This is a genomic window from Vogesella aquatica, assembly GCF_028548455.1.
Taxonomy (GTDB): domain Bacteria; phylum Pseudomonadota; class Gammaproteobacteria; order Burkholderiales; family Chromobacteriaceae; genus Vogesella; species Vogesella aquatica.
Window position 1 is genome coordinate 1 of the sequence record NZ_JAQQLF010000015.1, and the last position, 56,890, is coordinate 56,890.

A 56,890-nucleotide genomic window follows, 5' to 3' on the forward strand; every position below is an offset into this window, starting at 1 on the left:
ATCACCTTGATATCGTGCTCGGCCAGCCACGGGCCAAACCAGCCGTGGCTGCTGAATACCAGCACGTAGATCAGGCCGGCCACCACCGGCGATACCGAGAACGGCAGGTCGATCAGCGTAATCAGCAGCTGCTTGCCGCGAAAGTCAAAGCGGGTAATGGCCCAGGCTGCGGCCACGCCGAACACCAGGTTCAGCGGCACCGAAATCACGGCGGCCAACAGCGTGAGCTTTACCGCCGACAGCGCGTCCGGCTCCACCAGTGCGGTGAGGTAAGTCTCCCAGCCCTTGGCCAGCGCCTCGACAAACACCACCACCAGCGGCAGCAGCAGAAAGATGGCAAAGAAACCCAGCGCCACGGTAAGAATGGCAGCCTTCACCCACGGCGCCTCGCGTGTGGCCTGGCGGCTTTCCAGCAGGCCCGCCTTGTCGTGCTGCAGGGTCAATGAGGATACGGCACCGGCCATTACGCACTCCTTCCGTTACGGCGTGCCTGCCACGCCTGCAAACCGTTGATCGCCAGCAGCAGCAGGAACGACGCCACCAGCATCACGCTGGCAATGGCCGTGGCGCCGGCGTAGTCGTACTGCTCCAGCTTGCTGATGATCATCAGCGGGGTGATCTCCGACACCATCGGGATATTGCCGGCGATAAAGATCACCGAACCGTACTCGCCCACGGCGCGGGCAAAGGCCAGCGCAAAGCCGGTCATCAGCGCCGGCTGCAGCACCGGCAGAATCACGTGGCGGAAGGTCTGCCAGCGGTGCGCGCCCAGGCTGGTAGCGGCTTCTTCCAGCTCGGTTTCCATGTCTTCCAGCACCGGCTGCACCGTGCGCACCACAAACGGCAGGCCGATAAACACCAGCGCCACCAGCACGCCCAGCGGGCCAAACGCCACCTTGATGCCCAGCGGCTCCAGGTACTGCCCCAGCCAGCCGTTACCGGCGTACAGCGCCGTCAGCGCAATGCCGGCCACCGCGGTAGGCAGCGCAAATGGCAAATCCACCAGCGCGTCCACCAGCTTCTTGCCGGGAAAGCGGTAGCGCACCAGTGCCCACGCCAGCAGCAGGCCGAACACGGTATTGATGGCGGCGGCCAACAGCGCCATGCCAAAACTCAGGCGGTACGACGCCAGCACGCGCGGCGCGGTCACCGCGTGCCAGAACGCCTCCAGCGGCAGCTCGCTGGCGTGGATGAAGACGGCGGACAGCGGAATCAGCACGATCAGCGACAGATAAGACAGCGTGTAACCCAGCGACAAACCGAAGCCGGGCAGCACGCGCGGCAGCGTAGCGGCACGGCTCATGCGGCGTCTCCTTGCGTAAGGTGGTTCATGAGGCATCCTGTGGGCAATATAACTGCCAACAGGATATTGACCGCGCTGTTATTCCAGAAATAAGGATTTCTTCGTTACTTATTCAATAACCAGAAAAGGTGGTTCGGTGCTGTTGATATAAGCAAAAGTATGGGGTACCGGCTTAGCACTCGCCGGCCAGCGGCTGTGCCGCCAGCACCGCCAGGGCGGCCAACAAAGGGGACAGCTCGGCCAAGGCCTCCTGGCCTTGCAGCAAATGCAGGCGCGCCTGCCACGCTGCCGCCAGCGAGGCTGCTTCTGTGAGGCGGGGATAACGGGCGTCGGGGCGATGGCAAACCACCAGGGCAGGAAAGGCCAATGCCCGCTCGTGGCGGGCGTCGCCATCGGGGGAAAGCAGTAAGGCAGCACGGCAACGCGGGTCAGCGCGCACCGCCTGCAGGGCCGGCAGGCAATCACTGCCGTGCGCCAGCAGGATAAAGGGGGGCGTGCTGCCGGGTGGCAGAGCCAGCGGCAGGGATGGCGGCGGCGTACCCTGCCCTGCTACCGCCAGTGCACCATCCAGCAAAACACCCTGCCGGCGCGCCAGCGCCAGCAGGGTGTTGCCATCGGACTGGCGGCTGTCAGCCAGCACCAGCAAGGGCAAGGATGAGGGCATTAGCGCACCTGGATCTGGTCGAACACGCCGCCATCGTCAAAGTGGGTTTTCTGGGCTTTAGTCCAGCCGCCGAATACCTGGTCGATAGTGAACAGTTTGACCTTGGTGAACTTGTCGGCGTACTTGGCGGCCACCTTGGCGTCACGCGGGCGGTAGTAGTTGGCCGCAGCGATTTCCTGGCCTTCCGGGCTGTACAGGTACTGCAGGTAGGCCTCGGCTACTTTACGGGTGCCACGCTTGTCCGCCACTTTGTCCACCACGCTGACTGGCGGCTCGGCCAGGATCGACAGCGACGGGGTAACGATGTCGAACTTGTCAGGGCCTAGCTCTTTGGTGGCCAGGTAGGCTTCGTTTTCCCACGCCAGCAGCACGTCACCGATGCCGCGCTGGGTAAAGCTCACCAGCGAGCCGCGGGCGCCGGAGTCCAGCACCTTCACGTTCTGGAATACCTTCTTCACAAAGTCCTTGGCCTTGGCATCATTGCCGCCCGGCTGTTTCAGCGCGTAGCCCCAGGCCGCCAGGTAGTTCCAGCGCGCACCGCCGGAGGTTTTCGGGTTCGGGGTGACCACTTCCACACCCGGCTTGATCAGGTCGTTCCAGTCCTTGATGGCCTTGGGGTTGCCCTTGCGCACCAGGAACACGATGGTAGAGGTATACGGTGCCGAGTTGTTCGGCAGGCGCTTTTGCCAGGTCGGTGGAATGAGCTTGGCTTCGGTGTTCAACGCGTCCACGTCGTAGCCCAGCGCCAGCGTGACCACGTCGGCTTCCAGGCCGTCGATTACCGCGCGCGCCTGCTTGCCGGAGCCACCATGCGATTGCTTGATGGTGACGGTCTCGCCGGTCTTGGCTTTCCACTGTTTGGCAAAGGCGGCGTTGAAGTCCTGGTACAGCTCGCGCGTCGGGTCGTAGGACACGTTCAGCAGCGTAACGTCGGCCAGGGCGTGGCCGGCCAGGGCAAACAGCAGGGTAGTGGCAGTAGCAAGGCGGGTAAGGCGCGTCATGGTGTTTCCCCATCAGTGAGAGTGCGATGGGGGAAATCTAGCCAAGGTGGCGGCCGGCCAGAACCAAGAAAAACTGCTTTGCTTATCAGACATTCATCGATAAGCAATGCAGCTTGCGGCCAACTAGCGCACCAGCAAGGCCGGCAAGGCGCCCACATCGGCCAGGTAATGCAGCGCCGCCACCTTGTCGCCATTCAGTGCCAGCACGGTGAGCTTGCCGGTTTCTCTGGGCAATATGGCCACGTTAGCCGCATCGCGCGCCAGCCATACCGCAAACGGCAGCTCGCGCATGGCCGGCACGGCAAACAGCCGCGACACCAGCGCCGGCATGCGGCTGATGTCAGCCACGTACACCACGCCAGCGCGCTGTGCTGCCGGCAGTGCGGCCAACACCGGGTGCAGCGCGTCGCTGATGGCGCGGTCGTGGCTGAACAGTAGCCAGCGCGTGTCGGCCGTCAGCGTGTGGGTTTTATCGAACTGGTCGGCCAAGGCCAGCGGCGGCATGGTGTCGCCCACCGCAAGCTTGGCCGCCATGGCAGCCGGGTTCAGCAACAGGCACAGCGACAACAGGGCGAACAGACGGCGCAGCATGGCAAGGGCTTTAAGATGAGAACAGATCTCATCATATCGCCAAACCGTGCAAGCTAGCCAGACGCCACAACGCCGCCAGCAGCGCCAGCCACATGGCCGGCGCGCTGAACAGGGCGCGCGGCAGCCAGTGGCGCGGGGCAAAGCCCACGCCGCGTACCAGCGCCGCCGACATCGCCCACATCAGCAGCGTGGCCGCCGGGTGGTCGGCCAGCCCTGCCGGGGTAGCCAGCCACTGCGGCTGCACGCTTACCCCCAGCATCAGCCCCACCCCCAGCAGCAAGGCTAGCGGGCGGGTTTGCGCGGCCTCAGACACCGCCCTGCTCCGGCGCGCCGCGCTGGGCGCGGTCTTGCTCGTACTCGCCCCACATCGCGTTCAACACCCCCAGCAGCACCGCAAAACCGATGCCCAGTACCCAGGCGAAATACCACATATTGTTTCCTTTCAACGTACAGGTGGGCAGCCCGGCCAGCCGGCCGGGCGCTTGCTTAGTAAGTACTATGGCTGTTTTCACGCACATAGGCGGCGGTAACCTTGCCCGCCATCACGGCATACGCCCAGCGGGTGTACAGCAGGATGATGGGCACGAACACCAGCGCCACCGCCAGCATCAGCCCCAGCGTCATGTGGCTGGAGGTGCTGTCCCACACCGTCAGGCTGGACGCCAGGTGGCTGGACGAGGGCATGATGAAGGGGAACAGCGAGATGCCGGCGGTACCGATGATGCCGGCAAGCCCCAGCGCGCTGGCCCAGAAGCCGGCAAAGCTGCGGCCAACCCTGGCCAGTAGCACGGCACCGATCAGCCCGGCGTAGCCCAGCAGCGGCAACAGCATGGCCAGCGGCCAGCGCTGGTAGTTGGCCAGCCAGGCGCCGGTTTCGCGTACCACGGTTTTGGCCAGCGGGTCGGGCAAGGCATTGCCATTTACGGCGGAGCTGATCACGTAGCCATCAATCCCCAGCGCCAGCCACACCCCCGCAGCGCTGAAGCCCAGCAGCGCCACCAGCACACTGATATTCAGCGCACGGGCGGCACGGGCCTGCACGGCGTCTTCGGTGCGGTGCACCAGATAGATGGCACCGTGGGCGGTAATCATGGCGCTGGACACCACGCCGCACAGCAGCGCAAACGGGTTCAGCAGTGCCCAGAAGCTGCCTTCGTAGAATGACACCAGATGGCTGTCAAAATGGAAGGGCACGCCCAGGAACAGGTTGCCAAAGGCCACGCCAAAGATCAGCGGCGGCACAAAGCCCCCGACAAACAGGCCCCAGTCCCAGGCGGTACGCCAGGTGGGGTTGTCGAGCTTGCTGCGGTAGTCAAAACCCACCGGGCGGAAGAACAGTGCCCACAGTACCGCCAGCATGGCCCAGTAAAAGCCGCTGAACGCGGTGGCGTATACGAATGGCCAGGCGGCAAAGATGGCACCGCCACCGGTGATGAACCACACCTGGTTGCCGTCCCAGTGCGGGCCGACGGTGTTGATCACCACGCGGCGTTCCACGTCGGTTTTACCGACAAAGGGCAGCAGCGTACCCACGCCCATATCGTGGCCGTCCATGATGGCAAAGCCGACCAGCAGTACGCCTACCAGCCCCCACCAGATGATTTTCAGGGTTGCGTAATCCAGCATGATGACTCCTTAGTGAGCGGGGGCTTCGTTGGCGTAGCGGCCAGTACCCAGGCTGCCGGGGCCCTGGCGGGCAAAGCGCACCATCAGGTACATCTCGGCGCACAGCAGCACGGTATAGAAACCGACAAAACCGGCCAGCGAGCCGTATAGCGACGCTTCGGACAAGGTGGACACAGACAGCCGCGTGGGCAGTACACCGTAGATGGTCCACGGCTGGCGGCCGTACTCGGCCACGAACCAGCCCACCTCGCAGGCCAGCCACGGCAGCGGCAGGCAGTAAAGTGCCAGCTTCAGCAGGCGGCGGTTGGCCGCAAAGCTGCCGCGTACCGAGCTCCACAACGCCCAGCCAAACAAGCCCAGCATGGCCACGCCCAGCGCCACCATGATGCGGAAGCTCCAGAACATCGGCGCTACTTTGGGGATGGTGTCGCGCGCGGCGGCGGCTATCATCGCTGGCGTGGCTTGCGCCACATCGTCGGTGTATTTCTTCAGCAGCAGGCCAAAGCCCAGGTCGGCCTGGTGCGCTTTCAGCTGCGCCTGTGCCGCGGTATCGCCACGGTTGATGCGCAGCGCGTCCAGCGCCACCACCGCCTGCTGGCCGGACACGATACGGGCACGGTTGGCCGCCATGATCTCGTGGATACCGGGGATTTCCTTGCTCACCGAACGGGTGCCGATCAGGCCCATGACCCACGGCACTTCGATGGCCCAGTCGTTTTTCATTTCGGCTTCGTTGGGCCAGGCAATCACGTTGAACGCGGCCGGCGCCGGCTCGGTGTGCCACATCGCCTCCATGGCCGCCAGCTTGGTCTGTTGCGATTCGCCTACCGAATAGCCGGACTCGTCGCCCAGCACGATCACCGAGCACACGCTGGCAAAGCCGAACGCGGCGGCAATGCGGAAGCTCTTCTTGGCAAACTCCACGTCACGGCCACGCAGCAGGTACCAGCTGGAAATCGACAGCACGAACATGGCACCGGTAACGTAGCCGGCCGACACGGTGTGCACGAACTTGGCCTGCGCTACCGGGTTGAACAGCACCGCCCAGAAGTCGGTCATTTCCATGCGCATGGTGTGGTAGTTGAACTCGGCACCGATCGGGTTCTGCATCCAGCCGTTGGCGATGAGGATCCACAGCGCCGACAGGTTGGAGCCGACTGCCAGCAGCACCGTCACCAGCAAATGCTGCTTGCGCGACAGGCGATCCCAGCCAAAGAAGAACAGGCCGATCATGGTGGATTCCAGGAAGAAGGCCATCAGGCCCTCGATGGCCAGCGGGGCGCCGAAAATATCGCCCACGTAGTGCGAGTAGTACGCCCAGTTGGTACCGAACTGGAATTCCATGGTGATGCCGGTGGTCACCCCCAGCGCAAAGTTGATGCCGAACAGCTTGCCCCAGAACTTGGTCATGTCCTGGTACACCTGCTTGCCGGTCATCACCCACACGGTTTCCATAATCACCAGCAACCACACCATACCCAGTGTGAGCGGCACAAACAGAAAGTGGTACATGGCTGTGGCGGCAAACTGTAGCCGCGACAGATCCACAACATTATCGATCATGTTCTTCTCCTGATTGACGGGCGGCAGCCGCCGGCGCGGCCATGGCATTGGCCATGGCTTGCGTGTCTACCTGAACCCGCTGCGGGGCGATGAAGGCGTGCCACAGTGCGTACAGCACCGCCAGTTTCAACACCACCACCCATAACAATTCACGGCGTAAGCGTCGGTCTTCCGGTAACACGATGCCGCCCTCCCTGAGCAAAAGCCACCGGCAAACCATGCCGGCAACAGGGTTAAAGTGTGCGCATGCGGCCAACATCACGGAATGTGACACGTTGCCGCAGCCTGCTACCCCAAGTGCAAGTGCCGTGCCATGCCCAAAGCGGGCAAACGCTGCCATCAATGCGCTTTTGGCGGCATAATCAGCCCATACCGTCATGTCAGGACTGACATAAATGTCACCCATTCAGCCGCAATCCACCCTGGCCACCATCGCCGCCATGCTGGACGCCGTACCCGACCCGCGCATCGTCATCACCCCCGACTACCACATCCGCCACGCTAACCCGGCCTACCGTGCAGCCTATGGTGACGACGCGGTTGGCCGCACCTGCTTTGCGGTATCGCACGGCTACGCCCGCCCCTGCGACGAGGAGGGCGAAAGCTGCCCGCTGAAAGCCACACTGGCAAGCGGCCAGCCCGAGCGCGTGCTGCACATCCACCGCAGCCGCCACGGCGACGAACACGTAGACGTGGAGCTGTCACCCATGTCAGACGTCAGCGGCTACCCGCTATTGTTTGTGGAGAAGATGAAACCGCTGGCGCTGGCCAGCAGCCAGGCGGTGCCGGACCGCATGGTGGGCCGCAGTGCGGCGTTTCGCCGCATGCTGCTGCTGGCGCAACGGGCGGCGCCGTCGGGGGTGGCGGTGCTGCTGCAAGGGGAGTCGGGTACCGGCAAGGAAGGCCTGGCGCGCGCCATCCACGATGGCGGCGGCGCAGCGCGGCCGTTTGTGGCGGTAGACTGCGCCAGCCTCACCGAAACGCTGCTGGAGAGCGAGCTATTCGGCTACGAAAAAGGCGCCTTTACCGGCGCCACGCAGCGCAAGCAGGGCCTGGTGGAAGCGGCCAACGGCGGCACGCTGTTCCTGGACGAAATCGGCGACCTGCCGCCCAGCCAGCAGGTAAAGTTGCTGCGGCTGCTGGAAAGCGGCACCTTCCGCCGCGTGGGCGGCATCAGCAGCATTCCGGCGCGTTTCCGGGTGATTGCCGCCACCCACCGCGACCTGGCGCAGATGGTGCGCGACGGCAGCTTCCGCGCCGACCTGTACTACCGGCTGGCGGTGTTTCCGCTACGGCTGCCGCCGCTGCGCGAACGGCAGGAGGACATCCCGCTGCTGGCCGAGGCGCTGCTGGCGCGGGTAGCGCCGGGGCGTGCGCTGGCGCTGTCGGCCGATGCGCTGGCATGGCTACTGCAGCACCCCTTCCCCGGCAATATCCGCGAGCTGCGCAATATGCTGGAACGCGCCAGCCTGCTGTGCGACGGCAGCCACATCCAGCCGGAACACCTGTGGCTGGATGCGCTGGCGCAGCCTGCGGCCAACCCTGACGGCCACTTTCACAGCCCCTTGCTGCCGCTGGCAGGGCTGGAGCAACGCTATCTGGCGTGGGCGCTGGCCAGCCACCCGGGCGACCGTGCCAGCCTGGCGGCAGCCCTGGGCATGACCGAACGCACGCTGTACCGCAAGCTGGCGGCGCTGCAAGCTGCCGCTGGCACGGTAGATGCTACGCAATAAGGGCACGCCTCCAAGTTTGCGTTTGCCCGCCTGTGTCAGGCGGGCATTTTTTATGCGCGCCGGCGCGCTCAGCCCGGGCGGCGGCAGGCGGCAAACATGTCCAGCGGCGCCTCATACAAGGCGGTTTTCACGCCCATCAGGCCCAACACACTGTGAAACAGGTTGTCCTGGCTGTAGCGTTGCTTGCTGCCCTGCTGCAGACAAGCCTGCTGCATGCCGGCTGCCTGCTGCCAGGCCGGGGAGAACCACGCCACCATGGGGATGTGCTTTTGCGCATCCGGCGCCACCAGATAAGGCGTGGCGTGCAGGTACATATTGTTCTCGCCCAACGACTCGCCATGGTCGGACAAATAAATCATGCCGCCCGCCACCGCCGGCTCCGCTTGCAGCGCGGCAATGGTTTTGGCCAGGATGGCATCGGTGTACAGGATGGTGTTGTCAAAACCGTTGATGATGTCCTGCTGGCTGCACTTTTGCAGCTCACTGGTACGACACACCGGTGTAAAGCGCTCGTATTCCTTGGGGTAGCGCTTGTAGTAGGCCGGGCCGTGGCTGCCTTTCTGGTGCAGCACGATCACCGCGTCGCCCTTGAGCGCTTTCAGCCGCTGCGGCAGGCCATCCAGCAGAATGTCGTCGAAACACTCGCCATCTGCGCAGAAGGCCGGGTTTTTGTCGCCAAATACCATTTCGGTCGGCACGCGGTTGCAGGCTTCTTTGCAGCCGGAATTATTATCGCGCCAGGCCACCTGTATGCCGGTGCGTTGCAGGATATCCAGCAGGTTCTCGCGGTGCTTGGCCTCGTCGGCGTCAAACTTTTCGCGTGGCAGTGCGGAGAACATGCAAGGCACCGAGATCGCGGTTTCGGTGCCGCACGACCAGGTATCGGGGAAGTTGATCAGGCCGGGGATGCGCGCCAGCTGCGGGTTGGTCTGGCGCGGGTAGCCATTGAGCGAGAAATGGTCGGCACGGGCGGTTTCACCCACCACGATCACCAGCACGCGCGGCTTGCTGCCGGCAGGCCATGGCGCGGTGCGGCTGGCATCCTCGCCGACTTTTTGCAGCACGGCGGGCTTGGCGGTAACGCGCTTGATATACGAGCTGGTTGCCTGCAGGTAGTTGGTGGGCGTCAGGGCAAAGCGCAGCTCGCGGTTATTACGGAACAACGAGGCAAAGTCCTGGTACCCCACCATGGCCACCGCCACCAGCACGCCGGCGCTCACCAGCACGGCCACCACGCGCGCACCCAGTTCGCGCAAGGGCGGGCGATATAGCACCGGTGTTTTCCACAACCACAGGCTGGGCACTCCCCCCAGCAGCAGCACGGTCAGCACCATCTTGACGGTAAGCAGGTCGCGCACCTCGGCCCCGTCGGTCTGCATGGCGTTGCGCACCATATTCATGTCGATCAGCACACCGTACTGGCTCATGAAGTAGCTCACGCCCGCCGTGGTCAGCAGCAGGGCGGTCAGCAAAGGCTTGCCTATCTTTGGCCACACCAGCAGCTGCAACAGCAAACTGAAAAAGGCGGTCACCAGCACAAAAGCCAGGCCCAGCATTTTCACGCCATGCGCGTCCAGCGGGCTGACAATGCCGTACAGGCGCTGCCAGAAAGGCATATTGAAAAACAACACCAGCAGCAAGGACAGGCAGACGGCCAGCACTTCGGCACGCAAGGGGCGGAACAGGCTTATTTTCATTTGTTTCTTATCAAAAACGGGCGGTCAGGCACGCAGGATACCCAAGAGCTGCACAGTGGAACAAACCTTTCTTAAGGCCTGCTTACGCCAGGGCGGCTTGCCTGCACCTTATACCAGCGTACGTGTCACCCTGCCGTCACCTGACACACATCCTGCTGTCACACGCACACCGCAGCATGGCGCTATCTGCTACGCCGGAGCGCCCCATGAGCCACCGCTACCGCACCATCTGGCTGTCGGATGTCCACCTGGGCACCAGCGGCTGCCAGGCCGCCTTTCTGCTGGACTTCCTCAGGCACCACGAGTCGGAAACCCTCTATCTGGTGGGTGACATCATCGATGGCTGGCAGCTGAAAAAGTCCTGGGGCTGGAAGCAAAGCCATAACGATGTGGTGCAGAAAGTGCTACGCAAGGCGCGCAAAGGCACACAGGTCATTTATGTACCCGGCAACCACGACGAGGCGGCACGGCAATACTGCGGGCTGGACTTTGGCGGTATTGCCATCCGCCAGGAAGCCGAGCACCTCACCGCCGACGGCAAGCGCTTGCTGGTCATCCATGGTGACGAGTTCGACGGCGTCATCCAGCACGTGAAATGGCTGGCCTACGTAGGCGACAGCCTGTACACGGTGATCCTGCACCTGAACCGCTACTACAACTGGCTGCGACAAAAGCTGGGGCGGCCGTACTGGTCGCTATCCCAGTACCTGAAGCACAAGGTCAAGAACGCGGTGAACTTCATCAGCGACTTCGAACAGATCCTGGCCGACGAAGCGCGCCGGCGCGGCTTTGACGGGGTGATCTGCGGCCATATCCACAAGGCCGAAGTCAAAGACATCGACGGCATCCTGTACGGCAACTGCGGCGACTGGGTAGAAAGCCTGTCCGCACTGGTAGAACACACAGACGGGCGGCTGGAAGTGGTGTACTGGACGCGCCAGGCCAGCAGCGCAAGCGAAACCGCCATCATCGCGGCCCAGCCGGTACGCGAAGGCACGCTGGAGGAGGCCGAAACATGCGCATCATGATCATCACCGACGCGTGGTACCCGCAGGTAAACGGCGTGGTACGCAGCATCGTGGAAACCGTACGCGAGCTACGCCTGCTGGGCCACCAGGTAGCCATGGTCACACCGCAAGGCGGCGAACACGACGAGGGCGATGGTTTTCTTACCCTGCCCTGCCCTACCTACCCGGATATCCGCTTGTCGCTGCGCCCCTACCGCAAGACAGCCGCCAGGTTGGCCGCATTCGCGCCGCACGCGGTGCATATTGCTACAGAAGGCCCGCTGGGCATGGCCGCACGCCGCTGGTGCCGCCGCCGCGGCCAACCTTTTACCACCGCCTACCACACGCGCTTTCCCGAATACATCCACGCGCGCACCCGGCTGCCGCTGGCCATCAGCTACGCCTGGATACGCCGCTTTCACAATGCCGCGCAAGCCGTGATGGCCCCCACGCCAGCCATCGTGGCCGACCTGAAAGCCCGTGGCTTCCATAATGTCGTGTTGTGGAGCCGCGGCGTAGATACCACCACCTTCAGCCCGGGCGAGCGCGACCGGCTGGACACGGCGCCCCCGCGCTTTGTCTACGTTGGCCGCGTGGCGGTAGAAAAGAATATCGAGGCCTTCTTGCAGCTGGACCTGCCCGGCAGCAAGTGGGTAGTGGGCGAAGGCCCGCAGCTGGCCGAGCTGCAGGCTCGCTACCCGGCGGTACATTTTGCCGGGGTGTTCCCGCAGGCCGAGCTGGCGCGCATCTACCGCGCAGCCGATGTGTTTGTGTTCCCCAGCCGTACCGACACCTTTGGCCTGGTGCTGCTGGAAGCCATGGCCTGCGGCACGCCGGTAGCCGCCTACCCGGTAGCCGGCCCGCTGGACGTAGTAGGCGACAGCGGCGGCGGCGTACTGCACCACGACCTGAAAACAGCCTGCCTGCAGGCGCTGGCGCTAGACCGCACCCACGTGCGCCGCGTCGCGGAAGGCTTTTCCTGGGCCGCCGCCACACTGCAGTTCGAAGCCCAGCTGCACGCCCGCCCGGTAGGCGAACAGGAAGGCATGGCGTTTACGGCCGGGGGGCGCTAGGCGGCGGGTTGGCTTGCAGGTAGTAGCGGTGCTGCCAGCTCAGGCTGTCCTGCAGCTGGCGGGGGTAAGACGGCGCGGCCAGATAGTGCTGCACTGCCGGCAGGTACGGCAGCAGCCAGTGCGATTGTTTCGATACCGAAATGTACAGCTGGCCGTGCAGCAACGGGGTGGGCAAGTCCCTTAGCTGCTCGCCCAGCCCCAGATGGGCCACCGCCAGCTTGCCGGCCTCGCGGCCGAACGGCACCACGTCTACCCGCCCCAGCGCCAGCTTGCGCAGGCTGGCCGAAAAATCGTTGGTACGGTCGATGGTGGTGTGCTGTTGCAGGAACTGGTCCAGCTCGCCCCCCATCGACACGCCATTGACCAAGCCGACACGGCGGCCCTTGAGGTCGTCCCAGCTCTGCAACGCCCAGCCGGCATCGCGCCGCACAAAGGCCGCCACCTCGTTATTGCCCATTGCTAGCGGAATGAACTGCGAGTACGCCTCGCGCTCGGCATTGCGGAACGCACAAATATTGATATCCACGCGGCCGGCAGCCACCAGCGCCTGGCAGCGGGGCCAAGGGCCGACATAATCGAAGCGCACGGTCACCCCGGCACTGGCAAACGCACGCTGCACGATATCGGCGCAGGTACCGACGATACGGCCGCCCTGCTGCCAGTTCCACGGCGCGTAGTCGTGATGGCCGCAGGCGGTGGCCACCGGCTCGGCGCGCAGCGCTGGCCACTGCAGCAGCACAAACAGCAGCGCGACGCGCACGCAAGACATGGTCAGTACTCCACGCCCAGGTTGAAGTAGCCGGTCAGCTGGCCCTTCTTGCCGTGGCCAACCCCGATGAAGACCGGTCCCAGCAAGGTGTCGGCCCCGACAAACACCGAGCCCGCCGGCAACCAGCGGGTGTCCTTGTCTTGCAACAAGGTAGACCAGACGCGGCCAACCTCGGCCGACGCCCCCACGTACAGGCCGGAGCCCAGCGCAGAGGGCAGGCTGGCGACCCGCCACGACACCATGCCGCGCGCAAATGCCATCTGGTGCCCCAGCAACTCGCCCGGCTGGTAGCCTGACAGGTTGCGGAAGCCACCCAGCTCGAACACTTCGGCGGAATCCCGCTTGTCGCTGTAGCCGCCACGCAGGGTCATGCGCCAGCTGATGTCGTGGCGGTCGGTCGTCACCGTATCGATCATGAACGACGCGCTGGGCTGCGGCTCGGGGTCGTCGCTGCGGTGTAGCGGTTTGCGCGCCTCCAGCTGCATGGCGAAACCGTTGCGCGGCCAGCGCGGGTTGTCCAGCTGGTCCAGCACCAGCAGCGTGCGCAGCCCCTGCTCCCGCGCCTTGCTGTCCGGCACATTGAACAAGCCGCTAAAGCCGGTCTGCAACGACAGGCTGTCGCGGCTGGCGTACCAGCCGTTGCGCCACTCGCCCAGCTTGCCCAGGCTGATACCGGCGTCTACGTTGGCGGTATTGGTCTGGCGCAGGAATTCGGCAGAAGACTGGTGATCATCCACGTACAGGTTGTAGCGCTTCTCGCGCCGGCCGGCGCCCAGGCTGAGAAAGAACGGCGAGCTGGCTGACAGCGGCTGCTGCCACTCGGCGCGGAAGGTTGGCTCCTCGCCCAGCTTGACCTCGCCCAGCAGCCCACCACCGGCACTATTGAGCCAGCTACGCTTGTATTCGCCCAGCAGCGAAAACGTGGCATCGCCCTGCGAGCTGCTGCGCAGCTCCAGCCCGGCACGGATGTAGTTGGGGCCGGTATGGCGCTCTTGCAGATGCACATCGGCCACGTGGCTGCCATTGTCGCGGCGCAGGGTGTAATCCAGCTTGTCCAGATCCCCCTCGGCAAACACCTCGTCCAGCCTCTGGTGCAGCGCACTCAAGCCCAGACGGCTGCTAATGGACAATTTTTGCTGCATGGCTTCCGGGTCGACAAAGTTGAAATCCCCAGCCAGATTGATGCGGTCTATGCGTGGCCGCTCGCCGGCGTACCGCCCTTGCTGCCAGCTGGCGTACTGTTCGGGTGTAACCGCCAGTGCGGCCAACCTGTCTGATAGCGCCCGCGCCGCCTGGCGGCCGGCCTCGATGATGGCGGCGTTGTCGCCGAAATCGGCCGGCGAGACGCCACCCAGCTGCGGCCGGATCAGGATATCCTGCGGCCCCAGCCGCGCCAGCGATTCGCGGCTGTTGCGCGCCACCATCAGGTAGGTGGTCTGGTCCAGCACGTCCAGAAAGCTGCCCAGCTGCTCGCGCGGCACCGGCGGCGTGCCGACGTCGATGACGATCAGCACGTCGGCGCAACGGCCTTGCAGCTCCTCTACCGGCAGCTGGCGCGCCAGGCCGCCGTCCACCAGTACGCGGTCGCGATCTTCCACCGGGGCGAACATGCCGGGTACCGCCATACTGGCGCGCATGGCCAGGCTGAGGTCGCCGCCGTCGAATACCACCGGCTCGCCGCTTTCCAGATCGGTGGCCACCGCGCGAAAGGGAATCGCCAGGCGGTCGAAGCTGGCCTCGCTGCGGGCGCGGGTCAGCTGACGGATGAACAAGTCGATACCCTGGGCATTGATGGCGGCCTTGGGCAAACGCCATTTGCCATCGCGAAAGCCGACAGTAAGGTCGAAATAGTTGCGGCTGTCGCTCTGCTTGCGGCTATATGGCACGTCCTGGCGCCGCGGTTTGCCGGACAGCAGGGTTTCCCAGTCGGCAGCCGCAAACTGGCGCTCCAGCTCGGCCAATGGCTGGCCGCTGGCATAAGCTCCGCCGATCAACGCGCCAGCCGAGGTACCCGCGATGCAGGCAATCGGCACATGCAGTTTTTCCAGCTCCTGCAACACACCCAAGTGGGCAAAACCGCGGGCACCGCCGCCGCCCAGCACCACCCCGATACGCGGTGCTACCGGCTCGGCAGCCCACAGCAACACAGCATGCAGGCATAAGCATGCGGCCAACAGCGCTTTTATCTGGTTTCTCATCGGCATCAACGTACGCTACGCAGCAGGATATCCGGCTGGCGGCAGCTGCGGCGCTCGCTTGCCAGCACATCGTCTCCGCACGCCCTGCCCTGCCGGCCCTGCTTGTCGGTGCAAACGTAAACTTCCTTCAGAAAGCGGCCACCGCCGCTGCACGCTAATGCCAGCGCACGGGTACCCAGCCAGGGGTTGGCCGCTTGCAGCTCGGCTTTCAGCTCGGTCAGGGTTTTGCGCAAAGGCTGCACAGGAGCCTGATAGGCCACCGGTATGGCTAGCCTGGCTTTCAGGCTGGCTGCCAGCTGATGGTACTGTGCCTGGCCCAGGCCACTGCACGTACCGTGCTTTTCCCACTCGTGGCGGTACAGTTTTCGGCTGGGATAGAGGCCGGAAAACCGCTGCAGCATGCCTTCATCAAAACGCTCGCGACTGCAGTCTGCCGGGTAGCCACGCAGATACTGCGGCCACAGACCATGCAGCACAAAACCATACTGGCGGCTGCACTGTTCGCGGTCGTCCGGGCGTGCCGCACAGTAATCTGGCGACCACGACAAGGCCATGACGTAGTAGTCGAACTGCCCCGGCATACCTGCCGCGTGGGCAGCAGGGGCAAGCGAAACAGACAGGAGTACGGCAGGAATAAGGCGCATGAATAGCTCCGGCAAGCAGGGTGAACAGGTTGGCATCGCAGGGCCCGCTGACAGTGTAACGGCCAGCCCGCTCGTCATGCCATCCGCTTCACGGTTGGCATGACGAAAAATCACGGGCAAGGGCAGCAAGTATAGGGGCATAATCGTGCAACGCCCCTTAACCCTGATGATTTTTAAAGGAAAACCATAAAAATGCGCGCACAACTCCGCAAGGCAGGCATGACGCTACTGGGTTTGCTTGCCTTGGGTGGTAGCCTGCTGCTGGACTACTACCTGCCCGAACACGCCATCACCACCATTACCGGCGTAGAGGTCAAACTGGCAGACAAAGATGGCCCCATCAGCAAGCAGAATCCACCCGACCAACCAGTGCGCGACATGTACCTGATCTACACCCAGCATGCCATCGACGACGTGCGGGTGTACCGCAATGAGGACACCGGCTGGGGTTGGCCGCTGTACTTCAAGTTTGATGCTTCCGACGTGCAGGCTACTGCGCGGGCGCTGGAAAACGCACGGCAGCCCGCTTACATCTCGTCCTATGGCTGGCGCATCAATATGTTTTCGCTCTACCCCAATATCACCAGCATCCGCCTGGCACACGCAGGGGAAAACACATGGAGCGCGGTGCGTTGGCTGGCCTTCAGCCTGTGGGGGGGATTGCTGCTGCTACTGGCACGGCTTACCTGGCGCTGGACACGCCCGATCGTCAAAGATGGCGATCTGATAAGCTAAGCCCTGCAAACCACATAACCGCCGCTAGCCGGCGTTTGCTACAGACATGAAAAAAGCCCCGCAAGCGGGGCTTTTTTTATTGCCAGCAAAATGGCAACCGATATTACATCGGCTGGATTTTGGTAGCTTGTGGGCCTTTTTGACCCATGCCGGATACGTAGCTTACTTTCTGGCCTTCAGCCAGGGATTTGAAGCCGTTGCCCTGGATTTCGGAGAAGTGAGCGAACAGGTCGTTGCCGCCTGCATCCGGAGTGATGAAGCCAAAGCCTTTTGCATCATTGAACCATTTAACGGTACCGGTTTCCATTTTGTCTTCCTTTTGAAAAAACGTAAAAAATTAGGCGAAATGCCTGTCAGCGAAATAATCAAGAAGGGACCGGATGAAACAATGGAGTACCGCTTTTGAAGTGGAACAACTCTGAACTTTGGATCAACTAGCTTGAAATCTTGCTTGACCACGTTATACGCACTAAGACCGTATCCGGCAAGCGATTTCGCTTTTTTATTTTCAGCCATGGCCTGCTATGCCCTTTAAAACCATGCATTGCAGGCCATAACCGCGACATCGCCAGCCACAGTGCCGGACTTACGCCAGCGTCAGCACTACCGGGGTATGGTCGGATGGCCGCTCCCATTTGCGCGGTGCCTTATCGATAACGCAGGCGGTCGCCCGCGCCTTCAGGCTGTCGCTAATCAGGATATGGTCGATACGCACACCCATATTACGGCGGAACATCATGGCGCGATAATCCCACCAGCTGTATTGCTTGTCTTCCTGGTTAAACAGCCGGAAGCTGTCTGCCAGCCCCATGTCTATCAGGCGGCGAAAGCTGTCGCGCTCCGGGGTGGTACACAGCACTTGCTCGTGCCAGCCTGCCGGGTCGTATACATCGCGGTCTTCGGGCGCGATGTTGTAGTCGCCCAGCAGGGCAAAGTCCGGGTAGCGGGCCAACTCGCTGGCCACATAGCCTTCCAGCGCGGCCAGCCAGCCCAGCTTGTACTGGTACTTGGGCGAGTCCACCGCCTCACCGTTAACGAAATAAGCGCAAATCACGCGTACGCCATCAATGGTGGCGGCAATCACGCGGCGCTGCTCGTCCTCATAACCGGGAATGCCTTGCACGACATCACTGATGGTGCACCCGTTCTTTACCAGAATGGCCACGCCGTTATAGGTTTTCTGGCCAAACCACACTGCCTGATAGCCCGCAGCTTCGATATCGGCCAGCGGAAATACCGGGTGATCCATCTTCAGCTCTTGCAGGCACAGTACATCGATGGGGTTTTCCGCCAGCCATTGCACCACGTGCGGCAGGCGCACTTTCAGCGAATTGACGTTCCAGGTGGCTAGTTGCATGGGGCTCTCCCTTTGATAACAGCCCGACACCTTAGCGCGTGGCTAGCAGGCTGGCAACGCGGCTAATATTACAAACACGCCACCCGGCTACACCCAATAAAAGCAGCCACTTACCAGGATGGTGCGATTAATAAAATAGACACAAAACTTGCCAGCGCCGCCGTAGCCCGCCTAGAATGGCACCATCGTCATCACCGGAAGCAGAAATTGTTTTCCAGAAAACCGCGCCAAACCGCGCAAAATCCGGGCACGCTGTGCCCCACCAATGCCGCCCATCGTGGCCGCCTTGCCCCGCTTGCCCAGAGCTTTGCCCTGCGCACCCCCAGCTTTGCCCACCGTCATAGCCTGACCCCCGCCGACGAGCCGGACACCCAGTCCGAGCCACCGCGTTAGCGCCCCTCGCTTCTGCCCTTTTTCCCGCAGTAACGATCAAATCATGGCTTGCCACCGCGCCTGTTGCACGGTAGCAGCCAGTAAAGCCTTGCCGCCCGCACGCCAGCTACCTGCCTACATCTGCCACGGTAACCATACCATCGCAAGGTTGGCCGCATGCTGCCTGCGCACGCCAGGGCAGACGAGTATTGGCTATGGATTTTCACAACTGGATGATGTACCTGGGCACTATCGTGCTCTTGATGCTGGCACCGGGCCCCGGCCCCTTGCTTACCCTGTCACACGGCGCGCAGCACGGTGCCCGTGGCGGCGTGCCCAACGCACTGGGCTTTTCTGCCGGCGCACTTACCCTGATGGCACTGTCTGCACTGGGCATTACCGCCCTGCTGTTTGCCTCACCCACAGCGTTCAATATCGTGAAGATGCTGGGCGCGGGCTATCTGGTATGGCTGGGTATCACCCTGTGGCGCAAGCCGTTCCAGCTGGGCCAGGCGCAAGGCTGTAGCGCCAGCCCGCTATGGAGCGGCTTTCGTCCGGCATTCTTGCTGGCGGTCAGCAACCCGGAAGACACCGTATTTTTCTCGGCTTTGCTGCCGCGCTTTCTGGATACCAGCCGCGAGCTGTGGCCGCAGTACCTGACCATGGCCGCCACCTGGGTGGTAGCGGACATGGTGGTAGCCGTGGCATTGGCCGCCGCCGGTGGCCACCTGGGTGGCTGGCTGGCACACGGCCAACGCCTGCAGCGTTTCTCGCGCACCTCTGGCGGGCTGTTTGTGCTGGCTGGGGTGATGCTGGCTGCCGTGCAGCGCTGACACACCAGTACGTAGCGCGACAAGGGCCTTTCGCATGGCGAAAGGCCCTTGTCGCGCTACGTCCGGCACAGCAGCATCCGGGCGGGCAAAAAAAATGCCCCCGCACCGGGCGGGGGTAAACACAGTCAAGTTCGCTCACTGTTGTGCCTGCTAGACACACAGTCATGGTGTGAGCCGGTGCGGCGTACTTGGTTCCCGCTACCGGCAAAAAAGCTGCCTATGCCTGTGGCGGGTAAACGCTGACCTCGATCAGGTTCTGGTCCGGGTCCAGAAAATACACCGACTGGATCACACCTTGCGCACCGGTTTTGGCTACCGGGCCTTCGACAATATCGACGCCCTCGGCCTGCAGATGCGCCACCACCTGCGATAGCGGCCAACGGGTGATCAGGCACAGGTCGCCCGAGCCCACTGCGGCGCGGTTACGCGGCTCTTGCCCCAACAGCTGCAGATTGATTTTCTGGTTGCCGAAGTGCAGCGCGCGACGGCCATTGGCAAAGGTCACCGCCTCCATCTGCAAAACCCGGCGGTAAAAAGCCACCGACGCTTCAATGTCGGTAACGGTCAATACCACGTGGTCAATATGGCTGATCATGGCGCTCTCCTGAAACTGGCAAACTGCATGCTAACGCACCGCGGTGCCCTTGGCTCGCCCGCACTGCGCACAGACTGTTCAGCAAGCGTCGTGGCTTTGATGGCATGCCACTAAAAAACGCCCGCATCACCGCATTGGCATCCAGCGCCTGCGCTGTACCAGCCTGGCCAAGGCGGGTACAGCCACCACCCGGCCAGCTATGGCCACCTTGCCCGGTAACGCACAGCTGCAATGCGCCGCCGGCAGCACAGCCGGGATAGCGCTCACAATAAGCCCCCCCCCCCACGCTCAGACTGCGCACTGACTGCACGCGGCACGGGTTATGCCCTGCCACTGCGCCACGGTAGCGGGCGCAGCAAAGGGGGGCGCCGCCAGCACCACAAAGAGCAGCATGCATTGCGCTTAAATATACTGGCGAGATTGGTCATGCCGAGATACCAGGGGGCATTGATAGCGCCATGCTGGCTCCGGCGGTGCCTAGTTCAAACAGCAGGCGTCAACAAATGTACAGTCTTGCCCGCATGCCAAAAAAGCGGCCTGCACAATGCAGACCGCCTGGGCCAATGCCCCGCGCACCGGGCGCGAAACTCAATTCGGCACGCAGTAAAAGCCCCCCTCTGGCAATAGCTGGCCGCCCATATCTTTTGCATAAGGGTGATAGCCCAGTGCGCGGTAAGTTTGGCTAGCCGTATTGAGCAAGGCACATCTGGCGGCACCTTTGGCCGCCACAGCCGGAGGTACCGGGCCGAAGGCGCCAGGTGTATCCCAGACAATGCCGCCCCCCTGGGCACGCACAAGCTGGGGCGGGGTAGCAGATGGCTGCTCGCCAATAGTCATACTGGCGCAGGCGGTCGACAGCAAGGCGGCCACCATGACAAGGCTGATCGATTTCATAGGTAGATCTCCTGTTTCCATACCGTAAATGGCATCCCGGCGGCACCGGTCTGAAAGACCAATGCGTACGGAACAGGAGCACCCTATCGCAAGCGATTTTTACCGATAAAACATAGCCACATTATTGATTTGGCAAATATCGATAACCAGCAGGTCATCGATAATAAAGGCCATTATCAAGGCCAAGATGCACCCTGGCTGGCGCACCGACGCCCCCCTGCCAGGGTGGTAACCCCTCCTGTACGCCTGGCGACAAAGCACAAGGGCAAGCCGTATGGCTTGCCCTTGTGTTGTCACCCTGTACAGCAGCCAACGTTGGCCGCAATGCAGGGTAATGATCACACCGTCGCCGGCGCGCTCATGCCGCTGTGGCGCAGCAGCGCGTCGATCTGCGGGTCGCGGCCGCGGAAGGCGCGGAACGATGCCAGCGCCGGGCGGCTGCCGCCCACTGCCAGCACTTCGTCCCAGAACTTGTGCCCCACTGCCGGGTTGGCGCCACCGGCTTCCTCGAAAGCGGCGTAGGCGTCGGCCGATAGCACCTCGGCCCACTTGTAGCTGTAATAGCCCGCCGCGTAACCGCCGGCAAAGATATGGCTGAAGCTGTTGGGAAAACGGTTGTACGCTGGCGGGCGGTTAACCGCCACTTCGTCGCGCACCTGCTCCAGCAGCGCCTGCCAGTCCACACTGTCAGGGTTGGCCGCGGTATACAGCTGCATGTCGAACAGCGAGAACTCCAGCTGGCGCACGGTCTGCATGCCGCTCTGGAAGTTCTTGGCGGCCAGCATCTTGTCGTACAGCGCGCGCGGCAGCGGCTCGCCACTATCCACGTGGGCGCTCATGCCCTGCAGCACGTCCCACTCCCAGCAGAAGTTCTCCATGAACTGGCTGGGCAGCTCCACCGCGTCCCACTCCACGCCACTGATACCGGACACGCCCAGCTCGTCCACGCGCGTCAGCAGATGGTGCAGGCCGTGGCCGAATTCATGGAACAGCGTGGTGACCTCATCGTGCGTAAAAGTAGCCGGCTTGTCGCCCAACGGGCGGGTAAAGTTGCACACCAGGTAGGCTACCGGCGTCTGCACCTGGCCACCTGTCACGCGGCGGCCACGCACGTCGTCCATCCAGGCGCCGGGGCGCTTGCCGTCGCGGGCATACAGGTCGAGGTAGAAACCGCCCAGCAGCGCACCGTCCTTGTGGATCTGGTAGTAGCGCACGTCCGGGTGCCAGGTTTCGGCGTCGCGGGCTGCTACGCTGATGCCGTACAGCTTGTGTACCACGCTGAACAGGCCGGCCAGCACCTTGTGCTCGGGGAAGTACTGTTTGACTTCGTGCTCGGAGAACGCATAGCGCGCCACGCGCAGTTTTTCGGCGGCGTAGCTGATGTCCCACGCTTCCAGCGTGTCCAGGCCCAGCTCGGCGCGGGCGAAGGCTTCCAGCTCGGCGCGATCCTGCTGCGCGTAGGGCTTGGCGCGGGCGGCCAGGTCGCGCAGGAAGTCGATCACCTGCTGCGGGCTTTCGGCCATCTTGGTGTACAGCGACAGCTCGGCGTAGTTGGCAAAACCCAGCAGCTGCGCCTCTTCGGCAGCCAGCACCAGGCGCTCGCGGATCAGCGCGGTGTTGTCCTGCTCGGCCGGGCCAAACTCGCTGGCGCGCTTGGCGTTCGCTTCGTACAGCTGCTGGCGCAGCGCACGATTGTCGGCGTACTGCAGCACCGGGAACAACAACGGGAACTGCAGGCCCAGTTTGTACTTGCCCGGCTGGCCGTCGGCTTCGGCCATGGCGGCGTACATGGCCAAGCTATCTTCCGGAATGCCGGCCAGCTCGGCCACGTCGTCGATATACAGGCTGAAGCTGTCGGTAGCGTCCATCACGTTTTGCGAGAACTGGCTGGACAGCTCGGCCAGGCGGCTGGACAGCTCGGCAAAGCGCGCTTTCTGCACGTCCGGCAGCTCGGCACCGGACAAGCGGAAGTCGCGCAGGTCGTTGTCGATGATTTTCTTGCGCGCGGCGCTGGCGCCGGCAAAGGCCGGGTTGGCCGCCACCGCCTTGAAGCGGGCAAACAGGTCCAGGTTTTGCCCCAGCTCGGTAAAGAAGGCGGAAATGCGCGGAATTTCGGCGTTGTACACCTCGCGCAGGCCGTCGGTATTGCCCATCACGCTATTGAGGTGGCCCACCACGCCCCAGGCGCGCGACAGGCGCTCGGTGGCGTCGGACAGCGGCTCGGACACACTGTCCCAGTCGTCGCCGCCGGCGGCGATCACCTGCGCTACCGCAGCGCGCGCTTCGGCCAGCAGCACGTCCAGCGCCGGGGTCACGTGTTCGGGTTTGATCGCGGCAAAGCGCGGCAGATCGCTAAAGTCCAGTAGCGGATTGGTGGTCATGTTTGGCATCCTGTGGAAAGTGGCGCAGCATCACCCGCGCATAGACAGACTGAAGATAAGGACAATTCCGTGAATCGCAATATCCGTTCCTACGACGGGCACCGCCCGCACATCGACCCCAGCTGCTATATCGACGACGCCGCCGTGGTGATCGGCGAGGTAGCGCTGGCGGCCAACGTGTCGGTATGGCCCTGCGCCGTGATCCGCGGCGACGTCAACCGCATCAGCATCGGCGAAGGCAGTAATGTGCAGGATTTTGCCATGCTGCACGTCAGCCATCGCAAGGAAAGCGACCCGCAAGGCGCGCCGCTGGTCATCGGCCGCCATGTCACCATCGGCCACCACGTCACCCTGCACGGCTGCACCATCGGCGACGAAGTACTGATCGGCATCGGCAGCATCATCCTGGACCGCGCTGTTATCGAAGACCGCGTACTGATCGGCGCCGGCAGCCTGGTGCCGCCCAACAAGCGCCTGGAAAGCGGCTACCTGTACCTGGGTAACCCGGTGAAGCAGGTGCGACCGCTCACCGCAGGCGAGCTGGCTTACTTCAAGTACTCGGCCGAGCACTACGTGAAGGTGATGGACAAACACAAGGCCAGCGCCGCGGCCGACGCTGCGCTGTAACGCATCTTTCACTACACCTTAACAAGCGGCACCTAGGCTGAAAAGCGGGTGCCGCTTTGTCTTGCCGACCGGGTAAACCCAACCTCGGTTACAAGCCTGCGTCATTCAGGTTAAGTGTCATCTGCCAGTAACGTTGGCCGCCTACACTGCGCCCAGTTTTAATAAGGATGAATTTAAAATGACGCTGGTCAAACGCTTGTGGCTCACTGTAATTCTCACGCTCGCCTGCCTGCTGGCCGTCATGTTGCTGAGCAGCCAGCAGCTGTGGTCGCTACGCAGTGATTTTGAACAATACCGTGGCCGCCAGCAGCTATCGGCCAACCTGCAAACGCTGAAAGCCGACGTGCTGTCACTATCGCGCGCCGACCCGCTACTGCCCGATACCGCCAGCAGGCTTGCCGCCGTCAACGGCAGCAGCCGCCAGCTGATTGCCGCCATCGTGGCCGCCCTGCCAGCTGCCGAACGCGACAGCTTCGGCAAGCAGGCCAGCCAGCACTGGCAGGCTTACCACCAGAACCTGCAGTCGGCGATCAAGATTGCCGAGACCTCGCCGGAAGATGCACTGTCCATCCCGGAAGAAGCGTACAAACTCAGCCTGCAGCCACTTGCCAGCCTGATCGACCAGCGCCTGCTGTCGGAACGCCAGCTGCTCGCCCAGGCCGAAACCGCCATGCAGGGTGCACTGGGCCGGCTGGTGCTGCTGGTATTGGGGCCGCTGGGCCTGGCCAGCGTGATAGTGGTGCTGTCGCAAGTGCTGCTGGCGCGCCGGCTGAAAACGCAGATCGCCGCCATGCAGCGCGCAGCCGACCAGCTGGGCGAAGGTGACCTGGCCGCCCGCCTGCCGGTACGCGGTGCTGACGAACTATCGCAAGCCGCGCGCCATATCAACCGCTTCCTGGACAAACTCACCACCCTGCTGGCCACCGTGCGCAGCACCGCAGCGCAGAGCGAGCACGAAGCTCGCGGCATCCTGGCGCTTACCGGCCAGGTCATTACCGTCACACAGCAACAGGCGGACAAGGCCGAAAACACCCGTGCAGCGGCAGGCGAGATTGCCGGCGGCAACCTGCGCATCAGCCAGGCGCTGCTGCAGGCGGTGAGCCATGCCGACAACGGCAGCGAACGCACCGGCCACGCCCGTAGCCTGGCCACCAGCACCGCCGACACGCTGCACAAGCTGTCGGTACGCCTGCAAGGCGGCGTGCACGACGCCGAGCAGCTGAAAACCGCCATCCGCGATATTGCCCAGATCAGCACGCTGATTCGTGATGTAGCCGAGCAAACCAATCTACTGGCGCTGAATGCCGCCATCGAAGCCGCCCGTGCCGGCGAAGCAGGCCGTGGCTTTGCCGTGGTGGCCGACGAGGTACGCAAGCTGTCCGAACGCACCGAAAGCGCCACGGCACGCATCTTCGACACCCTGCTGCGGGTGGAGTCCGCCAGCCAGGCGCTCGCCGCCACCATGAACGAAGCCCACCAGGCTGGCGAGCACAGCATTGGCGCACAAGAAACGCTGAACCAGGCGCTGCTACAAGCCGACGATGCCATGGCCGCCTTCCGCCAGGCCATGCGCGACATCGAAGACGCGCGCCAGGCGCAGCACGCCGCCAGCGACAATATCGTGAGCCAGGGCGATGAAGTGGCCACGCTGGCCGCCGGCATCTTTGGCCAGATGCAGACGCTGGCCCCGGCTATGGGCCGCCTGACCGACGCCTCGCAGCAACTGAACCAGGACCTGGCGTGGTTCCGCACCCAGCCGCAGGCCAGGGTTGGCCGCACACCTCCCCCGGCGCTACCCGGCGCTGGCGGGATAGTGCCTGCTGCGGCCTAGCGCCCCGACACAAGCTCAACGCAATAAAAAACCGGCCAGCGCAAGCTGACCGGTTTTTCGCGTTCTCGACCTGGCTGTCTTACAGCACGGCCAGTGCCGCGTCGTAGTTCGGCTCGTCGGCAATCTCGGCCACCAGCTCGCTGTGCAGCACCTGGTCGTTTTCATCCAGTACCACCACGGCGCGGGCAGTCAGGCCGGCCAGCGGGCCGGAGGCCAGCTTCACGCCGTAGGCTTCGGCAAAGCCCGGGTTGCGGAAGGTGGACAGGTTGGCCACGCCTTCGATGCCTTCGGCGCCGCAGAAGCGTTTTTGTGCGAACGGCAGGTCGGCGGAGATGCACAGTACAGCCACGCCGTCACGGGCGGCGGCTTTTTCGTTGAACTTGCGTACCGAGGTAGCGCAGGTCGGGGTATCCACCGACGGGAAGATGTTCAGGATCTTTTTCTTGCCGGCAAAAGCAGCCAGACCCACATCGGACAGGTCACCAGCGGTCAGGGTAAAAGCCGGGGCGGCGCTGCCAGCAGCCGGCAGGGTACCGGCTACGTCTACAGGGTTGCCTTTGAGGGTAACGGTTGCCATTGCATGTTTCCTTTGGGTAAGAACAGTGGGTAATGGGCTGAGTGTGGGGCAAGCTGGCGAAAATTCAACCCCGCTGGTAGCAGGGTTGGCCGCAAAGCGCCGCAATCAGGGCTGCGCGTCGTCCGGTAGCGACAAGCCCAGCTCGGCCAGCACCTCGCGCGCGGCGCGGAACGCTTCGACCGCGGCGGGTGCGCCGGCGTACACGGCGCAGTGCAGCAGCGTTTCGCGGATTTCCACCAGGCTGGCACCGTTATTGATGGCGCCGCGGAGATGGCCTTTCAACTCCTGGCTGCGCCCCAGTGCGGCCAACATGGCGCAGGTCAGCAGGCTACGGGTTTTCAGGTCGATACCGTCGCGCTGCCAGGTGCTGCCCCAGGCGTGCTCGTTCAGCCAGTCCTGCAGCGGGCGGCTAAAAGCGTCCAGATCGCTCATCGCGCGCGTGGCAAACGCCTCGCCCATCACCTGCGTGCGCCGCGCCAGCCCGGCCTGTTTGTCTTGCTCGCTCATGTACTTGCTCCATTGAAATTCAGAATGGTGTCCAGTGCCTGCAGCAAGGCATCGCATTCGACGCCGGTGCCAATGCTGATGCGCAGATATTGCGCGATGCGGGGCTGGGCCAGGTGGCGCACAACAATGGCGCGCTCGCGTAGCTTGGCAGCCAACCACACAGCGTCATACTGCGAGTGCGTCACCAGCACGAAGTTGGCCGCCGACGGCAGTACCGAAAACCCGCGCTCCCGCAAACCGGCATTCAGGCGCTCTCGGCTGTTGATGACGGCATCTCGGCACTGGCGAAAGTAAGCGTCGTCTTCGAAAGCAGCCAGCGCCCCGGCCTGCGCCGGGCGGTCCAGCACGTAGGAGTTGAAACTGTTTTTCACCCGCTCCAGCGCCTCGATCAGCTGCGGATGCCCCAGTGCCAGCCCTACTCTCAGCCCGGCCAGGCTGCGCGACTTGGACAGCGTCTGCACCACCAGCAGGTTGGGGTAGCGATCGATCAGCGCTACCGCGCTGTCGCCGCCAAAATCGATATACGCCTCGTCGATCACCACCGGCACGTCTGGCTGCGCCTGCAGTAAGTCTTCGATCTCGGCCAGCGGCAGCAAGCCACCGGTGGGCGCATTGGGATTGGGGAAAATGATGGCGCCGCAAGGCTGCCGGTAGTCGTCGACCGCGATGCGGAAGTCTGCCGTCAGCGCCACGGTACGGTAGGCAATACCGTACAGGCCGCAGTACACCGGGTAAAAACTGTAGCTGACATCCGGAAACAGCAGTGGTGCCTCGTGTTTCAGCAAGGCCAGAAACGCCAGCCCCAGCACCTCGTCCGAGCCATTGCCGACAAACACCTGTGCTGGCGTTAGGTGGTAATAGCGCGCGATGCCTTCACGCAGTGCGCTGGCTTGCGAGTCGGGGTACAACCTCAGCGCCGCATCGTTTGCCGCCGCGATGGCCGCATGCACGGCAGGCGATGGCGGGTACGGGTTTTCGTTGGTATTGAGCTTGATCAGCCCGCTGATACGAGGCTGCTCACCCGGCACATACGGCTGCAGGGTTTTGACCGTGTTGCTCCAGAAACGGCTCATACTCTCCCTTTACCCTCAACTCTTACCCGCCCGGGTAGCCAGCACCACGCCCGACAGGATCAGCCCGATACCCGCCAGGTGGTACCACTGCAGCGCCTCGCCCAGAAACAGCATGGACAGCACGGCGCCGAAGCCCGGCATCAGGTGGATGAACATGCCGGCGCGCGCCGCGCCGACACGGGCCACACCCAGATTGTAAAAGTAGTACGCCGCCACCGACGGCAGCGTACCGACGTAGGCAAAGGTGGCCAGCGTGCTGCCACTAAGCGGGGTATGGCGGCCGCTGGCCAGCTCGGCCGCAAACAGCGGCGCGATACCCAGCAAGCCGATGGCTACCAGCACGGTGAGCAGGCCGATGCGGTCAAGCTGCGGAGGCAAGGGTTTGAGCAGCAAGGTGTACAGCGCCCACGCCACCATGGCCAGAAACACCACTGCGTCACCACGGTTGATATCCAGTGCGGCCAACCTGTGCCAGTCGCCGTGCGCCACGATGAACAGCACGCCGATAAAAGAAATACCTACCGCCAGCGCCTGGCGCAGGCTGATTTTCATGCCGAAGAACAGCGCACCGAACAGCACGATCAGAATAGGAATAAACGAGTTAAGCAACACCGCGTTGGTGGCGGCGGTGTACTGCAGGCCCCAGTAGGCCAGCGAGTTGAAGCCGGTGACGCCCAATAACGCCAGTAGCAGCAGGCGCCGCCAGTGCGGCAGCCACAATGCACGCTGCTGCCAGGCTGGCCGCCAGCCAAAAGGTAGTAGCAGGCACAGCGCAATGGCCCAGCGGGCAAAGGAGAGCGTCATCGGGGCGACGCTGGCGTGCATGGCACGGGCCAGCACGAAATTACCCGACCAGAACAGCGCAGTCAGGGTCAGCAGCAGATAGGCAAGGCGCACAGGGGTCGTTTTCATTTACTCACCATGCCATGTGCTTGGACAGTGGGCAAGCGGCCACGGCGCAACAAACTGTTCACGCAAAAAAACCGGGGCAGATGCCCCGGTATCAGGATGACCCTGCTGCCCGACCCAAAGTCATGGTCCCCTGTCTGGCAGCAGGTAGAGCACTTTAGCCCGCCTGCGTTTGCGGCGGCGTATGCCCAGCCACCTGAGCCGGAGCGCCAGCCTGGCGGTAATCGCCAATGATCTGTGGCAACAGGCTACCCAAAACCATGCCGAGCAGGCTCATCAGCAAGCCGGCAAGCTGTGGTGGCCAGAAGGCATCGTCGGTTAGCGTCAGTTCCAATGGGATCCAGGTAGCAGCACCAAGCAGCATGGACGTCAAAGCCCCCTGCGTAGTGGCACGCTGCCAGAACAGACCGGCAAACAGCGGTACGACAGCGGCCACCAGTGTTACTTTGTAAGCATTGCCTACCATCTCGTAAATGCTGGCATCGGAATACAGCGCAAAAGCGGTGGTTGATACTGCAGCGACCACAATAGCAATACGCATCGCCTTGATGAACTGACGGTCAGTCATTTTCGGCATGAAGTGCTTCAACACGTTCTCGGTAAAAGTAACCGACGGTGCCATCAGCGTACCCGATGCGGTAGACATGATGGCCGACAGTAACGCGCCAAAGAACATGATCTGGGCAAACAGCGGTGTCTTGTCCAGAATCAGACGTGGCAGCACCATCTGCGGGTCAATCCCCAACTGGGCCTTCACCATTTCCGGGTCGATCAGGGCCGCAGCACTGGCCAAGAAAATAGGCAGCATGCAGAAGGTGAGATACATGCAGGCACCCAGAATGGAGCCTTTTACCGCCACGTCTTCGTTCTTGGCCGACATCACGCGCTGGTACACATCCTGCTGCGGGATGGAACCCAGCATCATGGTTACCGCCGCGCCAATAAAGGCCACAATCCCTTTGGGGCTGGTGTCGTGGATAAAAGACAGCTTGTTCTCGCTAGCTGCCTTGGCCACCACCACGTCAAAACCGCCAGCCATGCCCGACACCAGATACACCAGATAAATCAGGCCGCCCACGATCACCGACATTTGCAGGAAATCGGTAAACGCCACGGACAGCATGCCACCACACAAGGTGTAAACCAGTACGATCACGGCACCGATCAGCGTACCCTGGGTCGTGGTAATACTGCCTTCGGACAGCACGTTGAATACCACGCCCAGCGCGGTCATCTGTGCGGCAATCCAGCCCAGGTAAGACAAGATGATGACCACACTGGTAATGCCTTCTACAGTATTGCCGTAGCGATTACGGAAAAAATCACCAATGGTCAGCAGGTTCATGCGGTACAGTCGGCGGGCGAACAGGACACCCACCAGCATCAAGCAACCGAACGAACCGAACGGGTCTTCGATAATGCCGGCAAAACCTTCCTCCAGGAACGTGGATGGAATTCCTAGCACCGCCTCGGAACCAAACCAGGTAGCGAATACCATGGCAGTCACGACAGGCAACGGCATGCTTCCACCAGCAGAAGCAAAATCTTTTGCGTTTTTCACGCGTGTAGATGCGTACAGGCCAATACCCACGGTAACGGCCAGATACATGACGACGAACCAGACAAGCATGTCTGAGTCTCCTTCTCCCAATGCAGTGTTTCGGCAAGTGTGACCCCGGCCTGCAACAGGCAGGCAAAACGGCCACGCTCAATCGGCTTGTTACTTTTGTTGTGGGGGCATTATAGCCAGCCCGCAACACAAACCGAGCAATTTATTAAACACAGCGAGCGCCAGATGGCAGCCCTGCCACTAGTAAGCCCGCCACAAAACCGCCAAAGCGCTGCTTAGCACGCCCGTCATAAATCTTTAAAAAACAAGGCAATAAGCTAGCTAATACAACAAAAAAGCCACAGCACTGCGGGGGGTACCCCCCTCGCAAAACTGTGGCTTATTGTGCCGCAAACATGCGTTTAAGTGTCGTATAATATGTTAAACATACGCCACACATTTCCACTGGCATAACAAAAAAGCAGCTCTGTCAAAACACCCCGCCACCGGCACGGCCAGGCAGTACAAACGTGGCCTAGCTAGCCTGCCGCTGCAAGCTCGCCTGCCCCGCCATCACCGCAAAACGCTGCTTGTCGGCATCAAAAAGCACAGGCGCACAGGCCACAGCCGGGTCGTGGGTAAAAAACAAGCGCCCGTGCGCTGCCACCAGGCGCTGCAGCAAGCTGCGCTTTTCGTCTATCAGCTGCTCGGGAAAACGGTCGTAGCCCATGGTGATGGGCACGTGCACCCACGGCGCGCCGGGAATCAGGTCCGCAGCAAACACCACCGGGCCATCCGGCATGGGGATCTCGGCCAGCAGCATGCCCGGCGTATGGCCGTGCGACACGCCAAAGCGCCAGTCCGCCGGCAGGCAGGCCGGCGGCTGCTCGCCATCCACCAGCACCAGGCGGCCACAGCTTTCCAGCAGCGCCACCAACTCCGGCACAAACGAAGCACGGTCGCGCGGGTGCGGGTTGAGTGCGCGCTGCCAGGCTTCGCGCCCCAGCACGATCTGTGCATTGGGAAATAGCAAGCGCGCCGGCCCGCCATCCCATGCGGCCAACAGCCCGCCAGCGTGGTCGAAATGCAGGTGCGACAGCACCACCACATCGATATCCTCGTGGCTTAGCCCGTGTGCGGCCAGCGACGCCAGCAGCACGTGGTTTTCCTCCAGCACGCCGTAACGCTCGCGCAGCTTGGGGGCAAAAAATGCCCCGATGCCGGTTTCCAGCAAGATGCGGCGACCATCCGCCTCTTCTACCAGCAGGCAGCGGCAGCACAGTGGCACGCGGTTTTGCTCGTCCGGTGCCAGCCAGCCGGCCCATACTGCACGCGGCGCATTGCCGAACATGGCGCCGCCGTCCAGCTTTTGTGAATTGCCCAGCAAGGAAGTCAGGGTACGCATGGGAATCTCCCGAATCGGTGAGCCGACATTGTCGAGCAAGTGCTTGGTTTTGTCATGCCCAACATGACCATGGCGTGACACCAGGGCCAGATGCGGTGTCAATCGGCCACTTTCAGCACGTCCTTGCGAAAATCACGCAGCGCTTTTTTCCATAGCCCCAATGCGCGCTCGAATGCTGCCGGGCTCATCCCCGGGCTCATCACCACATCCATTTCCAGAATCGGGTCGTTCTCTTCGTCCAGATACGCCTTGCTGTAGTTTTTGCTGCTATTCCATGCCGATAGCTGAGCCTGGCTGACCTCGTAGCCTGACCAACCGGCACTGAGCTGCACATCGCGGCACTTTTCCCCCTTCTCGCACTGCAGAAAGAAAATGGTATAGGCCATGCCATCCATGCGCCCCTTGATCTTCGGGTTACCACGCTCGGTTTTACCCAGCTCGGCCGAACCGTAGCCACGCGCCAGCTCGGACAAGGCAGCAGGGTTGGCCGCATCCACCAGTGTCTCGGCCTGGACGCAAGGCGCCAGCATGGCCAGGGAGGCCAGCACGGCCAGAAGTCGTTTTGTCATGATGCGCTCTCGCAGGTTTCATCGAGCCATTAGTGTAGCGGCCATGACAAACACGCACACGGCAAAGCAGGCCGGCCTTTGCGGCACGGCAAACCCGTTTGCCCCTAATGGTGCAATAGCACAACAAAAAGCCCTTTTGCATGGCAAAAGGGCTTGCGATTCAGCATCTGCGGCAGTGCCGGCAGGCTTACTTGATCAGTTTTTCTACCTTGTCGGCCCGGTCGCCGGCGGCCGGGTGGCTGGACAGCAGGCTGCTGTCGTTGCCGTACAGCGCGGCCAGCTTGCGCAGGGCAGACGGCGCGGCGTCCAGCTTGTAGCTATGGCGTTTCAGAAAATCTACAGCATAGGCATCGGCATCGCTTTCCTGCGATTGCGAGAACTGCGCGTGCAGGATTTGCTCGCTCAGCTCGCCCATTTCCGACTCGGAAAACGCCGCCACATTGGCGTTACCGCTACCGGCAGCCGCTTTGCGCGCGGCAGAAGCGGCGTAGGCAACCTGCATGGCTTTTTTGCTGTGGCCCAGCTTCACGTGGCCGATTTCGTGGCCAATGACATAGCGCACTTCGTCGTCGGTCATCTTGTCCAGCAGGCCGCTGTACACGCGTACGGTGCCGTCGGCCATGGCAAAGGCGTTGACTTCTTTATCCAGATACACCTTGAAGTTCAGCTTCAGGCCATCTTCGCTGCTGAGGCCGCTTACGATCTTGGCCAGACGCTTGGCTTGCGGGCTACCGGCGGCGGCCACTTTGGCCTGCTTGTCCAGCGCCTTGCTGGACTCGGCGGCCATGGCCTGCACTTCGGCGTCGGACAGGGTGGCGGACTTCACCAGATCGGTGCCGGCACTCAGCAAGGTGTTCAGGCCAAAGGCCTGGGCAGGGCCGCACAGGGCAAGAGACAGCAGGGACACAAGCGCAAGCTTTTTCATGATTTATGCCAAAGTCAAAAAAAGCCATTCTATTAGCATACGTTACGAATGTCTATCCATCTGTTATCAAGTGCGCACCAAAGAAAAACCCGGCCAGGCCGGGTTGGGGTTTATGACGCCGCATCCACACGGCGGCGGGTTTGCAGGATAGGCGGTGCCCACTGTTCGCCCGGCCGCTTCTTGCGCGTAGCCAGCGTCAGGCCGGACGGCGCAAAGATATTGATGTTGTGCGTATTGGGCGTGGTGATCAGGTACTGTGCCTCGGTGGCCTTGAGGAAGCCCGCCACACGGTCGATGTTGAAAATGTCCAGGTGGGCAAACGGCTCATCGATGAATACAAAGCCGGACGGGTTACTTTCGTCCATCATCAGGCCGATCAGCATGATCAGCGACTTCATTACCTGCTGGCCGCCGGACGCTTCGCCGTCGTTCAGGCCCATCAGGCCTTTCTGGTCGAAGTTGAACTTCAGCACCAGGCCGGCCTGCGCCAGCAAGGCGTCGTCGTTGGCCAGCGTGGGCAGCTCCACTTCCACGCCAATACCGGCCAGCTCGCCCAGGCGCTTCACGTTGTGACCGTAGGCGCGTACCGTGGCGCGCAGCTTGCCCAGGTAGGCGTCGCGCGCATCGCTGGTCAGGCCGGCGGCGCGTTCTACCTCGGCCTGGCGGCGCTGGCATTCGCGCGTCAGGCTGCTCAGGTCTTCCTGCAGCTTGTCTTTGAGCTGCAGTACCGCGTCGTCGCGCTCCCACTCGCCTGCGGCCAACCTTTCTTCCAGATAGTTGATCTCGTGGCGCACGTCGGCGGCCGATTCGAACTCGTCGGCCAGCTGCGCCACAAAGACCGCATCCTGCGCCGCGGCCGGCAAGTGGCTGCGGCAGTCGCGCAGCTCGGCCAGATGGCGACGGATGGCACGGCGTGCCTGCTCCATGTCGGCGCGTGCCTTGTGCTCGCGCTGCAGGCTGTCCTGTTCGCGCTGGCACACACGGTCGTGCGCGATACGCGCGTCGCTGTAGCGCTGCTCGGCGGCGTCGCGCTCGGCCTGGGCGGCGGCCAACCTTTCGCCGGCCTCGGCCACCGCCTGCTTCAGGCTGTCGGCCTGTGCCGCCAGGGCGGCAAATTCTTCGGCGCGGCTATCCAGTAGGCGGATGGCGTCCATACCGGACAGGTACTCGGCCAGCTGCGCGGCCTCGCGGGTGCCGGCCACCAGCTGCTCTTCGTGGCGCAGCATGGCCACGTTCAGCGCTTTCAGCGCGTCGCGTAGCGCCTGCAGCCGGGCCTGGCGCGCGGCTTCGCCAAAGGCGAAATCGTGCGCCGGTACGCCGATGTGGCGCGCACCGCGGCGCTCGCGGAAGTAGCCTTCCGGCGTGATCCAGTCGCCGTCTTCGGCAGCACCGTCGGCCACACTGGCCACGCGGCTGACGCGGTTCATCTGCTGGTACAGCCAGTCCGGCGCGTCGGCGGCAAAGCGCACCACTTCCAGCAGGCTACCGCTACGCGCACGCGGTGCGCTGGCGGTTTCCGGTACCACAAAGTGGCGGTAACGCAGCTTCTCGCCCAGCTGCCAGGCGGCACGGCGGTCGGCGGCGTCTTGCAGCAGCACCACGTGGCGGTACGGTTTGAGCAAGGCTTCGACGGCGCCCTGCCAGCGGCTGTCGGTCACCTCGATAATGTCGGCCAGCATCTGGTGGCCGATGCCGGCTTCGTCCAGCGCGGCGCGGAAGTGGCGCACGTCTTCCGGTGCACGCGGCTTGCCGCCCTCCAGCGCGGCCAGCTCGGCGCTGTAGCCGTCGCGTTCGGTCTTTTGCGCTTTCAGCGTGTCACGCAGGCGCTCGTTGGCGTCGCGCAGTGCGGCCAACTTGTGGCCCAGCGTGGCGGCGTCTTCGCCGTATTCGCGGCTGGCCAGCGCTTGCAGGCGGTCGCGCTCTTTCAGCTGGCTGGCAATGTCGCGTTCGGCGTCACGCGCCTGCATGAAGGCGTCTTGCGCTTGCTTGCGCACCGTTTCTGCCGCGTCACGCGCTGCCAGCGCGCTGCTTTCTGCCTCGCGCAGCGTGGCCACCAGCTGCAGCGTGTCGCGGTGCTGGCGGCTGACGCCCAGGTAATCGCCCTGCAGGCGGCGGTAGTCCTGCCACAGCTTGCCGGTGGCGGCGCGGCCGTCGATCAGGCCCAGCACCGGCAGCGCCTCGTCGCGTAGGCGGGTGATGCGCTTGCTCAGGCCCACCCACTCCAGGTAGCGGCTGGCACGGCTTTTCATCATCTCGACGCGGCCTTGCAGTGCCTCTTCCTGACGGCCCAGTGCGGCCAACTCGGCCTCGGCGGCTTTCTGTTCGTCGCGCGCGTGCTGGTAGTTGGTCAGCACGTCTTTATCGCCAAACACCTGGAACACCAGGTCCAGCAGCTGCTTGGGGCTGTATTCGGTGAGCTTGTCGGTGTCGCCCTGCTCCAGCGCCAGCACCTCGGCCACGGCGGCGGTAAGGCCGGCGGCCTCCAGGCGGCGGCGGTATTCCTGCACGCCCAGCCACGGCACGGTGCTATCGCCGGTAGCGTGGTCCAGCGCCACGTCGCCTTCCAGAATGGCGTAGTGGCGCACCCAGTCGCCGCCCTGCTTCTTGATGCGGCACAGCAGGGTGACTTCCGGCTGCAGCAGCGGGAAGAACGGCGTGGGGTACAGGCCGCCCTGCAGGCGGCGCGGGTTGTCTACCACGCCTTTCAGAAAGGCATACGGCTCGCGGTTGTTACGCACGTAGCGCTTGTAGTCGCGCTTGCCGGAACACTTGATGGCCAGCAGCGTGCGCATGGCATCCAGCAGGGTGGTCTTGCCGGAGCCGTTGGGGCCGATGATGGTGACGATCTGCGCGTCCAGCGGCACGGTGAGGCGTTGCCAGAAGTCCCAGTGCACCATTTCTACCGATTTCATCTGGAACATCAGGCTTGCTCCTCGTGTGGCTTGTCTGTTTCTGCGCTGTCTGCGGCCAACCCTGGCGGGCCGTCCTGCAGCTGCTGCGCGGTAAGGTGCTGTGATAGCTGGCCGCGGCGCGACAGCACGTCGGCCAGCGCGCCTTCTATGATGCGCGGCGCCAGCTGGCTGTAATCGATCATCACGTCCAGCAGCGGGCCTTCTACCAGCCAGCGATTACGCCGCTGCAGAAAACCCAGGTTCACTAGGCGGCCCAGGTTGGCGTTAAAGCGCGTACGCCCGCCCAGCTGCTTGCCAAAATCGGCGTACAGCGCGTCTTCCGACACGCCCACCGACACGGTGTCGCCGGTTTCCAGCGGCTTTTGCGCGCCGAACATATCGTGCTGGCCCTCGTTGCCGGCGGCCACTCGCGATACCTGGCGTTCGCGCTTGGGTAAAATAATCAGCGCCCACACAATCACCAGCAGCGCCACGCCGTCACGCGGCAGGCCCAGGTTGTTGTTGAGCCAGGCCTCGCCGCTGCCGAATACCGGCTCGGTGAGCGCCGGCAGCAGTGCCACGGCGATGTGCTCGGCGTAGGGGTTTTCTACTAGCTGCAGGCCGGCTGCGGCCAACCTTTGGTCCAGCTCCAGGCGGAAGGTTTCGTCCAGCAGCGCGCGGCGCGCCAGGGCGTCGCTGCGCGGCAATACGCGGTGCGCCAGCAGGCGCGCAATCAGGGTGGTTAGTTGCTGTTCCATGCTCAGGGTTTCTGCGCTATCAGCCGCGCATCGGACAGCGTGGCGACTTCGGGGTGATCGGGGGTAATGATGCTATGGCCACCAGCAAGCTGCAGCGGCAGGCGCGCCAGCGCCGCCACCACGCTCTGGTCGCTACTGCTTTCCGGGTCACCCAGCAGCGACAGTAGCGACAGGCGATAGGCGGTTTCGTTGTAGCTGTCGGCCAGTACCGCGTCGGCAATGGGGTAGCCCTGCTCGCCCGGCGCGCCGTCCAGCCCCAGCTGCAGCAGGCTGTCGTATAGCGCCTCGGCTTCCAGCAGGCGCTCCATCTCCGGTGCATCGGCGGCTTCGGCACTGGCCGCTTGTGGCAGCGCCGTATCGGCTGCGGCCAACCTTTCGCGGCCCAACAGCTCGAACTCGGCCACGTCGCCCAGCTCGGGTGTAGTCAGGAAAGCCGGCTCCACGCCGAAAGACAGCGCATTGCCCAGCAGCGCAGCCAGCGTGGCCCCGCCCTGGTGGCGCAGCCAGTCGGCAATATCGGTAGAGGTCAGGCCGGAGCTGCCCAGGTGCACGCGCTGCGCTGCCAGCTGCGCCAGGCGGCGCTCGAAGGTACCGGCCAGCGCCAGCATGCGGCTTTGCGTCAGTGCAATGGCCTGCGCCTGGTTCAGCGTGGTCAGCGTGAGGGTGTCGTCGCGGGTGAGGTTGCGTATCACCTCGGTGGATTTGCCCACCCAGCGCCATACCGACTCCAGCCGGTGCTGCGCCGCACGGATGCGGAATTCGGACTGGCTTTCCAGCGCGTCGGCAAACTCGGCGTGCAGCTCGTTCAGGCGCGCCAGCAGGTGTTGCATGGCTTCGTCCGACACCTGCCCTACCGACTGCCCGGCGGCCACCTGGCTGGTGAGGTAGCCCAGCTCCACGTCGTCGCCGGCAAAGTCGATCAGCGTGGCCAGCGCGGCCAACGCCACGCGCGCGCCTTCGCTGAGCGCATAGTGGCCGGCGTCGCTGTCGTAGACCAGCAGCTCGCCCTCGCGCAGGCGGCCCAGGATGGTGCCAAGCTTGGTGTCGTTCAGGTAGGCAAAGCGCTGGGCGATGTCTTGTGGCGTCCAGTACGGTGAGTCGGCGCGGCTACCCAGCTCGCGCAGCACCAGCAGGCGCATCAGCACTTCTTCGTCGCCACCGCGAAACAGGGTGACAAACACCGCCAGGTAAGGCCAGGCCGCACTCAGGCGCGATAACGCCGGCAGGCTGTCCGGGGCCATGCCCGGGCGGAAAAATTCGGAAAGGGAATCCAAGGAAACAATCCGGTCTGCAGGAAACAGACCGGATTGTCAGAGGTGGGGTCTTACTCGTCAATGGCGACGGTATCGCCAGCGGCATCGGCAGCGGGCGCGGCGTCATCGGCCGGGGCCGGCTGGATCACCGCGGCGGCGGCTTTGGCCAGCTTGGCGGCGCGCTCGGCCTCTTCGGCCAGCTGGCGGGCTTTACGCTCTTGCTCGCGCAGTACCTTGATGTATTCGTTCATGGCGAATACCAGGTCGCGGGTGCCTTCGCCGGTGAGGCCGGAGATCACAAAGTAACGCTGCGCGTTCATGTCGAAGCCGAAGCGGTCGTCCGGCTGCTGCTGCGGCCAGTCGTAGGCGTCCAGGAAGGCTTTTACCTTCTCGTCGCGCTCTTCTTCCAGCAGCATGTCGACTTTGTTCAGTACCAGCCAGCGTGGCTTGTGGTACAGCTCTTCGTCGTACTTTTTCAGCTCTTCCACAATGGCGCGGGCTTCGCTTACCGGGTCCACGGCTTCGTCAAACGGGGCCAGGTCCACCAGGTGCAGCAGGATGCCGGTACGCTGCAAGTGCTTCAGGAAGCGGTGGCCCAGGCCAGCACCCTCTGCAGCGCCTTCGATCAGGCCGGGAATATCGGCGATCACGAAGCTGGAGGTATCGTCCATGCGCACCACACCCAGGTTCGGGTGCAGGGTGGTAAACGGATAGTCGGCCACTTTCGGCTTGGCGGCGGACACGGCGCGGATAAAGGTGGACTTGCCCGCGTTCGGCATGCCCAGCAGGCCCACGTCGGCCAGCACTTTCAGCTCCAGCTTCAGGTTGCGGATATCGCCTACTTCGCCACGGGTAAACTGGCGCGGGGCGCGGTTTACCGAGCTCTTGAAGTGGATATTGCCCAGGCCGCCCTTGCCGCCTTTGGCCAGCACTACTTCCTGGCCGTTGAAGGTCAGGTCGGCGACCACTTCTTCGCTATCGGCATCGATAATCTGCGTGCCCACCGGCATACGCAGGTACACGTCTTCGGCGCCCTTGCCGTAGCAGTCGGCACCGCGGCCGTTTTCGCCGTGGCCACCCAGATACTTCTTCACGAAGCGGTATTCCACCAGGGTGTTGATGTTTTCGTCCGCAATGGCAATGACACTGCCGCCACGCCCCCCATCACCACCATCCGGGCCACCGCGCGGAATGAATTTCTCACGACGGAAACTGCAGCAGCCGTTACCGCCTTTACCTGCACGTACTTCGATACGCGCTTCATCAATAAACTTCATGGAACCTCCAGTATTACCGAGGAGTCAGGCGCAAACAGCCGCCAAAACTGCATTGCCAGGGCTTGGCTGCAGCCGCTTGCGCCTCACGCCTCAGAACCAACGCGATTAGCTTAAACAAAAAAGCCCTATCACAAGATAGGGCTTTTTTTCGTCAACGCGAGATTACTCGGCGTCAACACCGGTGTACGGAACAACGGTAATGGTCTTGCGGTTGAAAGAGCCTTTAACAGCAAATTCAACATAGCCGTCCACTTTCGCGAACAGGGTGTGGTCCTTGCCCATGCCAACGTTTTCGCCAGCGTGGAACTTGGTACCGCGCTGACGCACGATGATGGAACCAGCCGGGATCAGTTCGCCGCCGTAAACCTTAACGCCCAGGCGTTTGGCTTCGGAGTCACGACCGTTGCGGGAGCTACCGCCTGCTTTTTTGTGTGCCATGTCTGTTTATCCTTACTTGGAAATCGCGTCGATGCGGATTTCGGTGAAGTTTTGACGGTGACCCTGGTGCTTCTGGTAGTGCTTACGACGACGCATCTTGAAGATACGTACCTTGTCGCCACGACCGTGGGAAACAACAGTAGCCTGCACTTTTGCGCCAGCTACCAGCGGGGCGCCTACGGAAACCTGATCACCGTCCACAACCATCAGCACTTCTTCCAGTACGATTTGGCTGTCGATGTCTGCAGGTATCTGTTCTACTTTGAGTTTTTCACCAACGGCAACTTTGTATTGTTTACCGCCAGTTTTTATGACCGCATACATTCGTATAGCTCCTAATATTCTGTCTGCGCGCGATGTGCGCGAAGAACGCAATACTATACGCAAGTGATTGTTTGTTGTCAATTTTCTCGTCAAAACAACACTGTGTAACCGGGCGACCATGGCACGAGTGCGGCCAACTCTGCTAATATCGCGCGGTTTTCCAGCCAATATTCATACAAAGAACCCGGTCGCGATGTCATCCACTCCGCTCTTTCGCACGCTTACCGCCGACGACATGAACACCGTCGATCAGGCTATCCGCACCCGTCTGCATTCCGATGTTGTCCTGATCAGCCAGGTGGCCGAGTACATCATTTCTGCCGGCGGCAAGCGCCTGCGCCCGATGCTGACCCTGCTGGCAGGCCGTGCGCTGGGCTACGGTGACAAGCACCTGTTCGAGCTGGCCGCCATGATCGAGTTCATCCACACCGCCACCTTGCTGCACGACGACGTGGTGGACGAATCCGACATGCGTCGTGGCCGCCAGACCGCCAACGCCATGTTCGGCAACGCCGCCAGCGTGCTGGTGGGTGATTTCCTGTACACCCGCGCCTTCCAGATGATGGTGTCCACCGGCAGCATGCGCATCCTGGAAGTGATGGCTGACGCCACCAACATCATCGCCGAAGGCGAGGTGCTGCAGCTGCTGAACATCGGTAACGTGGATGTGAGCGAAGACGATTACCTGAAAGTGATCCAGTACAAGACCGCCAAGCTGTTCGAGGCCGCCACCCGCGTGGGCGCCATCATCGCCGCCGCCACGCCGGAGCAAGAACAGGCACTGGCCGACTACGGCATGCACCTGGGCACCGCCTTCCAGATCATCGACGACGTGCTGGACTACAGCGGCGACGCAGCCACCATCGGCAAGAGCCTGGGTGACGACCTGGCCGAGGGCAAGCCCACGCTGCCACTGATTTACACCATGCGCCAGGGCCCGGCCGAGGCCGCCACCGTGGTGCGTGAATCGCTGGAAGCCGCCAGCCGCGAGCGTTTCAATGAAGTGCTGACTGCGGTACAATCCTGCGGCGCGCTGGACTACGCCCGTGCCGAGGCCGAAAAAGCCGCCGAACGCGCCGTAGCCGCCCTGGCCGCCCTGCCCGATAGCGAACACAAAGCGGCCATGGCCGAAATCGCCCGCCTGTCGGTGGCACGCAACGCCTAATACCAAGTTTCTGGCTGTCCCTGTAGTTAAATGGATATAACGGCCCCCTCCTAAGGGGCAGTTCTGGGTTCGATTCCCGGCGGGGGCGCCACCCCGACCTGCACGCCACCCCGCCGGGTGGCGTTTGTCTTTCCGAATACGGAGTCATACACATGAACCTGCTGCAACGCCTTGCCCTGCTCGCCGTCATCGGCGTGGTACTGTCTGTCGCCATCCACCACCTTACCCGTCCGCAAGCTGCGGCCAACGTTGCCGCCAGCCAGGCACAGTAAGCCCGCGCCATGCGCATGATCGCCCAGGGCTGCCTGCCCGCCGGCTTTGCACCGTGGCCGGCACACCCGCTGTACCGCAGCCTGGCGCCGTGGCAGGCGCTGCAGCCGCAGGGTTGGCCGCAACAGGCCGACTTCGACCGCCTGACCGCCCACGCCCGGGCGCTTGGCCAGGCGCTGCCGCCGGGGCTACGCTTTGCCTGCGACCTCGACCCTACGCTGTACTACGAAATGCACATCGGCGCCCACGGCGAGGTACCCACCCGCACGCAAAACTGGCACGACTGGTTTGGCGCGCTGGCGTGGTTGTCGTGGCCGCGCAGCAAAACTGCACTGAACGATCGCCACGTACGCGCCATTGAACGCGGCGAGGTGGGCCGCGGCCCGTTCCGCGACGCGGCCACGCTGCTGGATGAATGCGGGGTGATCGTGCCGGTGGCCGACCCGGCGCTGGCTGCCGCGCTGCAGGGCATGGACTGGCAGACGCTGCTGGTGACGCACGCCGACGCCTGGGGCACGCGCATCGACACCCACGTGCTGGGCCACGCGCTGTTCGAACAGGGGCTGGCCATGCACATTGGCTGGTGCGGCAAGGCGCTGCTGCTGCCGGTTGAGCCGGCATTCTTTACGCTGGACTACGCGCAGCGCCAGCAACAGCTGGACGCGCGCCTGGCCGCCCTGCTGCAGGACGACAGCTGGCTGACCCGCCCGCGCGAACTGCTGCCGCTACCGCTGCTGGGCCTGCCCGGCTGGTGGCCGCAACAGGACGCGGCCTTCTACGCCAATACCGCTTACTTCCGCCCCACACGGCGGGCAAACGCCGCCACCGAGACCTCGCCCAGCTGAGCCATGGTGCTGCCCAGCAGCGCTTCTACCTCGGCGGCGATCTCGTCGTCCTGCGCGTGCTGCTCCGGCCGGTACACAAACAGGCGGAACAGCTCGGCCAGGTCGATCTGCTCGGCGCGGCGCAGCAGCGCCCAGCCATCGCGCGCGCCGCGCTGCACGTAACCGGCTTGCGCCAGCCGGTCCAGCACGCTGCCCAGCTCGTCGTAGCCCACTTTTACCTCGCGGCGCAGGTCTTCCGGCCGCAGCGCGCGGCCTTCGTCCTGGGCGCGATCCAGCATCACCAGCACCTCTACCGCGTCCAGGAAGCGGCGGCGCGGCTCGTTGCGGCGCTGCCAGGCGCCGCCTTCCCAGTACGAGAACGACGCCGTCAGCACCGCCCCGGCCAGCACCACCAGCCACAGGCAGAACAGCCACAGCAGCAGGATAGGCACGCTGGCAAAGGCACCGTACACCAGCTGGTAGCTGGCAATCTGGCCGATGTAAAAGCCGAAGCCCAGCTTGGTGACTTCCAGCAACACGGCAGTGAGCAGGCCGCCCAGCATGGCGTGTTTTACCGGCACGTAGCGGTTGGGCACGATGCGGAACACCAGCGCCAGCACCAGCATGGTCAGCGTCACGCTGCCCACCGATTGCAGCGTGTCGTCCAGCAGCGGCGAAATGCGCTCGATATGCGTCAGCTTGAATAGCAAGCGCCAGCCCAGCAGGCCGCCGCCCAGCGCCAGCGGCCCCAGCGTCAGCACCGTCCAGTACACCATGCTCTGCTGCAGCCACGGCCGCGCGCGGCGCACGCCCCAGATGCTGTTGAAGGTGCGTTCCACCGTAGCCATCAGCATCAGCGAGGTGGCGCCCAGCATCACGATACCGGCGGCGGTGAGCTTTTCGGCGTTATCGGCAAACTGGCGCATGTATACCGAGATCACCTTGCCGGCGAATTCCGGCACCAGCGTGGACAGCAGCATCACCTTGAAGCGGGTGCTGTAGTCGGAAAACACCGGAAACGCCGACATCACGGTAATGGCAATAGTCAGCAGCGGCACCAGTGCCAGCAGCGTGGTAAAGGTGAGGCTGCCGGCCACCTGCATCACGCGCTGTTGCGCCAGCCGGCGGCGCAGGAAGGCAGCAAAGCCCCAGAAAGACAATGGCTTGGTCACGATAAGTCTGCAATGTCAGGTAAAATTTTCAGATCCGCAATGTTAACCGATAGGAATGACCATGCAGGAAATTCTGGTGCTCTACTACAGCCAGCACGGCGCCACGCGCGAGCTGGCACGCCTGATTGCCCGCGGCATCGATAGCGTGGAAGGCTGCCGCGCCCGCCTGCGCACCGTGCCCAAGGTGTCCACCGTGTGCGAAGCCACCGCCCCGGCGGTGCCGGACAGCGGCGCACCGTACGTGGAGGCGCAAGACCTGGCCGAATGCAGCGGCCTGGCGCTGGGCAGCCCCACCCGCTTCGGCAATATGGCCGCCGCGATGAAATACTTTCTGGACGGCACCGCCCCGCAGTGGATGCAGGGCACGCTGGCTGGCAAGCCGGCCTGCGTGTTCACCAGCAGCAGCACCCAGCACGGCGGCCAGGAAAGCACGCTGCTGACCATGATGGTGCCGCTCTTGCACCACGGCATGCTGCTGGTAGGGCTGCCGTACAGCGAGCCGGCGCTCAGCCACACCACCACCGGCGGCAGCCCCTACGGCGTGACCCACGTGGCCGGCAGCAACAACGCGCCGATCAGCGAGGATGAAAAGAAGCTGGCCATCGCCCAGGGCAAGCGCCTGGCCGAGATGGCGAAAAGGTTGGCCGCGTAAGCCTGCCGCTAACCTACGCGGGCCGGGCGCTGCGTGCCCGGCTTGGCCACCGCGCCGCGTACCTCGAAACGCACCCGCTCTACCACCTTGCCGCGGCCGTCGCGCAGCTCCAGCACGTGGCGCCCCGGCCACGGGAACCACGGCAGGCGCTCGCCGCGCCCCAGCAGGCGGCCGTCCAGCCACCACTGCGCCGCCGCTACGCCGCGTGCATGCAGCAGCAGGCGCTGGTTGGCTGGCGGCACGTCCGGGTCCACCGCGTAGATGCTGCCGCCCAGCGGCGACACGATGCCCGGCGGCTGCGCGCTGCCACGCGGCTGGCCGGTAATCAGCGTGCGCTCGGTACCAGCCAGAAAATACTCCTGCCGCATCGCTTCTTCGCCACCGGCGTAGCGCACGCGGCGCTGGCTCACCCCGGCCGGCGGCGTGGGCGGTAGCGATGGCCGGCCGCGCTGCAACCAGTCCATTACCCCCTGCCACACCGGCGCCGCCCCGTGCATGCCGGACACATCCCACATCGGTTCGCCGCTGGCGTTGCCCACCCACACCGCCACCGTGTAGTGGCGGCTGTAGCCGATGGCCCAGTTGTCGCGCATGTCCTTGCTGGTACCGGTTTTCACCGCGCTCCAGTAGCGGGTGGACAGCACGCTTTCCAGCCCGAAGGTGCGCGCCCGCGCGCTGCGGTCGGCCAGCATGTCGCTGACGATGAAGCTGGACGCCGCGTCCAGCTGGCGTTGCAGCGTGGCCGGCGGCTGTGCCAGCGTCCAGCGCGGCGGGCTGTACAGCCCGCCTTGCGCCAGCGTGCGGTAGGCGTTGGCCAGCTCGATCAGCCGTACGTCGGCCGCACCCAGCGCCAGGCTGTAGCCGTAGTAGTCGCCGTCCTGCTGCAGGCTGTGCAGCCCCAGCGCGTACAGGCGGTCGCGCAGCGCAGTGGGGCCGACCATGGTGATGGTGCGTACCGCGGGGATGTTGAGCGAAGCGCCCAGCGCACTGCGCACCGACACCGGGCCCTTGAAGTCGCGCGCGTAGTTTTGCGGCGCGTACAGGCCGGCGGCGGTTTGCAGGTCCAGCGGGCTGTCGTCCAGCAGGCTGGCCGCGGTCAGGTAATGCTGCTGCAGCGCCAGCTGGTACAGGAAGGGCTTCAGCGTGGAGCCGGCCTGGCGCAAGGCGGTGACACCATCCACGTTGGCCGCAGCGGATAAGGCGCCGCTGGAGCCCACCCAGGCCAGGATGTCGCCGCTGGCGTTGTCCAGCACCAGCAAGGCGCCGTCTTGCACATTGCGCTGGCGCAGCGCCAGCAGGTGGCGCTGTAGCAAGGCGCTGGCGAAGCGCTGCAATGGCGCATCCAGCGTACTGCGCAGCACGCTGCCGGCCGCCTGCGGCTGCTGTTGCAATAGTTTTTGGGCGAAGTGCGACGCCAGCTGCGCCTGTGTATCCACCACCGGCAGCCGGCGCGCCAGCGCCTGGCGGGTCTGGATGCTGGCGCGGTCGCAATCGCGCTGCAGCGTGGCGTCCGGCGGCGGCGGGCGGCGCTGCTGGCGGGCAGTGTCCAGCGCCATGTCGCGCAGGATGCCGCAGGCGCGGGCGGCTACCCGCTCCGGCCCGGCGTTGGGGCCGCGCAGCAGGGCCACGATGATGGCTGACTCCTGCCGGTTCAACCCCTGCGGCCACTTGCCGAACAGCGCGCGCGACACCGCCGGCAGCCCCACCAACTCGCCGCGAAAGCTCACCAGGTTCAGGTAGGCTTCCAGGATCTCGTCCTTGCGCCACTGCTTTTCCAGCGCGCTGGCCGACCAGGTCTGGCCCAGCTTCTGCCACAGGCTGCGCCCGCCGCTGCCGGCTTTCAGGTCGGCGTCCAGCAAGCCGGCCAGCTGCATGGTGAGGGTGGACGCGCCACGGGTGCGGCTGTGCCACAGGTTGCCCCAGGCCGCCGCAGCCACGCCGGACCAGTCCACGCCGCTGTGCTGGTAAAAGCGGCGGTCTTCCGACAGCAGCAGCGCGTAACGCAGCGGCGCCGAGGTATCGGCTAGCCGCAGCCAGTCCAGCCGCAGCGCGCGTTTGTCCTGCCGTACGCGCTGCAGTGGCGTGCCGTGGCGGTCCAGCACGATCACGTCCGACGGCCGCCACGCGGCGCGTACCTCGGCAAAGCCGGGGTTGGCCGCCACCGGCTGGGCGACGGCCAACCCTGCCAGCCACAGCCCGATCATGGCCTTAGCGCGCACCGGCCACCTCGAACGGCGCATTGGCCAGCATGCCGAACACGCCCGGCGCGTACATCGCCTCGACCCGCGTCGGCGGTAGCTGGAAGCGGCCCGGCGTGTTCAGCCGTACCGTGTATTCCACCGTCAGCGCGCCGCGCGGCAGGTAGCGGTAATAGGCGCGGTAGTTGCCCGGCAGGCGTTCGATATAGTCGGCCCAGCCGTTGCCGCGCTCGCGCGCCTGCGCCACGGCGATGGCCGAGTCGTTGCCCAGCCCGCTACCCAGAATGCTGGCACCGGCCGGCACCGGGTCGTCCACCACCACCCAGCCCATGTCGGCCTGGGCGTCGATCCGCAGTGTCACCTTCATCACGTCGCCGGGGCGGTATTCGCCGGACACCTGCTGGCTGACCGGCGTCAGCGTCTTGCTGATGCGGTAGCCGGCGCTACGCTCGCCGCTGAACTTCACCGCGGCCAACGCTTCCACCGTGGCCCACGGCGCGCCGCTGCCCTGGTGCGCCAGCGTCAGCGTGCCCTTGCCGCCCGCCGGCCACGGCAAGAGCGGCAAACGCTGCGGGGTATCGGTGGGGCTGAGGCTGACCTGACGGCCGCCCAGCGTGACGCTGCTGCTGCCGCTGACCGGCACGCTTTCGTACTGGCGCGAGAACTGCGCCACCGCCAGGCTGCCCCACAGGTTGGCCGTGGTGCCCTGCCAGTGGCCGCGCTGCTGGCGCGCCAGCAGGCCGGTGAGCAGGCGCGGCACGTCGGCCTGCCAGTCCGGCAGCGTGCTGGCCAGCAACAGCAGGCGGGCAGCGTTCTGGTTGGCGCTACCCATCAGCCACCAAGCGTTGTCGTCGGCCTCGCTGCTGAACACCAGCCGCGTGCCCTGATAGCTGAGGCGGCTGCGCAGCAGCTGGCCGGCCTGCGCCATGGCAGCGGCACGGTTGGCCGCCGCCGGCGTGCGCTGCAGCAGCTCCAGCCAGTCGATCAGCATGGCGGTGCTGTAGCGCTGCGTCTGGCCGTCCAGCACCTCCAGCATGGCCGGCTGCAGTTTGCCGTGGCGTGCCAATGCCAGCATGGCCGATAGCAGCCGCGCGTCGCGGTGCTGGCTGGCCAGCGGCAGCGGGCGCTGCAAACGGCCTTCCACAAAGGCGGCCAGGCCGGCCAGCATGCGCTGGCGCGGGCCTTCCGGCAGCGCTTGCCCGGCCTGATGGCTTACTTGCAGCAAGTAGGCGGTCAGTACGTCGCTGCCCCACGGCCCACTGCCTTCCGACAGCGGGAAGTACGCGGCCAGGCCGTCGCTGTCGAGGTACAGCGGCAGCTCTTTACCCAACGCGTCCCACTGCGCGGCATTGGCGGTGCCCAGCGCACGCGACGCGCGTTGCTCCAGGCAGCTGTACGGGTATTGCTCGAACCAGCGTTGCACCCCCGGCAGGCTGCTGCCCAAGCGCGATTGCAGACTCACGCTGACCCCGCCGCGCCCCGGCAAGGCGCCGGCCGGCAGGCCCACCGGCAGCGTTTGCGCCGCGTCCAGCCGCAGCAGCGTGGCCTGCTCTACCGTCACCGGTACTGCCGGCGCCACCTGCTGGCGGAAAGCCAGCCGGTCGCTGCCCTTGCCGGCCACCGCCTGCGCGCTGATCACCCAGTCCAGCGTGTCGATGCCGGCCGGCACCGTGAACGGCCAGCGCAGTTCGCGTGCTTCGCCCGCCGGCAGGCTGATGCGCTGCGGCGGCAGCTTCTGGCTACCGGCGCTGGCGGCCACGTCCAGTGTCAGCGCCTTGTCGCTGCCGTTGCGCACGGTGACGGTGGCGGCCAGCTGGTCGCCCTCGCGCACCAGCGCCGGCAGGCCGTTGCTGATCTGCACGTCCTGCACCACGTCCACGTCGGCCTGGCCGGTGCCGAAGAAATGGCTGCCCACGTCGGCCACTGCCACCAGGCGGAAGCGGGTCAGCGCGTCGTTCAGCGGCACGTCAAGGTTGGCCGCACCGTTAGCGTCCAGCACCACCGACGGCCGCCACAGCAGCAGCGTGTCCAGCAGCTCGCGCGTGGGCGCCTGGCCGCCACCACCGCCCGGCGGCAGCGCCTTGCGGCCGTAGTGGCGCTTGCCGACTACCTCCAGCTGCGCGGTAGCGGTGTCCACGCCGTAGCTGCGGCGCTGGTACATCGCCTCCATCAGCTGCCAGCTGTTATTCGGTTGCAGGCGTAGCAGCGCTTCGTCCACCGCGGCAAACGCCACCTCGCTACCGGCGGGCGCCGGCTTGCCGTCCGGCATGCGCACCTGGATGCGCACCGGCACCGTTTCGCGGATGCCGTAACGGCTGCGCTGCGGTGTCACCGTTACCTGCAGGCGGCGCGCCTTGTCGCCGACCTCGATCTCGGCCACGCCGTATTTGAACGCCGGCCGCGACAGGTCCACCATGCTGGACGGTGGCGTGTAGTCGCTGCCCTCATGCCAGTAGGCGTCCCACCACTCCACCGGCGTTTTCCAGCCCCAGGTAAAGAACGAGTACCACGGCACGTCACGCACGCGGCCGCGCACCGCCAGCACCGACACGTACACGTTCGGCCCCCAGCCCTCGCCCACTTTCAGCTCGACCACCGGCGACTTGCCTTCCAGCTGCAGCACGCGGGTGTCGATGATGCCTTCGCGCTCGATGGCCAGCCACACGGTGGCCTTGCGGAACGGCATGCGCACCTGGAAGCGCGCGGTATCGCCGGGGTTGTAGCTGCGCTGCTCCGGCAGCAGGTCGATGCGGTCGTTGTCGGCCACGTCGAACCACACCTCGTCGTGACGGCTGACCCACACCTGCTGCGCCGCGCGCGCGGTATGGCCTTTGTCGTCGTCGACTTCGGCAATCACTTCCAGATTGCCTTCTTCCTTGGGCGACAGCTCGCAGACCAGCAGGCCGCTGGCGTCGGTGGTGCCGCTGCACAGCTTGCCCTCGTCGCTGCGCTCGTGCGTGTGCTCCCAGGCGTAAAAACCGCCCACCAGCCGTTTGCGGCTGGACAGGTAATGGTGGCTGGCCAGGCGCAGCGTGACCTTGCGGCCAACTTGCGGCTTGCCCAGCGTGTCCAGCACCACGGTTTTGACGCTCAGCGTGCGGCCCACCGAGACCCAGTCGTCCACCGCCACGCCCACCTGCAGCGCCGCCGGCCACAGCGGCACCATGCGCGACAGGGTCTGCGTTTCGCCGGACGGGTCGCGCAGGCTGGCTTCGGCCAGCAGCCAGTACGGGCGGTCCAGCGCCGGCAGCTTGTCGATGGCCAGCTTGCCGTTGCCGTTGCCGTCCAGCTGCAGCGGGGCTTTGTCGAGCACCACCTTGCCGTCCAGCTTGTTGCGCTCGGCCTCGTCCTCGTCGCCGCCCTGCGGCGGGTTGAAGCTGAAACCGTCGTAGCCACGCGGCTGCTCGTAGCGCGCTTGCAGCATGGCGCTCACTTGCAGCGGCCAGTTGCGCGCCGCGCCGCCGTTGCCCCAGGCCAGGTTGACGCTAAGCGGTAGCCGCTCGGCGGCAATGCCGGCGCCGGCCGGGTAGCCGATGCGCCCGCTCATCACCGGCAGGCGGAACGCCTCCACGCGGAAGTTGCCGCTGTACAGCTCGTAGCCGTCCAGCGCCAGCGATGCGGCTTGGTGGTCGCCGCTACTGCGGCTGCCCTTGCGCAGCAGGTAGATGCTGTATTCGCCCAGCTTGGCGGCCTTGGGCAGGGTGAAGCTGGTTTCGGCGTAGCGGCCACGGCGCCATTGCAGCGGCAGCACGAACTCGTCGTCGCTGGCATCGTGCTTGATGCGCACGCTTTGCGGCAGCTCGCCGGCTTTCAGCAGCGCCAGACCGCGGCTGTTCTGTACCCGCAGCAGGTGCTTCATCGATACCATCTCGCCGGCACGCAGCAGGCTGCGGTCCAGAATGCTGTGCGCCACCACCGACGGCTGCTCGCCGCTGCTGGTGGGGAACGGGAAGCGCCAGCTTTCGATGCCGCGGTTCCAGCCGCTACGCACGAAAGACACGTCCTCGCTGCCGTCGGCAAGTTTCAGGCGCGCGGTGACAAACAGGCCGTCCAGGCTTTCCGGCCCGTCGCACTGGGCTTCCGGCAGCGGCTTGGCGATGCGCGCCACGCCGTCCTTGCCGGTGCGGCCCTGCCACAGCAGCGTTTCGCGGCAGTCGTACACGCTGACCAGCGCGTCGGCTTGCGGCACGGCGCGGTCCAGCGAGGTGACCCACACCGCGGCGTTTTCCGGCGAGCGCTTCAGGTGTACCGCCAGGTTGGTCACCAGCGCCGCGCTGCGCACGTACATCGGTGCCGCTTTGCCCAGCAAGGCGCGGCCCAGCAGCTGCGATTCGATTTCCACCACGTGCAGGCCACGTTGCGGCAGCGGAATGCCCACCACCTCGAACGGCCAGCGCCCTTTGGCGTCCGGCTGCGCCGGCAGCGACAGCTTGTGCGCCTGCGGCAGTTTTTTCAGCAGCGACAGGCGGCGGCTTTCCACCTCCTTGCCCTGGCCTTGCGGCAGCGTGCTTTCGTGGTAGCGCAGTACCTTGCCCAGCCAGCGCATCATGTTGCGGTCGTCGCGCGCCAGCACGCCCTGGCCGGTAAGCGACACGCTGCGCAGCGGCAGCGCGGCTTCCACGCCGCGCAGCGTCACCGGCAGGCTGGCGTCGCTGCCGGCTTCGATAATGCCGAACGGCGCGGCGGCAAACTTGGCCAGCGGCGGAAAGTCGCCAATGCGCACGGCCAGCGGAAACTTGGCGGCGTTCACCAGCTTGCGGCCAACCTCGTCCACCAGGCCGTCGGGTAGCTGCAGCTGCAGCGTCTGCTGCGGGGTAAACGGCGGCTTGAACTGGATGCTGTCTACCGGCTCGCCGCGCTGGCCGTCCAGCTGCGGCGTGCGGGCCTTGGCCTCGCCCTCCCCTTGCAGGCGGATGGCGGCGGCCTGCGCCGCCGGCACCGGCGAGCTGAACACCAGGCTGATGGGTTTGAACGGGATGCAGGCTCCGCGCGCGTTGTCACGGCTGCAGCTGAGGGTAGCGCTGAACGGCGGGCGCACGCGGAAATCCAGCCGCTCGGCTTCGCCGGGGCGCGGGTTGTGCAGCGACACCTTGCTGTCGGCCGACAGACGTTGGCCGCAGCGCAGCGTCAGCACGCTGGCGGCGTCTTTTTCCAGCTTCAGGTGCTGCAGCAGGCGCTGACGCTCGGCGGCGGGCAGCGGCAGCAGCGGCAGGCGTTCGGCCAGCGCCGAGCTCTGGCAGTACAGGCCGGGCAGGCTGCTGCGGCGGGCGTTCAGGCGCAGCACGAAAGCCTGGTCTTCCTCGATGCGCTCGCCATCCTGCGGCCAACTCTGCACGATGCTGGGCGCGCCGGCGGCAAACTGGTAGCTGGCTGGCGCCAGCGCCACGCCCTGCACATCTTTCAGCCCGCTCTTGAGGCTGAAGCGGCAACGGGTGTCGGCGTCCGGCACCGTGCGCAGGTCCAGCACCCAGCTCTTGTCGTCCACCCAGTGGCCGCTACCGTCCAGCCGGCAGTCCCACTGCAGCGGCGCGGCGGCCTGGCTGTCGCCCAGGCGCACCATGGGGGTGCTGAAGCTGATGCGCACCTGTTGCGGCGCCTTCACCTCGCCTTGCGGGCTGAAGGTGGCCACGCCGGCGGCATGGCTGAACAAGGGGGCCAGCAGCAGCGCGCCGGCAAGCAGGGTTTTCATGATGGAGGCCCGGAAAATGCAGGCCGCCATTATCCCCGACATTCACCCGGCATGTGACATTTCGATAAGTAAAAGCCGGCTGGCGGGCAAGAAAATGCCGCCCGCAGGCGGCATCGCGCTTTGTTTGCCTGCAACAGGGCCGGCTAATCGTCCAGCGCCACCGGCCCTTTGGGTACGTCCAGCGCCTGGATGCGCGACTTCAGCCGTGCCAGCATCAGCAGGCCAGGCAGCGCCGCGGCGGTGGAGAACAGGAAGAACGCCGGCCAGCCTATGCTTTCGGTCAGCACGCCGGCCAGCGGCCCCACCCACACGCGGCCAACGGCAGAGAAGGCCGACAGCAGCGCAAACTGGGTGGCGGTGAATTTCTGGTTGCACAACGCCATCAGGAAGGCCACGAAAGCGGCGGTGCCCATACCACTGGACAGGTTTTCCACCGCCACCGCGAACAGCAGCAGGTAGTCCACATCGCTACTGCTTTTCAGCGCCACGATCAGCCAGTCGAAAGCCGGCAGCGTAAAGCTGCCCCACGCGCCCTTACCCGATACCGCCACCAGCCAGAAGCCCAGATTGGACAGCAGCTGCAGCACGCCGAAGGCCATCAGCGAGCGGTACAGGCCCAGGCGCAGCATCAGCGCGCCACCGGCCAGCGCGCCGACGATGGTGAGCCAGATACCGATCACCTTGTTCACCACGCCAATCTCGGCCTGGGCAAAGCCGGCCCCCTTCAGCAGGAAGGTAGTAGTCAGCGCGCCGGCAAAGGCGTCGCCCAGCTTGTACAGGATGATCAGCGCCAGAAAGGCACCCGCGGCTTCCATGCTGAAGTAGTTGCCCAGCGAGCGGTTCAGCGTATCGAACCTTGCCTTTTGCGCCGCCCACCATGCCAGCGGCAGCGTGAAGGCCATGCCCAGCAGCAGCGATAGCAGATCTACCCACTTCTTCTGGTTGGGGTTGCCTTTCTTGTCGCTCTTGTCCGCCGCAGGCTTGGCGGCCTCGGCAGCTTTGGCGACTACCGCGCTGGCAACAGGCGTAGCAGGCGCAGGGTTGGCCGCAGGGCTGGCCGGTGCCTCGGCCACCGCCGGGTAGAACGGTGCCACCACACGTTCGGCCAGCGGCGCCGCCACGTGGGCGGTGAACTGGTAGCCGATGACCACCGCCAGCAGCACGGCGGCAAAGCCTTTCAGGTCGTTGCGCGCGTCGCTGACCGGCGCCACGTTGTCCTTGGGTACCGGCGGTACAAACAGCAGCGAGATGACGGCGGCGGCCAACATGATGGCGGCCATCACCTGATAGACAGTGCCCCAGCTCCAGCCGTTGCCATTGAGCGGGTCGGCCCACACCATGGCGATACCGCCGGACAGCACCATGGCCAGCCGGTAGCCGAACACGCCCAGCGACGACGCCAGGCCGCGCTCGGCCGGCTGCACCACGTCGGTACGGTAGGCGTCGATCACCACGTCCTGCGAGGCGGACAGGAAAGACAGCAGCACCGCCAGCAAGGCAAAGCCCTGCACGTCGCGGGCCGGCTGCATGCCGGACATGGCCAGCAGCACGGCGGCCAGGCCCAGCTGGGTGAGCACCAGCCAGCCACGGCGGCGGCCCAGCCACGGCGGCTCGAAGCGGTCCATCAGCGGCGCCCACAGGAACTTGAAGGTATACGGCAGCCCCACCAGGCTCAGAAAGCCGATGGTGGCCACATCGATGCCGTCCAGCGTCAGCCACGCCTGCATGGCGGTGCCGGACAGCGCCAGTGGCAAGCCGCTGGCAAAGCCCAGCACCCAGATCATCAGCATGCGCCACGCGCCCTGCTGCCGGATATCGCGCATCCGCTCCTCCCGTTTTTGTTGTTATCGATGAAAAATGGCGCCGAAGCGCCATGTCGGTTGCTGCCTAGCCGCGCGTGACGCGGTAAAACGCCAGACTGCCGCGCAGATTGGGCAAAAAGGTCACGCGGCGGCCGCCGGTCATCACCACCCGCTCCAGCACGCGCAGGCCGTTCTTGGCGCACAGTTCGTCAAAGTCGCCGAGCATACACCAGTGGATGTTGGGGGTGTTGTACCACTGGTAGGGCATGTCGTCGGACACCGGCATGCGGCCCTTGAGGATCTGCCAGCGGTTTTCCCAGTAACCGAAGTTGGGGAAGGTAACGATGGCTTCGCGGCCAACGCGCAGCATTTCCAGCAAAATCTGCTCGGTGTTGTGCATGGCCTGAATGGTTTGCGACAGCACCACGTGGTCGAAGCGCTGGTCGGCAAACTCGGCCAGGCCGGCTTCCAGGTCGCCCTGGATGGCGTTGACGTTGGCCGCCACGCAGCGCACCACATTGTTCACATCAAAGTCCACGCCGTAGGCGGACACCTGCTTGTGGGCCTGCAGCCAGGCCAGCAGGTCGCCTTCGCCGCAACCCAGGTCGAGTACGCGGCTGCCGGGGCTGACCCAGTCGGCGATCATTTGCAGGTCGGGGCGCAGGGCGGAAACGGGCTGGCTCATGCGGCAACCTCCACGGCAACGCGCTGCAGGTAGGCACGCATCAGGTTCATATAGGGTTCGTCGGTCATCAGGAAGGCATCGTGGCCGTGTACAGATTCGATTTCGGCGTAGGCCACGCGCTTGCCGGCGGCGATCAGCGCCTTCACCGTCTCGCGCGAGCGTTCCGGCGAGAAGCGCCAGTCGCTGGTAAAGCTGGCCACCAGGAAGTTGGCCGTGGCGCGCTGCAGTGCCGCCACCAGGTCGCCACCGTAATCCTTGGCCGGGTCGAAGTAGTCCAGCGCCTTGGTCATCAGCAGGTAGGTATTGGCGTCGAAGTAGTCGGAAAACTTGTCGCCCTGGTAGCGCAGGTAGCTCTCGATCTCGAACTCGACGTCGTAGCCGAACTTGTACTCGCCGGAGCGCAGCATGCGGCCGAATTTCTCGCCCATGCCGTCGTCGGACAGATAGGTGATGTGGCCCAGCATGCGCGCCAGGCGCAGGCCGCGGCGCGGGATGGTGCCCTGGGCGTAGAAGTCGCCGCCGCAGAAATCGGGGTCGGTGATGATGGCCTGGCGGGCTACGTCGTTGAAGGCGATGTTCTGCGCCGACAGCTTGGGCGCCGAGGCGATCACCAGCGCGTTGGCCACGCGCTCTGGGTAATTGATGCTCCACTGCAGCGCCTGCATGCCGCCCAGGCTGCCGCCGATCACCGCCGCCCAGCGCTCCACGCCCAGACGGTCGGCCAGGCGGGCCTGCGCCGTGACCCAGTCGGGTACTGTGACCACCGGAAAGCGCGAGCCCCACGGCTGGCCGCTGGCCGGGTCGATACTGGACGGGCCGGTACTGCCGTGGCAGCCGCCCAGGTTGTTTAGCCCGACCACAAAAAAACGGTTGGTATCGATGGGCTTGCCGGGGCCGATCATATTGTCCCACCAGCCGGCGGCTTTATCGTCTTCGCTGTAGCGGCCGGCCACATGGTGGTGGCCGGACAGCGCGTGGCAGATCAGGATGGCGTTACTGCGTGCCGCGTTCAGCTGGCCGTAGGTTTCAAACACCAGCTCGTAGCTGGGCAACACCGTACCGCCGGCAAGCGGCAGCGGTGTCTCGAACAGCGCGCGCTGCGCGCTGACAATACCGACAGAGGATGCATTACTGGACATGGTTGTCTCTTTGATAGTCGGCCAGGGGCGGGTAGCTGGGCTACGGGCGGCCTTTGCGGCTCTGCCACCCCTTTTTCAAGGCTTCTCCTAGGCAATGCTGCGATTATATAGGCATCGCTGGCTTGCGCACCTGTCCTGTCGCTGCCAATAATCGTGGCCTCTGCGCTAAGGATGCTTTTGATGATAGGTCGCCTGTTTCGTCTGGCCCTGCTATGCATGGTGCTGGTGATGGTGGTGCGCTGGCTGCTGAACCGCCAGCAGCGTGCCACCGTACACGAGTTTGTGCATACCCTGGCCATTGCCCTGCTGGTCAGCGGCGTCCTGTTTCTGGGCCTGGCACTGGCGGGGATTCGCCTGTAGCGAATTTTTCTGCGCTGGCGCTGTCAGATTCGCCCACGGTATCCGACTCATTGCCGATACCTCCTGGAGCCCACGCCATGCTGATACGCCGCGCCACCGACATCCTGCCTTCCGAGATTACCCCGCACAGTGTGTACCTGAACCGCCGCCAGTTCATGCTGGGTAGCGCGGGCCTGCTGTTACCCGTGGCGTCCATCGCCGCCCTGCCTGCCAGTAAAAGTGGCTATTCCACTGCCGAAAAGCCCAATAGCCGCCAGGACATTACCAGCTACAACAATTATTACGAGTTTGGCACCGGCAAGGACGAACCGGCCATCCACGCCGGCCGCCTGAAAACGCGGCCGTGGACGGTAGCGGTAGGCGGCGAAGCGGGCAAACCGCACAGCTTCAGCATCGAGGAACTGCTGAAGTTTCCGCTGGAAGAACGCATCTACCGCCTGCGCTGCGTGGAAGGCTGGAGCATGGTGATCCCGTGGGTGGGCTTTCCGCTGGCCAGTTTGCTCAAACAGGTGGACCCGACCAGCCGCGCCAAATACGTGGCGTTCGAAACCGCGCTGCGCCCCGGCGAGATGCCCGGCGTGGCGCGCCGCGTGCTGGACTGGCCGTACCGCGAAGGCCTGCGCATCGACGAGGCCATGCACCCGCTCACCATCCTGGCGGTAGGCTTGTATGGCGAGGCGCTGCCCGGCCAGAATGGCGCGCCGGTGCGCTTGGTGGTTCCGTGGAAGTACGGTTTCAAGAGCATCAAGTCCATCAGCCGCATCACGCTGCTGGAAAAGCAGCCGCCTACCAGCTGGAATATGGCGGCGCCCAGCGAGTACGGCTTTTACTCCAATGTGAATCCGGCGGTAGACCACCCGCGCTGGAGCCAGGCCAGCGAACGGCGCATCGGCGAGTTCCTGAAACGCAAGACGCTGCCATTCAACGGTTACGCCGACCAGGTAGCCGGCCTGTACCGCGGCATGGATCTGGTGAAAAACTTCTG

Annotated in this window: 51 protein-coding genes and 1 tRNA gene (1 of these 52 cut by a window edge); 14 read left to right on the forward strand and 38 right to left on the reverse strand. The window is 64.3% G+C overall.

The features are described 5' to 3' along the window. The 10 genes from PQU95_RS12350 to cydP all read right to left on the reverse strand — a co-directional run. Positions 1-464 (reverse strand): ABC transporter permease family protein (locus PQU95_RS12350; RefSeq protein ID WP_502654471.1); only part of this gene is annotated, 464 nt, incomplete at its 3' end. Further along, positions 464-1,303, reverse strand: coding sequence for a sulfate ABC transporter permease subunit CysT (gene cysT, locus PQU95_RS12355; RefSeq protein WP_272752305.1), 840 nt, complete (start codon positions 1,301-1,303; stop codon positions 464-466). The genes PQU95_RS12350 and cysT, both read right to left, overlap by 1 nt. A gap of 172 nt (positions 1,304-1,475) precedes the next feature. Next, the gene (locus PQU95_RS12360) at positions 1,476-1,967 is read right to left on the reverse strand and encodes a hypothetical protein (protein WP_272752306.1); all 492 of its coding nucleotides are present in this window, start codon (positions 1,965-1,967) and stop codon (positions 1,476-1,478) included. Further along, entirely contained in the window at positions 1,967-2,968 is a 1,002-nt protein-coding gene (locus tag PQU95_RS12365; protein ID WP_272752307.1) for a sulfate ABC transporter substrate-binding protein, read from the reverse strand. The genes PQU95_RS12360 and PQU95_RS12365 overlap by 1 nt, the downstream gene beginning before the upstream one ends. Before the next feature lie 123 nt (positions 2,969-3,091). Beyond that, a complete protein-coding gene (locus PQU95_RS12370; protein ID WP_272752308.1) occupies positions 3,092-3,559 on the reverse strand; it encodes a hypothetical protein in 468 nt (155 codons plus the stop codon). 31 nt (positions 3,560-3,590) lie between these two features. Then, entirely contained in the window at positions 3,591-3,872 is a 282-nt protein-coding gene (locus PQU95_RS12375; protein ID WP_272752309.1) for a cyd operon YbgE family protein, read from the reverse strand. Next, on the reverse strand, positions 3,865-3,990 hold the full coding sequence (gene cydX / locus PQU95_RS12380; RefSeq protein ID WP_272752310.1) for a cytochrome bd-I oxidase subunit CydX: 126 nt from the start codon (positions 3,988-3,990) through the stop codon (positions 3,865-3,867). The genes PQU95_RS12375 and cydX overlap by 8 nt, the downstream gene beginning before the upstream one ends. Positions 3,991-4,045: 55 nt before the next feature. Further along, on the reverse strand, positions 4,046-5,185 hold the full coding sequence (cydB, locus tag PQU95_RS12385) for a cytochrome d ubiquinol oxidase subunit II (RefSeq protein WP_272752311.1): 1,140 nt from the start codon (positions 5,183-5,185) through the stop codon (positions 4,046-4,048). A gap of 9 nt (positions 5,186-5,194) precedes the next feature. After that, on the reverse strand, positions 5,195-6,748 hold the full coding sequence (locus tag PQU95_RS12390; protein ID WP_272752312.1) for a cytochrome ubiquinol oxidase subunit I: 1,554 nt from the start codon (positions 6,746-6,748) through the stop codon (positions 5,195-5,197). Further along, on the reverse strand, positions 6,738-7,154 hold the full coding sequence (cydP, locus tag PQU95_RS12395) for a cytochrome oxidase putative small subunit CydP (RefSeq protein ID WP_272752313.1): 417 nt from the start codon (positions 7,152-7,154) through the stop codon (positions 6,738-6,740). Before cydP ends, PQU95_RS12390 begins: the two co-directional genes overlap by 11 nt. On the opposite strand from cydP, the gene PQU95_RS12400 reads away from it, so the two are divergent. Then, on the forward strand, positions 7,144-8,481 hold the full coding sequence (locus PQU95_RS12400) for a sigma-54 interaction domain-containing protein (protein ID WP_272752314.1): 1,338 nt from the start codon (positions 7,144-7,146) through the stop codon (positions 8,479-8,481). The two genes, cydP and PQU95_RS12400, sit on opposite strands and share 11 nt — an antisense overlap. A 68-nt stretch (positions 8,482-8,549) precedes the next feature. Here the strand turns inward: PQU95_RS12400 and PQU95_RS12405 are convergent, their stop codons facing one another. Continuing rightward, complete coding sequence (locus PQU95_RS12405) at positions 8,550-10,178, reverse strand: phosphoethanolamine transferase (RefSeq protein WP_272752315.1); 1,629 nt, start codon at positions 10,176-10,178, stop codon at positions 8,550-8,552. Positions 10,179-10,384: 206 nt separating this feature from the next. Here PQU95_RS12405 and PQU95_RS12410 point away from each other — a divergent pair, with 206 nt between their 5' ends. Continuing rightward, on the forward strand, positions 10,385-11,206 hold the full coding sequence (locus tag PQU95_RS12410; protein WP_272752316.1) for a UDP-2,3-diacylglucosamine diphosphatase: 822 nt from the start codon (positions 10,385-10,387) through the stop codon (positions 11,204-11,206). After that, positions 11,194-12,258 carry a glycosyltransferase family 4 protein gene (locus tag PQU95_RS12415; RefSeq protein WP_272752317.1) on the forward strand — a complete coding sequence of 355 codons (1,065 nt, stop codon included), beginning with the start codon at positions 11,194-11,196 and terminating at the stop codon, positions 12,256-12,258. The genes PQU95_RS12410 and PQU95_RS12415 overlap by 13 nt, the downstream gene beginning before the upstream one ends. Here PQU95_RS12415 and PQU95_RS12420 read toward each other — a convergent pair. The 3 genes from PQU95_RS12420 to PQU95_RS12430 are packed head-to-tail and all read right to left on the reverse strand — an operon-like array spanning position 12,239 to position 15,869. Then, positions 12,239-13,027, reverse strand: a complete 789-nt coding sequence (locus PQU95_RS12420) for a substrate-binding periplasmic protein (RefSeq protein ID WP_272752318.1) — start codon at positions 13,025-13,027, stop codon at positions 12,239-12,241. The two genes, PQU95_RS12415 and PQU95_RS12420, sit on opposite strands and share 20 nt — an antisense overlap. Before the next feature lie 2 nt (positions 13,028-13,029). Then, a complete protein-coding gene (locus PQU95_RS12425; RefSeq protein WP_272752319.1) occupies positions 13,030-15,225 on the reverse strand; it encodes a patatin-like phospholipase family protein in 2,196 nt (731 codons plus the stop codon). A 5-nt stretch (positions 15,226-15,230) separates the two neighbouring features. Then, positions 15,231-15,869 carry a ribonuclease T2 family protein gene (locus tag PQU95_RS12430; RefSeq protein ID WP_272752320.1) on the reverse strand — a complete coding sequence of 213 codons (639 nt, stop codon included), beginning with the start codon at positions 15,867-15,869 and terminating at the stop codon, positions 15,231-15,233. Between the two features lie 192 nt (positions 15,870-16,061). Here PQU95_RS12430 and PQU95_RS12435 point away from each other — a divergent pair, with 192 nt between their 5' ends. Continuing rightward, entirely contained in the window at positions 16,062-16,604 is a 543-nt protein-coding gene (locus PQU95_RS12435) for a DUF1523 family protein (RefSeq protein WP_272752321.1), read from the forward strand. A gap of 103 nt (positions 16,605-16,707) precedes the next feature. Here the strand turns inward: PQU95_RS12435 and PQU95_RS12440 are convergent, their stop codons facing one another. Both PQU95_RS12440 and xth read right to left on the reverse strand, forming a co-directional pair. After that, a complete protein-coding gene (locus tag PQU95_RS12440) occupies positions 16,708-16,911 on the reverse strand; it encodes a cold-shock protein (RefSeq protein WP_017508689.1) in 204 nt (67 codons plus the stop codon). A gap of 279 nt (positions 16,912-17,190) precedes the next feature. After that, entirely contained in the window at positions 17,191-17,961 is a 771-nt protein-coding gene (gene xth, locus PQU95_RS12445; protein ID WP_272752322.1) for an exodeoxyribonuclease III, read from the reverse strand. A gap of 207 nt (positions 17,962-18,168) precedes the next feature. On the opposite strand from xth, the gene PQU95_RS12450 reads away from it, so the two are divergent. Together PQU95_RS12450 and PQU95_RS12455 are read left to right on the forward strand one after the other, a co-directional pair. Continuing rightward, entirely contained in the window at positions 18,169-18,354 is a 186-nt protein-coding gene (locus tag PQU95_RS12450) for a hypothetical protein (RefSeq protein ID WP_272752323.1), read from the forward strand. Positions 18,355-18,548: 194 nt separating this feature from the next. Then, complete coding sequence (locus tag PQU95_RS12455; protein ID WP_272752324.1) at positions 18,549-19,166, forward strand: LysE family translocator; 618 nt, start codon at positions 18,549-18,551, stop codon at positions 19,164-19,166. A gap of 217 nt (positions 19,167-19,383) precedes the next feature. Here the strand turns inward: PQU95_RS12455 and PQU95_RS12460 are convergent, their stop codons facing one another. Together PQU95_RS12460 and PQU95_RS12465 are read right to left on the reverse strand one after the other, a co-directional pair. Continuing rightward, positions 19,384-19,761, reverse strand: coding sequence for a VOC family protein (locus PQU95_RS12460; RefSeq protein WP_272752325.1), 378 nt, complete (start codon positions 19,759-19,761; stop codon positions 19,384-19,386). Positions 19,762-20,993: 1,232 nt separating this feature from the next. Continuing rightward, entirely contained in the window at positions 20,994-23,036 is a 2,043-nt protein-coding gene (locus PQU95_RS12465; protein WP_272752326.1) for a M3 family metallopeptidase, read from the reverse strand. 69 nt (positions 23,037-23,105) lie between these two features. On the opposite strand from PQU95_RS12465, the gene PQU95_RS12470 reads away from it, so the two are divergent. Continuing rightward, positions 23,106-23,663 carry a gamma carbonic anhydrase family protein gene (locus tag PQU95_RS12470; RefSeq protein ID WP_272752327.1) on the forward strand — a complete coding sequence of 186 codons (558 nt, stop codon included), beginning with the start codon at positions 23,106-23,108 and terminating at the stop codon, positions 23,661-23,663. A 178-nt stretch (positions 23,664-23,841) separates the two neighbouring features. Then, positions 23,842-25,494, forward strand: a complete 1,653-nt coding sequence (locus tag PQU95_RS12475; protein WP_272752328.1) for a methyl-accepting chemotaxis protein — start codon at positions 23,842-23,844, stop codon at positions 25,492-25,494. A gap of 79 nt (positions 25,495-25,573) precedes the next feature. Here PQU95_RS12475 and tpx read toward each other — a convergent pair whose 3' ends face one another. From tpx to rplU, 14 genes are all read right to left on the reverse strand, one after another. Beyond that, the gene (tpx, locus tag PQU95_RS12480) at positions 25,574-26,071 is read right to left on the reverse strand and encodes a thiol peroxidase (RefSeq protein WP_017508679.1); all 498 of its coding nucleotides are present in this window, start codon (positions 26,069-26,071) and stop codon (positions 25,574-25,576) included. Positions 26,072-26,176: 105 nt separating this feature from the next. Next, positions 26,177-26,578: a carboxymuconolactone decarboxylase family protein gene (locus PQU95_RS12485; protein WP_272752329.1), complete on the reverse strand. Its 402-nt coding sequence runs from the start codon at positions 26,576-26,578 to the stop codon at positions 26,177-26,179. Continuing rightward, positions 26,575-27,651 carry a histidinol-phosphate transaminase gene (gene hisC, locus PQU95_RS12490; protein ID WP_272752330.1) on the reverse strand — a complete coding sequence of 359 codons (1,077 nt, stop codon included), beginning with the start codon at positions 27,649-27,651 and terminating at the stop codon, positions 26,575-26,577. Before hisC ends, PQU95_RS12485 begins: the two co-directional genes overlap by 4 nt. A gap of 15 nt (positions 27,652-27,666) precedes the next feature. Beyond that, positions 27,667-28,563, reverse strand: a complete 897-nt coding sequence (locus PQU95_RS12495) for a DMT family transporter (RefSeq protein WP_272752331.1) — start codon at positions 28,561-28,563, stop codon at positions 27,667-27,669. Between the two features lie 154 nt (positions 28,564-28,717). Then, positions 28,718-30,190, reverse strand: a complete 1,473-nt coding sequence (locus PQU95_RS12500) for a high affinity choline transporter 1 (RefSeq protein ID WP_272752332.1) — start codon at positions 30,188-30,190, stop codon at positions 28,718-28,720. 454 nt (positions 30,191-30,644) lie between these two features. Beyond that, complete coding sequence (locus tag PQU95_RS12505) at positions 30,645-31,514, reverse strand: MBL fold metallo-hydrolase (RefSeq protein ID WP_272752333.1); 870 nt, start codon at positions 31,512-31,514, stop codon at positions 30,645-30,647. A gap of 98 nt (positions 31,515-31,612) precedes the next feature. Beyond that, the gene (locus PQU95_RS12510; protein WP_272752334.1) at positions 31,613-32,083 is read right to left on the reverse strand and encodes a YbjN domain-containing protein; all 471 of its coding nucleotides are present in this window, start codon (positions 32,081-32,083) and stop codon (positions 31,613-31,615) included. 187 nt (positions 32,084-32,270) lie between these two features. Next, a complete protein-coding gene (locus PQU95_RS12515; protein WP_272752335.1) occupies positions 32,271-33,008 on the reverse strand; it encodes a M48 family metalloprotease in 738 nt (245 codons plus the stop codon). A gap of 110 nt (positions 33,009-33,118) precedes the next feature. Continuing rightward, positions 33,119-35,929 carry an ATP-binding protein gene (locus PQU95_RS12520; protein WP_272752336.1) on the reverse strand — a complete coding sequence of 937 codons (2,811 nt, stop codon included), beginning with the start codon at positions 35,927-35,929 and terminating at the stop codon, positions 33,119-33,121. After that, positions 35,929-36,657 (reverse strand): hypothetical protein, encoded by a 729-nt coding sequence (locus PQU95_RS12525; protein ID WP_272752337.1) that lies wholly within the window; start codon positions 36,655-36,657, stop codon positions 35,929-35,931. The genes PQU95_RS12520 and PQU95_RS12525 overlap by 1 nt, the downstream gene beginning before the upstream one ends. 2 nt (positions 36,658-36,659) lie before the next feature. After that, positions 36,660-37,931 (reverse strand): hypothetical protein, encoded by a 1,272-nt coding sequence (locus PQU95_RS12530; protein ID WP_272752338.1) that lies wholly within the window; start codon positions 37,929-37,931, stop codon positions 36,660-36,662. 50 nt (positions 37,932-37,981) lie between these two features. Next, positions 37,982-39,187, reverse strand: coding sequence for a GTPase ObgE (gene obgE / locus PQU95_RS12535; RefSeq protein WP_272752339.1), 1,206 nt, complete (start codon positions 39,185-39,187; stop codon positions 37,982-37,984). 162 nt (positions 39,188-39,349) lie between these two features. Further along, positions 39,350-39,625: a 50S ribosomal protein L27 gene (gene rpmA / locus PQU95_RS12540; RefSeq protein WP_017508668.1), complete on the reverse strand. Its 276-nt coding sequence runs from the start codon at positions 39,623-39,625 to the stop codon at positions 39,350-39,352. A 12-nt stretch (positions 39,626-39,637) separates the two neighbouring features. Then, entirely contained in the window at positions 39,638-39,949 is a 312-nt protein-coding gene (rplU, locus tag PQU95_RS12545; protein WP_017508667.1) for a 50S ribosomal protein L21, read from the reverse strand. Between the two features lie 193 nt (positions 39,950-40,142). Here rplU and ispB point away from each other — a divergent pair, with 193 nt between their 5' ends. The 3 genes from ispB (at position 40,143) to PQU95_RS12560 (ending at position 42,229) form a co-directional block, all read left to right on the forward strand. Then, entirely contained in the window at positions 40,143-41,114 is a 972-nt protein-coding gene (ispB, locus tag PQU95_RS12550) for an octaprenyl diphosphate synthase (protein WP_272752341.1), read from the forward strand. Between the two features lie 16 nt (positions 41,115-41,130). Beyond that, positions 41,131-41,205, forward strand: a tRNA-Arg gene (locus PQU95_RS12555). Between the two features lie 190 nt (positions 41,206-41,395). Beyond that, positions 41,396-42,229 (forward strand): DUF3025 domain-containing protein, encoded by an 834-nt coding sequence (locus PQU95_RS12560; RefSeq protein WP_272752342.1) that lies wholly within the window; start codon positions 41,396-41,398, stop codon positions 42,227-42,229. Here the strand turns inward: PQU95_RS12560 and PQU95_RS12565 are convergent. Further along, positions 42,175-43,380 (reverse strand): YihY family inner membrane protein, encoded by a 1,206-nt coding sequence (locus PQU95_RS12565; protein ID WP_272752343.1) that lies wholly within the window; start codon positions 43,378-43,380, stop codon positions 42,175-42,177. The two genes, PQU95_RS12560 and PQU95_RS12565, sit on opposite strands and share 55 nt — an antisense overlap. A gap of 61 nt (positions 43,381-43,441) precedes the next feature. Here PQU95_RS12565 and wrbA point away from each other — a divergent pair, with 61 nt between their 5' ends. Further along, positions 43,442-44,032 carry an NAD(P)H:quinone oxidoreductase gene (wrbA, locus tag PQU95_RS12570; RefSeq protein WP_026107906.1) on the forward strand — a complete coding sequence of 197 codons (591 nt, stop codon included), beginning with the start codon at positions 43,442-43,444 and terminating at the stop codon, positions 44,030-44,032. An 8-nt stretch (positions 44,033-44,040) separates the two neighbouring features. Here wrbA and pbpC read toward each other — a convergent pair whose 3' ends face one another. The 5 genes from pbpC to metX form a co-directional block, all read right to left on the reverse strand. After that, on the reverse strand, positions 44,041-46,251 hold the full coding sequence (pbpC, locus tag PQU95_RS12575; RefSeq protein ID WP_272752344.1) for a penicillin-binding protein 1C: 2,211 nt from the start codon (positions 46,249-46,251) through the stop codon (positions 44,041-44,043). Further along, entirely contained in the window at positions 46,241-51,919 is a 5,679-nt protein-coding gene (locus PQU95_RS12580) for an alpha-2-macroglobulin family protein (protein ID WP_272752345.1), read from the reverse strand. Before PQU95_RS12580 ends, pbpC begins: the two co-directional genes overlap by 11 nt. A gap of 143 nt (positions 51,920-52,062) precedes the next feature. Next, positions 52,063-53,742, reverse strand: a complete 1,680-nt coding sequence (locus PQU95_RS12585; RefSeq protein WP_272752346.1) for an AmpG family muropeptide MFS transporter — start codon at positions 53,740-53,742, stop codon at positions 52,063-52,065. A gap of 64 nt (positions 53,743-53,806) precedes the next feature. After that, positions 53,807-54,406, reverse strand: a complete 600-nt coding sequence (gene metW / locus PQU95_RS12590) for a methionine biosynthesis protein MetW (RefSeq protein ID WP_272752347.1) — start codon at positions 54,404-54,406, stop codon at positions 53,807-53,809. Next, on the reverse strand, positions 54,403-55,545 hold the full coding sequence (gene metX / locus PQU95_RS12595; RefSeq protein ID WP_272752348.1) for a homoserine O-succinyltransferase MetX: 1,143 nt from the start codon (positions 55,543-55,545) through the stop codon (positions 54,403-54,405). The genes metW and metX overlap by 4 nt, the downstream gene beginning before the upstream one ends. 180 nt (positions 55,546-55,725) lie before the next feature. On the opposite strand from metX, the gene PQU95_RS12600 reads away from it, so the two are divergent. Beyond that, positions 55,726-55,905: a protein MIGRI gene (locus PQU95_RS12600; protein WP_272752349.1), complete on the forward strand. Its 180-nt coding sequence runs from the start codon at positions 55,726-55,728 to the stop codon at positions 55,903-55,905. 77 nt (positions 55,906-55,982) lie between these two features. After that, positions 55,983-56,890, forward strand: partial view of a protein-methionine-sulfoxide reductase catalytic subunit MsrP gene (gene msrP / locus PQU95_RS12605; RefSeq protein ID WP_272752350.1) — the 5' portion only. The gene runs 1 nt beyond the window's last position; only the first 908 of its 909 coding nucleotides appear in the window; it begins with the start codon at positions 55,983-55,985; its stop codon straddles the right edge of the window (only 2 of its three bases are visible, at positions 56,889-56,890).

Bases quoted from the DNA above. Each gene is read 5' to 3' on its own strand.
- cydB (WP_272752311.1), bottom strand. From the start codon at position 5,185: ATGCTGGATTACGCAACCCTGAAAATCATCTGGTGGGGGCTGGTAGGC.
- xth (WP_272752322.1), bottom strand. From the start codon at position 17,961: ATGCAACTAGCCACCTGGAACGTCAATTCGCTGAAAGTGCGCCTGCCG.
- PQU95_RS12560 (WP_272752342.1), top strand. From the start codon at position 41,396: ATGCGCATGATCGCCCAGGGCTGCCTGCCCGCCGGCTTTGCACCGTGG.
- PQU95_RS12440 (WP_017508689.1), bottom strand. From the start codon at position 16,911: ATGGAAACCGGTACCGTTAAATGGTTCAATGATGCAAAAGGCTTTGGC.
- PQU95_RS12600 (WP_272752349.1), top strand. From the start codon at position 55,726: ATGATAGGTCGCCTGTTTCGTCTGGCCCTGCTATGCATGGTGCTGGTG.
- PQU95_RS12495 (WP_272752331.1), bottom strand. From the start codon at position 28,563: ATGAAAACGACCCCTGTGCGCCTTGCCTATCTGCTGCTGACCCTGACT.
- PQU95_RS12485 (WP_272752329.1), bottom strand. From the start codon at position 26,578: ATGAGCGAGCAAGACAAACAGGCCGGGCTGGCGCGGCGCACGCAGGTG.
- PQU95_RS12370 (WP_272752308.1), bottom strand. From the start codon at position 3,559: ATGCTGCGCCGTCTGTTCGCCCTGTTGTCGCTGTGCCTGTTGCTGAAC.
- rplU (WP_017508667.1), bottom strand. From the start codon at position 39,949: ATGTATGCGGTCATAAAAACTGGCGGTAAACAATACAAAGTTGCCGTT.
- PQU95_RS12585 (WP_272752346.1), bottom strand. From the start codon at position 53,742: ATGCGCGATATCCGGCAGCAGGGCGCGTGGCGCATGCTGATGATCTGG.
- PQU95_RS12400 (WP_272752314.1), top strand. From the start codon at position 7,144: ATGTCACCCATTCAGCCGCAATCCACCCTGGCCACCATCGCCGCCATG.
- PQU95_RS12365 (WP_272752307.1), bottom strand. From the start codon at position 2,968: ATGACGCGCCTTACCCGCCTTGCTACTGCCACTACCCTGCTGTTTGCC.
- PQU95_RS12580 (WP_272752345.1), bottom strand. From the start codon at position 51,919: ATGAAAACCCTGCTTGCCGGCGCGCTGCTGCTGGCCCCCTTGTTCAGC.
- PQU95_RS12435 (WP_272752321.1), top strand. From the start codon at position 16,062: ATGCGCGCACAACTCCGCAAGGCAGGCATGACGCTACTGGGTTTGCTT.
- metW (WP_272752347.1), bottom strand. From the start codon at position 54,406: ATGAGCCAGCCCGTTTCCGCCCTGCGCCCCGACCTGCAAATGATCGCC.
- cysT (WP_272752305.1), bottom strand. From the start codon at position 1,303: ATGAGCCGTGCCGCTACGCTGCCGCGCGTGCTGCCCGGCTTCGGTTTG.
- PQU95_RS12405 (WP_272752315.1), bottom strand. From the start codon at position 10,178: ATGAAAATAAGCCTGTTCCGCCCCTTGCGTGCCGAAGTGCTGGCCGTC.
- PQU95_RS12460 (WP_272752325.1), bottom strand. From the start codon at position 19,761: ATGATCAGCCATATTGACCACGTGGTATTGACCGTTACCGACATTGAA.
- obgE (WP_272752339.1), bottom strand. From the start codon at position 39,187: ATGAAGTTTATTGATGAAGCGCGTATCGAAGTACGTGCAGGTAAAGGC.
- PQU95_RS12505 (WP_272752333.1), bottom strand. From the start codon at position 31,514: ATGCGTACCCTGACTTCCTTGCTGGGCAATTCACAAAAGCTGGACGGC.
- PQU95_RS12475 (WP_272752328.1), top strand. From the start codon at position 23,842: ATGACGCTGGTCAAACGCTTGTGGCTCACTGTAATTCTCACGCTCGCC.
- rpmA (WP_017508668.1), bottom strand. From the start codon at position 39,625: ATGGCACACAAAAAAGCAGGCGGTAGCTCCCGCAACGGTCGTGACTCC.
- hisC (WP_272752330.1), bottom strand. From the start codon at position 27,651: ATGAGCCGTTTCTGGAGCAACACGGTCAAAACCCTGCAGCCGTATGTG.
- PQU95_RS12515 (WP_272752335.1), bottom strand. From the start codon at position 33,008: ATGAAAAAGCTTGCGCTTGTGTCCCTGCTGTCTCTTGCCCTGTGCGGC.
- PQU95_RS12465 (WP_272752326.1), bottom strand. From the start codon at position 23,036: ATGACCACCAATCCGCTACTGGACTTTAGCGATCTGCCGCGCTTTGCC.
- PQU95_RS12425 (WP_272752319.1), bottom strand. From the start codon at position 15,225: ATGAGAAACCAGATAAAAGCGCTGTTGGCCGCATGCTTATGCCTGCAT.
- PQU95_RS12410 (WP_272752316.1), top strand. From the start codon at position 10,385: ATGAGCCACCGCTACCGCACCATCTGGCTGTCGGATGTCCACCTGGGC.
- PQU95_RS12455 (WP_272752324.1), top strand. From the start codon at position 18,549: ATGGATTTTCACAACTGGATGATGTACCTGGGCACTATCGTGCTCTTG.
- PQU95_RS12520 (WP_272752336.1), bottom strand. From the start codon at position 35,929: ATGTTCCAGATGAAATCGGTAGAAATGGTGCACTGGGACTTCTGGCAA.
- cydX (WP_272752310.1), bottom strand. From the start codon at position 3,990: ATGTGGTATTTCGCCTGGGTACTGGGCATCGGTTTTGCGGTGCTGCTG.
- PQU95_RS12525 (WP_272752337.1), bottom strand. From the start codon at position 36,657: ATGGAACAGCAACTAACCACCCTGATTGCGCGCCTGCTGGCGCACCGC.
- PQU95_RS12360 (WP_272752306.1), bottom strand. From the start codon at position 1,967: ATGCCCTCATCCTTGCCCTTGCTGGTGCTGGCTGACAGCCGCCAGTCC.
- PQU95_RS12430 (WP_272752320.1), bottom strand. From the start codon at position 15,869: ATGCGCCTTATTCCTGCCGTACTCCTGTCTGTTTCGCTTGCCCCTGCT.
- PQU95_RS12510 (WP_272752334.1), bottom strand. From the start codon at position 32,083: ATGACAAAACGACTTCTGGCCGTGCTGGCCTCCCTGGCCATGCTGGCG.
- ispB (WP_272752341.1), top strand. From the start codon at position 40,143: ATGTCATCCACTCCGCTCTTTCGCACGCTTACCGCCGACGACATGAAC.
- tpx (WP_017508679.1), bottom strand. From the start codon at position 26,071: ATGGCAACCGTTACCCTCAAAGGCAACCCTGTAGACGTAGCCGGTACC.
- PQU95_RS12500 (WP_272752332.1), bottom strand. From the start codon at position 30,190: ATGCTTGTCTGGTTCGTCGTCATGTATCTGGCCGTTACCGTGGGTATT.
- PQU95_RS12420 (WP_272752318.1), bottom strand. From the start codon at position 13,027: ATGTCTTGCGTGCGCGTCGCGCTGCTGTTTGTGCTGCTGCAGTGGCCA.
- wrbA (WP_026107906.1), top strand. From the start codon at position 43,442: ATGCAGGAAATTCTGGTGCTCTACTACAGCCAGCACGGCGCCACGCGC.
- PQU95_RS12390 (WP_272752312.1), bottom strand. From the start codon at position 6,748: ATGATCGATAATGTTGTGGATCTGTCGCGGCTACAGTTTGCCGCCACA.
- cydP (WP_272752313.1), bottom strand. From the start codon at position 7,154: ATGGGTGACATTTATGTCAGTCCTGACATGACGGTATGGGCTGATTAT.
- metX (WP_272752348.1), bottom strand. From the start codon at position 55,545: ATGTCCAGTAATGCATCCTCTGTCGGTATTGTCAGCGCGCAGCGCGCG.
- PQU95_RS12415 (WP_272752317.1), top strand. From the start codon at position 11,194: ATGCGCATCATGATCATCACCGACGCGTGGTACCCGCAGGTAAACGGC.